At 67.5% G+C, this 55,697-nt stretch carries 55 protein-coding genes, 1 tRNA gene and 1 pseudogene (1 of these 57 running past the window's edge); 19 read left to right on the forward strand and 38 right to left on the reverse strand.

Annotated elements, in window-relative coordinates:
• Positions 1-25: 25 nt before the first annotated feature.
• A complete protein-coding gene (locus ABD255_RS32550) occupies positions 26-844 on the reverse strand; it encodes a helix-turn-helix domain-containing protein (protein WP_344220636.1) in 819 nt (272 codons plus the stop codon).
• A 99-nt stretch (positions 845-943) separates the two neighbouring features.
• Between ABD255_RS32550 and ABD255_RS32555 the strand changes: the two genes are divergently transcribed.
• The gene (locus ABD255_RS32555) at positions 944-1,105 is read left to right on the forward strand and encodes a hypothetical protein (RefSeq protein WP_344220637.1); all 162 of its coding nucleotides are present in this window, start codon (positions 944-946) and stop codon (positions 1,103-1,105) included.
• A complete protein-coding gene (locus ABD255_RS32560) occupies positions 1,102-1,284 on the forward strand; it encodes a hypothetical protein (RefSeq protein WP_344220638.1) in 183 nt (60 codons plus the stop codon). Before ABD255_RS32555 ends, ABD255_RS32560 begins: the two co-directional genes overlap by 4 nt.
• Positions 1,285-1,586: 302 nt before the next feature.
• Here ABD255_RS32560 and ABD255_RS32565 read toward each other — a convergent pair whose 3' ends face one another.
• The 5 genes from ABD255_RS32565 to ABD255_RS32585 form a co-directional block, all read right to left on the reverse strand.
• The gene (locus tag ABD255_RS32565; RefSeq protein ID WP_344220639.1) at positions 1,587-2,402 is read right to left on the reverse strand and encodes a hypothetical protein; all 816 of its coding nucleotides are present in this window, start codon (positions 2,400-2,402) and stop codon (positions 1,587-1,589) included.
• Positions 2,403-3,002: 600 nt separating this feature from the next.
• Positions 3,003-3,149: a hypothetical protein gene (locus ABD255_RS32570; protein ID WP_344220828.1), complete on the reverse strand. Its 147-nt coding sequence runs from the start codon at positions 3,147-3,149 to the stop codon at positions 3,003-3,005.
• A complete protein-coding gene (locus tag ABD255_RS32575) occupies positions 3,109-3,312 on the reverse strand; it encodes a tyrosine-type recombinase/integrase (RefSeq protein ID WP_344220640.1) in 204 nt (67 codons plus the stop codon). Before ABD255_RS32575 ends, ABD255_RS32570 begins: the two co-directional genes overlap by 41 nt.
• Before the next feature lie 535 nt (positions 3,313-3,847).
• Positions 3,848-3,976, reverse strand: coding sequence for a hypothetical protein (locus tag ABD255_RS32580; RefSeq protein WP_344220642.1), 129 nt, complete (start codon positions 3,974-3,976; stop codon positions 3,848-3,850).
• A gap of 186 nt (positions 3,977-4,162) precedes the next feature.
• Entirely contained in the window at positions 4,163-4,735 is a 573-nt protein-coding gene (locus ABD255_RS32585; RefSeq protein ID WP_344220643.1) for an NADPH-dependent F420 reductase, read from the reverse strand.
• A 93-nt stretch (positions 4,736-4,828) separates the two neighbouring features.
• On the opposite strand from ABD255_RS32585, the gene ABD255_RS32590 reads away from it, so the two are divergent.
• Positions 4,829-5,326, forward strand: a complete 498-nt coding sequence (locus ABD255_RS32590; RefSeq protein ID WP_344220644.1) for a MarR family winged helix-turn-helix transcriptional regulator — start codon at positions 4,829-4,831, stop codon at positions 5,324-5,326.
• A 412-nt stretch (positions 5,327-5,738) separates the two neighbouring features.
• On the opposite strand, the gene ABD255_RS32595 is transcribed toward ABD255_RS32590, so the two are convergent.
• The gene (locus ABD255_RS32595) at positions 5,739-7,340 is read right to left on the reverse strand and encodes a GMC family oxidoreductase (RefSeq protein WP_344220645.1); all 1,602 of its coding nucleotides are present in this window, start codon (positions 7,338-7,340) and stop codon (positions 5,739-5,741) included.
• 94 nt (positions 7,341-7,434) lie between these two features.
• Here ABD255_RS32595 and ABD255_RS32600 point away from each other — a divergent pair, with 94 nt between their 5' ends.
• The 3 genes from ABD255_RS32600 to ABD255_RS32610 all read left to right on the forward strand — a co-directional run bounded on the left by ABD255_RS32600 (position 7,435) and on the right by ABD255_RS32610 (position 9,399).
• Entirely contained in the window at positions 7,435-8,010 is a 576-nt protein-coding gene (locus ABD255_RS32600) for a TetR/AcrR family transcriptional regulator (protein WP_344220646.1), read from the forward strand.
• Positions 8,011-8,076: 66 nt separating this feature from the next.
• Positions 8,077-8,616 carry a GNAT family N-acetyltransferase gene (locus ABD255_RS32605; protein WP_344220647.1) on the forward strand — a complete coding sequence of 180 codons (540 nt, stop codon included), beginning with the start codon at positions 8,077-8,079 and terminating at the stop codon, positions 8,614-8,616.
• A 63-nt stretch (positions 8,617-8,679) separates the two neighbouring features.
• Complete coding sequence (locus ABD255_RS32610; protein ID WP_344220648.1) at positions 8,680-9,399, forward strand: alpha/beta hydrolase-fold protein; 720 nt, start codon at positions 8,680-8,682, stop codon at positions 9,397-9,399.
• 131 nt (positions 9,400-9,530) lie between these two features.
• Here ABD255_RS32610 and helR read toward each other — a convergent pair whose 3' ends face one another.
• From helR to ABD255_RS32690, 16 genes are all read right to left on the reverse strand, one after another.
• Positions 9,531-11,699, reverse strand: a complete 2,169-nt coding sequence (helR, locus tag ABD255_RS32615; RefSeq protein ID WP_344220649.1) for an RNA polymerase recycling motor ATPase HelR — start codon at positions 11,697-11,699, stop codon at positions 9,531-9,533.
• Positions 11,700-11,985: 286 nt separating this feature from the next.
• Complete coding sequence (locus ABD255_RS32620) at positions 11,986-14,241, reverse strand: N,N-dimethylformamidase beta subunit family domain-containing protein (protein ID WP_344220650.1); 2,256 nt, start codon at positions 14,239-14,241, stop codon at positions 11,986-11,988.
• Positions 14,242-14,390: 149 nt separating this feature from the next.
• Positions 14,391-16,655: a N,N-dimethylformamidase beta subunit family domain-containing protein gene (locus ABD255_RS32625; RefSeq protein WP_344220651.1), complete on the reverse strand. Its 2,265-nt coding sequence runs from the start codon at positions 16,653-16,655 to the stop codon at positions 14,391-14,393.
• 339 nt (positions 16,656-16,994) lie between these two features.
• On the reverse strand, positions 16,995-17,780 hold the full coding sequence (locus ABD255_RS32630) for an MBL fold metallo-hydrolase (protein WP_344220652.1): 786 nt from the start codon (positions 17,778-17,780) through the stop codon (positions 16,995-16,997).
• Between the two features lie 16 nt (positions 17,781-17,796).
• Entirely contained in the window at positions 17,797-19,263 is a 1,467-nt protein-coding gene (locus ABD255_RS32635; protein WP_344220653.1) for an ATP-binding protein, read from the reverse strand.
• Between the two features lie 79 nt (positions 19,264-19,342).
• Positions 19,343-20,161, reverse strand: a complete 819-nt coding sequence (locus ABD255_RS32640; RefSeq protein WP_344220827.1) for a nitroreductase/quinone reductase family protein — start codon at positions 20,159-20,161, stop codon at positions 19,343-19,345.
• A 321-nt stretch (positions 20,162-20,482) separates the two neighbouring features.
• Positions 20,483-23,299, reverse strand: a complete 2,817-nt coding sequence (locus tag ABD255_RS32645; RefSeq protein WP_344220654.1) for a helix-turn-helix transcriptional regulator — start codon at positions 23,297-23,299, stop codon at positions 20,483-20,485.
• Entirely contained in the window at positions 23,296-23,871 is a 576-nt protein-coding gene (locus ABD255_RS32650) for an MBL fold metallo-hydrolase (RefSeq protein ID WP_344220655.1), read from the reverse strand. Before ABD255_RS32650 ends, ABD255_RS32645 begins: the two co-directional genes overlap by 4 nt.
• Positions 23,872-24,249: 378 nt before the next feature.
• A complete protein-coding gene (locus ABD255_RS32655) occupies positions 24,250-24,465 on the reverse strand; it encodes a hypothetical protein (RefSeq protein ID WP_344220656.1) in 216 nt (71 codons plus the stop codon).
• Positions 24,466-24,570: 105 nt separating this feature from the next.
• Complete coding sequence (locus tag ABD255_RS32660) at positions 24,571-25,302, reverse strand: endonuclease/exonuclease/phosphatase family protein (protein WP_344220657.1); 732 nt, start codon at positions 25,300-25,302, stop codon at positions 24,571-24,573.
• A gap of 330 nt (positions 25,303-25,632) precedes the next feature.
• Complete coding sequence (locus ABD255_RS32665) at positions 25,633-26,538, reverse strand: carbohydrate ABC transporter permease (protein WP_344220658.1); 906 nt, start codon at positions 26,536-26,538, stop codon at positions 25,633-25,635.
• Positions 26,531-27,475: a carbohydrate ABC transporter permease gene (locus ABD255_RS32670; protein ID WP_344220659.1), complete on the reverse strand. Its 945-nt coding sequence runs from the start codon at positions 27,473-27,475 to the stop codon at positions 26,531-26,533. The genes ABD255_RS32665 and ABD255_RS32670 overlap by 8 nt, the downstream gene beginning before the upstream one ends.
• A complete protein-coding gene (locus ABD255_RS32675; RefSeq protein ID WP_344220660.1) occupies positions 27,472-28,749 on the reverse strand; it encodes an extracellular solute-binding protein in 1,278 nt (425 codons plus the stop codon). Before ABD255_RS32675 ends, ABD255_RS32670 begins: the two co-directional genes overlap by 4 nt.
• A gap of 163 nt (positions 28,750-28,912) precedes the next feature.
• Positions 28,913-30,067: a hypothetical protein gene (locus ABD255_RS32680; RefSeq protein ID WP_344220661.1), complete on the reverse strand. Its 1,155-nt coding sequence runs from the start codon at positions 30,065-30,067 to the stop codon at positions 28,913-28,915.
• Positions 30,064-30,471 (reverse strand): hypothetical protein, encoded by a 408-nt coding sequence (locus ABD255_RS32685; RefSeq protein ID WP_344220662.1) that lies wholly within the window; start codon positions 30,469-30,471, stop codon positions 30,064-30,066. Before ABD255_RS32685 ends, ABD255_RS32680 begins: the two co-directional genes overlap by 4 nt.
• A gap of 46 nt (positions 30,472-30,517) precedes the next feature.
• Complete coding sequence (locus ABD255_RS32690) at positions 30,518-31,621, reverse strand: LacI family DNA-binding transcriptional regulator (protein ID WP_344220663.1); 1,104 nt, start codon at positions 31,619-31,621, stop codon at positions 30,518-30,520.
• A 79-nt stretch (positions 31,622-31,700) separates the two neighbouring features.
• Between ABD255_RS32690 and ABD255_RS32695 the strand changes: the two genes are divergently transcribed.
• The 3 genes from ABD255_RS32695 to ABD255_RS32705 all read left to right on the forward strand — a co-directional run bounded on the left by ABD255_RS32695 (position 31,701) and on the right by ABD255_RS32705 (position 36,597).
• The gene (locus ABD255_RS32695) at positions 31,701-32,336 is read left to right on the forward strand and encodes a DUF624 domain-containing protein (protein ID WP_344220664.1); all 636 of its coding nucleotides are present in this window, start codon (positions 31,701-31,703) and stop codon (positions 32,334-32,336) included.
• Positions 32,337-32,393: 57 nt separating this feature from the next.
• Positions 32,394-33,890: a DHA2 family efflux MFS transporter permease subunit gene (locus ABD255_RS32700; RefSeq protein ID WP_344220665.1), complete on the forward strand. Its 1,497-nt coding sequence runs from the start codon at positions 32,394-32,396 to the stop codon at positions 33,888-33,890.
• Positions 33,891-34,101: 211 nt separating this feature from the next.
• Positions 34,102-36,597, forward strand: a complete 2,496-nt coding sequence (locus ABD255_RS32705) for a Tex family protein (RefSeq protein ID WP_344220666.1) — start codon at positions 34,102-34,104, stop codon at positions 36,595-36,597.
• A gap of 194 nt (positions 36,598-36,791) precedes the next feature.
• Here ABD255_RS32705 and ABD255_RS32710 read toward each other — a convergent pair whose 3' ends face one another.
• Together ABD255_RS32710 and ABD255_RS32715 are read right to left on the reverse strand one after the other, a co-directional pair.
• Positions 36,792-37,010, reverse strand: coding sequence for a heavy-metal-associated domain-containing protein (locus ABD255_RS32710; protein WP_344220667.1), 219 nt, complete (start codon positions 37,008-37,010; stop codon positions 36,792-36,794).
• On the reverse strand, positions 37,007-37,378 hold the full coding sequence (locus ABD255_RS32715) for a nuclear transport factor 2 family protein (protein ID WP_344220668.1): 372 nt from the start codon (positions 37,376-37,378) through the stop codon (positions 37,007-37,009). The genes ABD255_RS32710 and ABD255_RS32715 overlap by 4 nt, the downstream gene beginning before the upstream one ends.
• Positions 37,379-37,442: 64 nt before the next feature.
• Here ABD255_RS32715 and ABD255_RS32720 point away from each other — a divergent pair, with 64 nt between their 5' ends.
• Entirely contained in the window at positions 37,443-38,006 is a 564-nt protein-coding gene (locus tag ABD255_RS32720) for a TetR/AcrR family transcriptional regulator (protein WP_344220669.1), read from the forward strand.
• A 31-nt stretch (positions 38,007-38,037) separates the two neighbouring features.
• Here ABD255_RS32720 and ABD255_RS32725 read toward each other — a convergent pair whose 3' ends face one another.
• Both ABD255_RS32725 and ABD255_RS32730 read right to left on the reverse strand, forming a co-directional pair.
• Complete coding sequence (locus ABD255_RS32725; RefSeq protein WP_344220670.1) at positions 38,038-38,814, reverse strand: GNAT family N-acetyltransferase; 777 nt, start codon at positions 38,812-38,814, stop codon at positions 38,038-38,040.
• Between the two features lie 143 nt (positions 38,815-38,957).
• Positions 38,958-39,377 carry a winged helix-turn-helix transcriptional regulator gene (locus ABD255_RS32730; protein ID WP_344220671.1) on the reverse strand — a complete coding sequence of 140 codons (420 nt, stop codon included), beginning with the start codon at positions 39,375-39,377 and terminating at the stop codon, positions 38,958-38,960.
• Between the two features lie 77 nt (positions 39,378-39,454).
• On the opposite strand from ABD255_RS32730, the gene ABD255_RS32735 reads away from it, so the two are divergent.
• The 3 genes from ABD255_RS32735 (at position 39,455) to ABD255_RS32745 (ending at position 41,663) form a co-directional block, all read left to right on the forward strand.
• Positions 39,455-40,846 (forward strand): MFS transporter, encoded by a 1,392-nt coding sequence (locus ABD255_RS32735; protein ID WP_344220672.1) that lies wholly within the window; start codon positions 39,455-39,457, stop codon positions 40,844-40,846.
• 308 nt (positions 40,847-41,154) lie between these two features.
• Complete coding sequence (locus ABD255_RS32740) at positions 41,155-41,352, forward strand: hypothetical protein (RefSeq protein ID WP_344220673.1); 198 nt, start codon at positions 41,155-41,157, stop codon at positions 41,350-41,352.
• Entirely contained in the window at positions 41,349-41,663 is a 315-nt protein-coding gene (locus ABD255_RS32745; protein ID WP_344220674.1) for a hypothetical protein, read from the forward strand. Before ABD255_RS32740 ends, ABD255_RS32745 begins: the two co-directional genes overlap by 4 nt.
• Positions 41,664-41,834: 171 nt before the next feature.
• Here ABD255_RS32745 and ABD255_RS32750 read toward each other — a convergent pair whose 3' ends face one another.
• From ABD255_RS32750 to ABD255_RS32760, 3 genes are all read right to left on the reverse strand, one after another.
• Positions 41,835-42,593: a hypothetical protein gene (locus ABD255_RS32750; RefSeq protein WP_344220675.1), complete on the reverse strand. Its 759-nt coding sequence runs from the start codon at positions 42,591-42,593 to the stop codon at positions 41,835-41,837.
• Positions 42,586-42,711 (reverse strand): hypothetical protein, encoded by a 126-nt coding sequence (locus ABD255_RS32755; RefSeq protein WP_344220676.1) that lies wholly within the window; start codon positions 42,709-42,711, stop codon positions 42,586-42,588. The genes ABD255_RS32750 and ABD255_RS32755 overlap by 8 nt, the downstream gene beginning before the upstream one ends.
• A gap of 301 nt (positions 42,712-43,012) precedes the next feature.
• On the reverse strand, positions 43,013-43,795 hold the full coding sequence (locus ABD255_RS32760; protein ID WP_344220677.1) for a methyltransferase domain-containing protein: 783 nt from the start codon (positions 43,793-43,795) through the stop codon (positions 43,013-43,015).
• A gap of 243 nt (positions 43,796-44,038) precedes the next feature.
• Here ABD255_RS32760 and ABD255_RS32765 point away from each other — a divergent pair, with 243 nt between their 5' ends.
• Entirely contained in the window at positions 44,039-44,464 is a 426-nt protein-coding gene (locus ABD255_RS32765; RefSeq protein WP_344220678.1) for a hypothetical protein, read from the forward strand.
• A gap of 92 nt (positions 44,465-44,556) precedes the next feature.
• Here ABD255_RS32765 and ABD255_RS32770 read toward each other — a convergent pair whose 3' ends face one another.
• Positions 44,557-44,925, reverse strand: coding sequence for a nuclear transport factor 2 family protein (locus ABD255_RS32770; RefSeq protein ID WP_344220679.1), 369 nt, complete (start codon positions 44,923-44,925; stop codon positions 44,557-44,559).
• Positions 44,926-45,043: 118 nt separating this feature from the next.
• On the opposite strand from ABD255_RS32770, the gene ABD255_RS32775 reads away from it, so the two are divergent.
• Both ABD255_RS32775 and ABD255_RS43900 read left to right on the forward strand, forming a co-directional pair.
• Positions 45,044-45,835: an MmyB family transcriptional regulator gene (locus ABD255_RS32775; protein WP_344220680.1), complete on the forward strand. Its 792-nt coding sequence runs from the start codon at positions 45,044-45,046 to the stop codon at positions 45,833-45,835.
• The gene (locus ABD255_RS43900; RefSeq protein ID WP_425554594.1) at positions 45,819-45,959 is read left to right on the forward strand and encodes a mycothiol transferase; all 141 of its coding nucleotides are present in this window, start codon (positions 45,819-45,821) and stop codon (positions 45,957-45,959) included. Before ABD255_RS32775 ends, ABD255_RS43900 begins: the two co-directional genes overlap by 17 nt.
• A 37-nt stretch (positions 45,960-45,996) precedes the next feature.
• On the opposite strand, the gene ABD255_RS32785 is transcribed toward ABD255_RS43900, so the two are convergent.
• Both ABD255_RS32785 and ABD255_RS32790 read right to left on the reverse strand, forming a co-directional pair.
• Positions 45,997-47,025, reverse strand: coding sequence for an anti-sigma factor (locus tag ABD255_RS32785; protein WP_344220683.1), 1,029 nt, complete (start codon positions 47,023-47,025; stop codon positions 45,997-45,999).
• Positions 47,022-47,540, reverse strand: a complete 519-nt coding sequence (locus ABD255_RS32790; protein WP_344220684.1) for a SigE family RNA polymerase sigma factor — start codon at positions 47,538-47,540, stop codon at positions 47,022-47,024. The genes ABD255_RS32785 and ABD255_RS32790 overlap by 4 nt, the downstream gene beginning before the upstream one ends.
• 185 nt (positions 47,541-47,725) lie before the next feature.
• Here ABD255_RS32790 and ABD255_RS32795 point away from each other — a divergent pair, with 185 nt between their 5' ends.
• Complete coding sequence (locus tag ABD255_RS32795) at positions 47,726-48,955, forward strand: hypothetical protein (RefSeq protein ID WP_344220685.1); 1,230 nt, start codon at positions 47,726-47,728, stop codon at positions 48,953-48,955.
• Between the two features lie 240 nt (positions 48,956-49,195).
• Here ABD255_RS32795 and ABD255_RS32800 read toward each other — a convergent pair.
• The 3 genes and pseudogenes from ABD255_RS32800 to ABD255_RS32810 all read right to left on the reverse strand — a co-directional run.
• Positions 49,196-50,380 (reverse strand): annotated as a pseudogene (locus tag ABD255_RS32800) (GGDEF domain-containing protein); the annotation flags it as partial.
• A 180-nt stretch (positions 50,381-50,560) separates the two neighbouring features.
• Positions 50,561-52,102: a helicase HerA-like domain-containing protein gene (locus tag ABD255_RS32805; RefSeq protein ID WP_344220686.1), complete on the reverse strand. Its 1,542-nt coding sequence runs from the start codon at positions 52,100-52,102 to the stop codon at positions 50,561-50,563.
• A 108-nt stretch (positions 52,103-52,210) separates the two neighbouring features.
• Entirely contained in the window at positions 52,211-52,915 is a 705-nt protein-coding gene (locus ABD255_RS32810; protein WP_344220687.1) for a L,D-transpeptidase family protein, read from the reverse strand.
• A gap of 130 nt (positions 52,916-53,045) precedes the next feature.
• Between ABD255_RS32810 and ABD255_RS32815 the strand changes: the two genes are divergently transcribed.
• Positions 53,046-53,339, forward strand: coding sequence for a type II toxin-antitoxin system VapB family antitoxin (locus ABD255_RS32815; protein ID WP_132288237.1), 294 nt, complete (start codon positions 53,046-53,048; stop codon positions 53,337-53,339).
• A 24-nt stretch (positions 53,340-53,363) separates the two neighbouring features.
• Positions 53,364-53,927 (forward strand): LytR C-terminal domain-containing protein, encoded by a 564-nt coding sequence (locus ABD255_RS32820; RefSeq protein WP_344220688.1) that lies wholly within the window; start codon positions 53,364-53,366, stop codon positions 53,925-53,927.
• A gap of 42 nt (positions 53,928-53,969) precedes the next feature.
• Here the strand turns inward: ABD255_RS32820 and ABD255_RS32825 are convergent, their stop codons facing one another.
• Both ABD255_RS32825 and ABD255_RS32830 read right to left on the reverse strand, forming a co-directional pair.
• The gene (locus ABD255_RS32825; RefSeq protein WP_344220689.1) at positions 53,970-55,478 is read right to left on the reverse strand and encodes a potassium/proton antiporter; all 1,509 of its coding nucleotides are present in this window, start codon (positions 55,476-55,478) and stop codon (positions 53,970-53,972) included.
• Positions 55,479-55,642: 164 nt separating this feature from the next.
• Positions 55,643-55,697 (reverse strand) — tRNA-Ser (locus tag ABD255_RS32830) (it continues 36 nt past the right edge of the window).

Consider the following 55,697-nt stretch of genomic DNA (forward strand, 5'->3'; position numbering starts at 1 on the left):
GACAACCGACGCCCACTGGCGCTGCTCACGTCATGAAGCGCGACTTTGCCGAGGCCCTGGGGTACGGCAGGTGTTCGAGGATCTCTTTGCCGCTCTCAAGCAGCGTGTGCAGGCCAGCCTCTCCGAGGCGTGCTTTGGCCTTGGCCTCCTGGGCGATGAGCTGCACATGCACGCTGCTGCGTTGAGCCACGGCCTGCCCTCGTTGCGCAGCATCGATGGCTTGCCGGAAACGACCTTGCGTGAGGGCGAACCAGGCGGTCATCTCGTGTCCCCAACCGGCGATCTCTGGATGGCCGGCCTCTAGACCTAGTTGCATAGCTGCGGTCCTGGTGGACTCTGCTGCCGTTCGCATCCCCAGGTCATATTCGACGCACCCGGCAAGCAGGGCAAGCCATCCACCCGCGACCAGAAGGTCTGCATGGGCTTTCAGGCCGACTGGGCGGCGTAGGAGGCCTGCTACGTGCTGAAGCCAACTGTGCGCCTCCTGGCGCAGCTCTAGGGCGTCGCGGTGGTTGTACTGGCAGCACAGCTCTTCAACCGTTGAGTGGAGGCTTTCGAGTGTGCCTGCGGTGGTGTCGCTGGCTTGCATTCTCTGGATGAGCTCAGCCGTCTGCCATGGCGTCTGATCGAGCTTCAAGACGGTGTCACCTCTGGCGGCCGCGAGGAGTTCGCCTTTGGCGCGTAGTACCTCGTCGCATACGCGGGCTAGGTCCTCGTTCGGGAGCTTGCGGCCGTTCTCCAGATTCGAGAGGTATGACCGGTGGTAATGCGTGGCTTTGCTGAGGTCGGCCAGGGACCAACCTCGGTGTTGCCGGTACTCCCTCAGCCGGTCTCCGAAGGTCACCCTGTAAGTGTCTCCCATGGGTTTGTATCCCTGCATCCTGAGCACGAGGGATACGCGGGAACTGGTGATCTCACGCTCTGTGGTCGCCAAGCTGGGCCCATGAACGGCACACGGACGGGGCGCGACCTGGACGGAGTTGAGTGGGCAGGCATTGACGTCTGTGATGGCCTCCACCCGAACACCGGGATGCCGTGCATCCTCGGCGAGCACAAGGGTTATCACCGGACCACTGACGGAGCGGAATGGCTGGACGAGGAATGAGGCTCTTCGAGAGGCTGCCGTGGTGCGAGCGGATCTTTATTGACGGCTGGGACGAAGGTATCCGCAGCGCCGCCATGTCAGTCGAGAGGCTCCTAGACAGACATGCCGGCACTGCCATTCCCAGGGCAGAAGTAGAGCGACTTGCCTCCCGGCTCCGGGCGGAGCTGGAGGAGGCCTAGGACGACGAGGCGCGCGCGTGGAGCCCTGAGAACCGCGTGCGCCTCGTCCGCCACCTCGCGGTCAGATGCGGCTGCCTCCGCACGCGATGCGGTCCTACTCGTGTTCAGGCGAACGGCAAGCCGCTCGGGCACACACGATCGGCGATGCCCCACACGCCAGGTGAGGCAGATGCCCTCGCGTTGCCGGGAGCGGACATCGTGGTCAAGACGATGAACGAGATTGCCACCGCACTCCGATAAGCCGTCATGCGTCGGTTGAGCGGCACCACCGCTGATTCCATATCTATTCGACACCAACGACGCTAATGACCCGCAGCGGGTTCGCCCGAACCATCAGCCGAATCGTCAGTCGGCAACTCGGGAAACATCGGACGACCTAGGAATCGTTCAGGGTCCGGCCTGTGCTCCGTGAAGTATTTCGTGAGAAATACACCGTCGTCATTGACGAACCATGCCAACTGCCACGTGCTGCCGTCCCACAAATAGGTAATCTGATGCGTTCCTGGGGAGGCTCCCTCATTGAGCGCACCTGCAATCTCTGCAAGCATTCCGGCCGAGCCAAGCGCAGCCTGAACATAACTTATGTCATCATCAGCTGCAGCGAATGGGATGAATCCGCTTACCTGCCTATCGTCGTCTAGCTCGAAGGATATTGTCACGTAGCGGTCCCGGCCCGCATCTCGCGCCTTGCGCGACGTTCGTTTGAACCACGCGACAACCGCCTCCGCCGCCTCCTGGCCAAGGCGTTCCAGGAAGCTGCCCATGAACTTCGCGGCTCCCCAAGCCACCGGCACAACCAGGACCCACTCAAGAGGCGGGAGATCAGACCATTTGTGCGTCTCCTTCACAGGCAGCGGACTTTCGTCGACTGCGTCCCGCCACACTTCGGGGTCAAAGTTCCGGGCTTCCGCGCTGATCGACGCGGTCAATATCTCGGGCGCGCCCTGCTCGCTCAGCACCTCGGGTCGAAACGGGTCATCGAATTCGCTCTTCGCGACGTACTGCTGTAAGAACTCTCCATAGAGCAGGAGCTGCTGCTCACCGTCTTCCAAGGTTTTGACCTCGCCGTCCGACCATCTGCCGATCGGCGGAAGCATGTTGAGATGTTCGATATTCATCGCTATGAAGGATTCGCGAGCCTGCCGAACCATGCCCTCCAACGCTTCGGGAGCGAATGAGACACGCTCGCCTGTCGTGAGTTGCACAACGCGCGTAGACGGACCGTGCGCGACGATGTGACCCCGCTCGAAATCCTGAGTCACTGGGAGGCCCCCTCTATCTGGTTGCTCTCAAGGCAGTCTGCCAGTTCGCGCGCGCCCGGCCGTAGCCCTCCGCTCTGCGTCGCAGGGAGCAGGTCATCGGATGCCCAGCTCGCAGAGGCCGGAATCTGCGCGCAACTGGGTCTCAATGTGGGTCTCATCCGCCATCGTTCGGGACTGTTCGCTAGAGGTCGCAGCTCGCGGGATCCAGGCTCTCGAAGGGCTCCCGAACGCTGGTGAACGATGACTTGCGGTCTTGGAAAGCGTGTTGGGGGCAACCCCTCACGAGTTCGAATCTCGTATCCTCCGCCACTCCGCTGAGTGGCCACCCGATCGGTGTTTCCGCTGGTCAGCGCTCTACGTGGTCACTTCCAGGGGACGAACACAGCAACGGCCCGGTCGCATCAGCGACCGGGCCGTTTTGCTGCTTAGTCTCAACGGCAGCCTCAACAGGCCGTCTCAGACGGAGATTTGCAGGCCCGCAGCGCCCTCGTCCGGCTCCGATTTCCCGCCCTTGCCCTTCGCCTTGCGCTTGGACTTCTTGCGCTTCTTCTTGGTCTTCGGCTCATCCCAGATCAAGCCACCGAGCCGGGCAGCGATGCCCATCCCGGATCTGCGCGGTGATGTGCTGGTACCGCTTCACCATTGATGACGCTGGCCAACCCATGAGGTCCATCACCGCCCGTTCGGGTACTGCGAGCATCAGCAGAACCGTTGCTGCCGCGTGTCGGGCATCGTGCAGCCGACCGTTCCGGATCCCGGCAGCCACCAGGATCTCCCTCGGTAGTCCATGTTCGGACTGAGCGCCTCACCGGTTCGCTTGGCAAAGATCCACCCTTCGTCCTTCCAGAGCTGCCGAGCTATCGCCTTTCGGCGTCCTGCTCTCTCTTGTGCTCCTGCAGATCCTGGTCAGCGCGGGCGGCAGGCCAATCGTCCGACGCCCCGCGCGGGAATTCGTCGGCGCGGTGTCCGGCCGTGCCTTCTGACGACTTGGGCAGAACCCCGGCTTCCGGCCGCACGGCTTGTCGGCGCAGCCGTGTTTGTACTTCGGCCGGTTCAAGCTCCGCCGCACCTTCAGAACACCGGTCCTCAATCGATGTCTGACCACCTCAACCCCAGCGCCTCGCCCTGGCGCAGCCCTAGCGAAAGCGCTATCGCCCACCGCGCCGAGTTCCGGCGCTTATTCGCCGGCTGATATCTATCAAGCCGGACCTGACCGGACTGTGGCAGTCAGCGGCCGGAGCGAAAAGACCTGGAAAATCTATGCGCCTCAACCTGGGGTACACCGACAAGGTCGAGGACCATCAGCGAGGCGAGCTGCGCCGGCGCCGGGCGGCGACCATACGGTCGCTGCGGTCTTTCACCATCCGCTGCTGCAACGCGTCGAAGTCCATCCGGTCAATGGCCCACACCGCCAGCTCTCCATCCAGCACACAGCCCACCTCGAGCTAGGCAGCCATCGTGGCCTGGCCGTCGGGGAAGTCGCGGTTAGGTCCTTGCCATTGTGCTACCACAACTGCACCTCAACGGCCCGGCACACCCGTACGACGGCCGAGGCCGCTGGCCCGGTTTGCCATGACGCGAAGTGATCCGCTGACGAGTTCCGGATCAGCGGCATGTCAGACGAGAGCGAAACCGCCGGTCCAGGAGATCTTCTCGCCAACCGCGAGGGTGAGCTGAAGGAAGCCGAGTGCCTCCAGTTCGCGGGCGCGGCTGAGGGACCCCGCATCGACGACGCGTAGGCCACCCGCGGTGACGACACCGGCCAGCAACGCCTTGGCATCGGCGTCGTCACCGGCAAGCGACACGGTGGTCGGAGCATCGCCGACGGAACCGGACGCCAAGGTCGCGGCGAAGTTGGTGTTGAAGGACTTGAGAACCCGAGACTGCGGCAGCGCCGCAGCGATCTCGGCCGCCGCCGAACCGTCAGCGGGAACGACGAGCGAGTCGAAGGTCTCGAAGTTCAGCGGGTTCGTGATGTCGACGACGATCTTGCCGGCGAGCTGGTCACCGCGCTCGGCGATAACCTGCGCCACGGCCGGGTACGGGACGGCCAGGACGACGATCTCACCGGTGATCCGCTGATCCTTGTCGGTGGAGCCGAGCAGCTCGACGGTGTTGCCGCCCCTGGAGACGACGCTCGCGATCGCTTGTCCCATGTTTCCGGTGCCGATGATGCTGACGTGTGCCATGATCACTCCTTGAACGTTGAATAGTTGTTGCTACAACTACTACTGTACAACATGATAGTTGTAGTGACAAGTATTCGCTGGAAGAATGGTCCTGTGACGACTCGGTGGCTCGACGACAGACAACTCGCTGCGTGGGTGCGGCTGGCCGCGGTACTCGAACTCCTGCCTGGAGTACTCGATTCGCAACTGCGGCGGGACGCGGACCTAACGCACTTCGAGTACTACGCCCTTGCCATGCTGTCGGAGGCTCCGGACCGCACCTTGCGCATGACCTCCCTTGCGCTTCAGACGAACGCCACCCTGCCCCGGTTGTCCCACGTCGTCAGGAGACTCGAGGACCGGGGCCTGATCGAGCGCCTTCCGTGTCCGGAGGATGCCCGCGCGACCAACGCGCGGCTGACTCCGGACGGTTGGGAGAAGGTGCAGGAGACAGCACCAGGTCACGTCGCCACGGTCAGGCAGCACGTGATCGACGCGTTGACACCTGAGCAGGTCGCACAGTTGACCGTAATCGCCGACTCGATCCTGGGCACCCTCGATCCCGACGGAACCATAGCCGCGCTCTACCGACGCTACGACGCGAATCGCTGACGCCGTAGGCATGCGCGCGACCAGCGAGAACGTGGTCCCCAACAGCAGCGCCTTTTGCTGGTCCTCGCGCGGAACCCCGGAAGCTGGTGAAGATGACCAGGACCGTGAGACTCCACACCCATCCCGGCACGTCCATCACAGCGGTTCCCGACCGACCCACGCGTCAGGCCGATCGGCTGCAGGCTGCAAGACACACGTTCCTGTCCGATCCTGTACCCAAGGCAACGGCGGCCGTGGCGGGCCGCTGCTCAATGCCATGTTCCGTGGCGCGCCGGCCACCACCGGGCGCCTTCTTGACCGAGCCACGCTCCTGTGCGCGGTAGGCCAATCCGATGCCTCCGAAACAGACCGCGCAATGACGACGTGGGAGCCCGGGGCGCCGACCCGTTCAGGTGGCGCCGCCGGGCCATGATCACGCGTTGCGGATGAGGTCGGCCGCAAGCCAGCCGATCGCCATCGCAGGCGCCGCCGTATTGCCGGAGACCTGCGTCGGCAGGACCGAGATGTCCACCACTCGGAGGCCTTCGACGCCTCGCACCCGCAGGTCCGGGGTGACAACGTCGTCGTCGTTCGGCCCCATGGCGGCGGATCCGACAGCGTGGTAGATCGTGCTGCCCGGCGAGTGAGCGAACTTCAGCACCTGCTCGGATGTTCGCACCTCACGGCCGGGAAACTCCTCGAAGGCGATCTCACTCGCCAACGGCTCCTGCGAAGTGACGTCGCGCAACCGGTCGACGATGGCGCCGGTGACTCGACGATCCTCCTCGTCCTGGAAGTAGTTGGCCTGGATGACTGGACTGGATCCAGGACTCGCATCGCTGATATGGATCGAGCTGCGCGTGTTCGGCCGGATCTGGTAGCCCAGTAGATACATGCCCGGCTCCTCGGACGGGTTGAGTCCCGCGGAGAAGTCCAGGCCGAAGGGTGTAGCAACCACCTGGATATCGGGCCGTTGCACCTCGGGCGAGGACCTGACGTGCGCCATCAGGTCGTAGCCGGCGGTGCCGACCGGGCCTTCGCGAGTCAGCAGGTACCGCGCACCCTGGGCCAGTTGCTTGGTCTTCGAGCTCAGCGCCAGAGTGTGGCCGATCTCCCGCTTGAAGCGGACCTGTGTCGCGACGCCATGCTGCTCGATGACCCGTTCGCCTACGTTCGGAGCCTCGACGCGGAGCGCCACTCCGGCCTTGCTCAGTACTTCACCTCGTCCGATGCCGGAGCGCTCCAGGAGCATCGGCGTCTCGATCGTGCCGGCGGAGATGATGACCTCCTTGCGAGCGGTGTAGTCAACGAGCCGCTCACCTTGCCGAGCCTTCACGCCAACCACCCGCCGGCCGTCGAAGCGAAGCAGACCGACGCTGGTACCGGTGGCGATGGTGAGGTTCTTGCGCCTACGGGCCGGCCAGAGAAACGTGTTGGCAGTGCTCTGGCGGATGCCGTTCTTGATCGTGGACGGCGTGAAACCGATCTGCTGCTGATCCTGGGCGTTGAGATCCGCGACGTACTCCCAGCCCGCCTTCTCCGCGGACTCCAAAAACAGGCGTACCGTCTCGTCGTCACTGTCCTCCGGCACGCTGATCCCGACCGGTCCGCCGGCGCCTCGCATGGCGGAAGCGCCCAACGAGTGGTCCTCGATTGCGCGGAACGCGGGAAGCACCCGCTCCCAGCCCCACTGCGGGTTGCCGGCCGCTGCGAGAGCGTCGTAATCGGCCTGCTGACCGCGGACGTACATCATTCCGTTGACCGCCGTGGACCCACCCAGTCCACGCCCCCGCTGCCACGGTTCGGCGTACCCGCTCGGAAAGGGCTCCGCGGAGTACGTCGTGGTGAGCTTGTCGGACTTGAGGGTGAAGAAGAATCCCTTGGGGATGTAGAGCATCGGGTTGAAGCTCTTGCCGCCTCGCTCGATCAGCAGCACCGAAGTGCCCTCGTCCTCGGACAGGCGACTTGCGAGCACAGCGCCCGAGCCTCCCGCTCCCACAATGATGTAGTCGTAGGTCTTCTGGTTCTTCGCCATGGGACTCCTCCTCAGGTAAGTGATAACGGCTTTTCATCGCTACAGAGGGTGTAGCGTAAATCGACGCACATCTATTCCCGGGAAGACTGAACCCATGTCCCACAGCACAACCGGCCGCGGCCGCCCGCGGCTCGAGTCGACCGACCAGCGCATCATCCAGGCGGCACTCGAGCTGCTGCGCAGCAAAGGCCCAGCCGCAGTGAACATCGATTCGGTCGCGGCCCGATCCGGCGTTGCCCGCACGACGATCTACCGCCGCTATCGCAGCCGAGACGAGCTGATGCACGCGGTCCTGGAGCAACTCATCGACCCCGCTCCCCTGGCCCCCGACCTCCCGGTCAGGGAGAAGCTGCGATGGGTTCTCGACCGGATCAGCGACATCCTGCAGAACCGGCTCGGGCCCGGCGGCACCGCCGCCGTCATCGCCAACAGCGATCCCGTTTTCACCTCAGCGGTGCGCGCACGACTGGCTACCCGGTTGAGTACGCTCGCCGAGTTGATGAACGCCGACAGGGAGACGGGGCGACTCCACGCAAACATCGACCCCGACGTCGTGCTCGGCCTACTGGTCGGCGCCCATCTCGCAGAAGTCCTCAGATTCGGATCACCGCGCGACGGATGGACGGACCGCGCCCTCGAACTACTGACTCCCGCAGTGACACCGCACTGACGCGGTGTTGTGGCGGTATCGCTTCTCTATCGATGGCGACGACCGTCTCCGGGTTAGGTTGGTGGGGTGGGGACGTATGAGGATCTGCCGGCGGAGTTGACGACCGAACGGCTGCGGTTGCGGCGATGGTTGCCGTCGGATGCTGAGGAGTACCGCGGGTTGTGGCTTGAGCGGGATCCACGTGCGCTACGGCGGATCGACGCGGAGGGGCGCCCGACGGTCGAGGACATTCGTGGGTGGCTCGTCGGCAATCCGCTGGCGGCGGATCGCGGGTTGGGGTTGTTGCCGATCGAGCGGCGAGACACGGGGGAGTTCATCGGGTACTGCGGATTGACCGTCGGCCAGGGGTCCTTCGACGAACCCGAGATCGCGTACCACCTGGCGCGGCGAGCTCGCGGTCACGGCTTTGCCACGGAGGCCGCGCGTGCGGTTGTCGAAGCCGCGGCTCGGACGGGACGGCGGCGACTGTGGGCGACCGTGCGGGAGTGGAATGCGGCGTCGTTCCGCGTCCTGGAGAAGCTCGATTTCCACCGCAGCGATCGCGTTACCGAGGATGCCGAGCGCGGCGATTCAATCTGGATGACGCGCATACTCGATCAGACGTAGCAGCCTTACGGATGCGGCCCGCGTCGCTGGGGACATGACCCTGAAGAATCGAGGTACGACCCAATGGATGACCAAGCGGCCGGAGAACCCGGTGGTGCCGATTCGGCGCCGGAACCGGCTCGTGTTGATCGGATCGCGGGAGAGCTCGTCACCGAGACGTTCGAGTACGACGGGGGCCGGCAGGTCACGGTATATGTGCCGCCGGATCCCCCTGAGGCCATCGTGTTCGCCGGTGATGGTCAGCTGATCTCGCAGTGGGGCGGGCACCTCGAGGCGGCCGACGTACCACCCACGATGATCGTCGGGGCCCACCGCACGGACGATGAGGATGAGATGGCGCGCATCCGTGAGTACTCACCGTCGTTCGACGAGGAACGGTTCGCGGCCCACGAAAGCTTCTTCGTCGACGACGTCTGCAACTGGGTGCGGACGCGCTTCAGTGTCGCGTTGCCGGCCGAACGTACTGCGGTGTGCGGCGTGTCGGCGAGTGGAGAGCTCGCACTCGCCCTGGGGCTTCGGCATCCGGACGTCTACGGCGCGGTCTTCTGCGCCTCGCCCGGCGGTGGTTATCACCCGCCTGCCGTGCTGCCGAGCCCTCTTCCGCGCACCTATCTTGTCGCCGGAACGCTGGAGCCATGGTTTCTCGAGAACGCGACCCGGTGGGCGGACGCACTGCGAGATGCCGATGCGGACGTCCAGATGACCGAGCGGATCGGAAACCACGGCGACCCGTTCTGGCAAGCCGAGTTCCCGCTGATGGTGGCCTGGGCGTTCGGCCGCTGAAGTCGTCGTCGGCCGGGGAGATCTGATAGTGAGCTGCGTGACCGCTCACCGAGTATGTGGGGCATCTCTGGACGAATGAAGACGAATGGGGCCGGTCGCGGTGCGACCGGCCCCATTGTCGTTGGGGGGGATCAGGGGGTGGTGAGGACTACTAGTTGTTGGGTTGCTCGGGTCATGGCTACGTAGCGGTCTACTGCGCCCTCGATGTTGCTGCCGAACTGAGCTGGGTTGATGAGGATTACCAGGTCGAACTCGAGGCCCTTGGAGAGTTCTGGGGTTAGGGAGCGGACTCGGGGGGTTGTTGGGAAGGGGACGGCAGCGGGGTCTGTGGTGATGATGCAGGCGATGCCGTCGGTGCGGTCTGTGAGCCAGGTGTTGAGGATTGTGGGCAGATCATCCACCGAGCCGTGGACGACGGGGAGGCCGCTGGTGCGGATTGAGGTGGGGACGTTGGCGTCGGGCAGGACGGCTCGGATGACTGGCTCGGCCTCCGTCATTACCTCTTCGGGGGTGCGGTAGTTGATGGTCAGGCCGGCTAGGTCGATTCGGTCGAGGCCGGCTCGTTTCAGGCGGGCTTGCCAGGATTCGGTGAAGCCGTGGCGGGCTTGGGCTCGGTCGCCGACGATGGTGAAGCTGCGGGAGGGGTTGCGGAGAAGGAGCATCTGCCACTCCGCGTCGGTGAGCTCCTGAGCCTCGTCTACGACTATGTGGGCGAACGGGCCGGCGAGCAGGTCCGGGTCTGCGGTGGGCAGGGCAGTTTCGTCGACCAGGGCGCTCTGGATGTCCTGGCCGCGCAGCATCGGCACCCAGCCCTCGTTGTCGTCGTCAGCCTGGATGATGTTGTCGATGACGTCGGCCATGCGTTCGCGTTCGGCGGCAGCGGCTGCCTTTTGGCGGCGTTTGCGTCGGGACGTCTCCGGGTCGCCGAGGCGCTGCCGGGCCGCGTCCAGGAGCGGCAGGTCGGAGATCGTCCAGGCGTACGCGTCCTCGCGCTGCAGTTGGCGGACCTCCTCGGGGCTGAGCCAGGGCGCACACCGGCGGAGGTACGCGGGGACCGACCAAAGATCCGCGACGAGGTCGGTCGGTTCGATCAATGGCCAGGCTCGGTTGAAGGTGTCGAGCAGTCCCTCATTCAGCAGGAGCGATCTGCGCAACTGGTCGACCGACACCTCCTCGTCATCTTCGTCGAACTTGTCGATCAGGATCGTGAGCAGCTCTTCCCAGACCAGGTCGCGCGCCTCGTTGTGCGGCGTACCGGCGTCGGGTGCTTCGAACGCCTCGGCCCAGTCGGCCTTGCTCAGATAAAGGTCGGACCAGTCGGTCTCGACCGTCATCGGTTTGGTGGGCGGCTCCTCGTACAGCCGAACGGCCGGCTCGATCGCCTTCACCATGTCCGCGGTCGCCTTCCACCGGGCCACGTCCGGGTCGGTCTCGATCGCAGCCGTGGCTCCCTCGGGGAGGAGGTCCCGTAGGGTGCAGGTCTGCACGCCCTCCTCGCCGAGGCTGGGGAGCACGTCGGAAACGTAGGCCAGGTACGGCTGGTGCGGGCCGACGAACAGTACGCCGCCGCGGCGGTGACCGAGGCGAGGGTCGGAGTACAGGAGGTAGGCGGAGCGGTGGAGAGCGACGACGGTCTTGCCCGTACCCGGACCGCCGTCGACGACCAGGGTGCCGCGGGAGCTCGCGCGGATGATGGCGTCCTGGTCGGCCTGGATGGTGCCGAGTACGTCGCGCATCCGCGGCGAACGGTTGCTGCCCAGGCTGGCGATGAAGGCGGACTGGTCGTCAAGCGCGGCGTGCCCGGCGAACCCGTCGGCCGTGAACACCTCGTCCCAGTAGTCGCTGATCCGGCCGCGGGTCCAGCGGTACCTGCGGCGGCTCGCCAGGCCCATCGGGTTGGCGTGGGTCGCGCCGAAGAACGGCTCAGCCGCCGGGGAACGCCAGTCGATCAGCAGCCGACGACCCGTACTGTCGGTGAGTCCGAGCCGTCCGACGTACACGGGCTCCGGGTTGTCTTCGCTGACCATGTGCCCAAGGCACAGGTCCAGGCCGAAGCGACGCAGGGTACGCAGGCGGGCGGTCAGCCGGTGCACCTCCATGTCGCGGTCCATCGCCTCCTGGCCGGTACCGCCAGGCGCCTTACGGGCGGCCTCGAGACGGTCGGACAGGTCGGCGATCGACTGCTCGAGGCTCTCCGCGATGGCCGCGAAGTGCTGCTCGTCAGCCGTGATCAGCTCGGGGTCGGCCTTGGGGGCGAGGTGGTCGGGTAGGTCGAATGCGCTGGTAGTCAGGGGGTTCACCTCAGCAGCTCCGATCGAACAGCGGCTTCGCGGCCGCCGTCGTTTCGTCGGGATGGATCGTGCCGGCCACAGTGGTGGCTGGTGGCAGTTCGACGTCCGCACGCGACGGCGTCCGTCGACAACAACACCCGCATTTGGTGACTTCCGTTTCCGTCGACAGTGGCTACGGCCGACGATTCTGCGGCACGAACGGGGGCTTGCGGCAAGCCCCCCGGTGCGCTATAAGTTGAACATGGCAAGGAGATTGTTCTCCTTGCCTTTCGTTTTGCGCGCTGAGTCCGGACGGCTACGGCTGGGTGTTGGTTTCCAGGGTGAGTTTGGGAACGGTGGCGCGGACTGCGGTGGCGGTGGTGTCGCTGGGGACCTGGATTTGGCCGCGGCTCACCCATTCGGTGATGTTGGCGACCATCGTGCCGACTGCTCGTTGGGACTGGGCTGAGGGAGTCGGCACCGTCCAGTTGGACGGGCAGCGGGCTACCAGGAAGCAGGCGAAGGCGAACGTGGAGCCGTTGAGGACTCTGGCGCCTGAGGGAAGGGTAAAAGTCGTGGTGTGCATCGGGGCGGATTGGCCGCTGGTGCGGCAGATGCCGGAGCCGGCGGCGACGACGGCGAGGCCTGGATGGCGGTAGAGGTCGGCGCGGGCCCAATCGATCTCGCCTGCGACGAAGCCAGGCAGAGCGGTCCCGGGAGTGATGCCTGCGAAGAGCCAACTGCTGCCTGTGGTGAAAGGGCTGCCAGGAAGGGCGCAGGTGTATTCGGCGCCTAGCAGTGGTTGGGAGGCGTAGGCGTCACCCAGATAGCGCCAGGTCGTCGAGGTGTAGCCATCGGTGTAGCGGTCGATGTCCCAAGCCCGGCGGGTGCTGTCGGTGAAGGTGATCAGCCGGTACGCCGTATTGGCGCCGAGGTTCGCCACATTGACGCCACGGTTCATCGCCTGAGAGAGAGCGGCCCGCATACCCCAGGAGTAGTACTCGTCGTGTGCCGGCAGGAAGACCGTGCCGGCCCGCGAAGGTAGTTGCCCGCCGAACGCGTCCAGGTCGTGGTTGGTCCAGTAGGTGACGTCCAAACCCTTGGACTCGGCCCAGAAGACCAGGCCCTGCTCAAGAGTCAGGTACTGGCCGGAGCCCTGGCCCTCGGCGTACGGGCGGTTGGAGGTGATCCGGCCGGAACCAGTGGTCAGGCCGCTGTAGAAGCTCACGCCGCCGTAGTTGTTGTAGGCCTCCCAGGTCGTGGTCGCCTGCTGGATCAGCAGGGCATGCTTCGTCCCGGTGTCGTCCCGAACCGTCAGCGGCGCGTACGACGCGAACGTGCCGTCGCTGATCTTGATGAGATAGGTGCCGGGTGCCCAGGCCGAGCCGATCGGGATGCTCAGAGTTTTGGTCCAGTGCGCCGCCGACGTCATGCGCAGGGGCTTGCCGTTGGCAGTGCCGCCAGTCACCGGAGCAGGCTGTACTACGGTCGCCACGTTCTCCTGGCGCCACACCTCCCGCGCCCCAAGGCCCTGGTAGTAGCCCATCCGATAGGCGATGACGCTCACCGGCTTACCGGAGGTCACCTTGAGGTCGAGAGTGTCCCCGCAGGTGGCGGACACCTTGCTGAGGAAGGCGGCCAGCTTGCCGTTCATCGAGGCCGGGATCACCCACGCCGCCGTACCGGGTCGAGCGTTCTCCACAGTCGTCGAGGGCCAGGACGTGGGGCAGCCCGCCGGGACGGGCGCGAAACCAGCGACCGGTACCGCGGGCATAGGAGCGGGTGGTGCGATCAAGGCCAGGGAGTCGGAGCCGGACGTCAAGACGATGCCAGTCGACGTCAGGGCAGACATCGTCAGCGTCATGATGCCGCCGTACTTGGACAGCCCGACGCCATAGATCGGAATACCCAGCCGCGCACCCGCCGCCACGCTGATCGGCGAGCGGGGCTTCCACGTCGCGTAGCCGCTCGAGGTCGTCAGCGTCCCGTTGACCGAGGTGACAGCGCCGAACGCACCCTTGGGCAGTTGCATGCGGACAGAAGCCAGAACGCCGGCTCGCGTGACCGTAGCGGCGTAGTTCAGGCTCGTCTTCTGACCCGGAATCGGGTTGCTGGCAGTGATGGCGATGTTGGGGGCGTAGGTCCGCAGCGCCGCCAGCGTGCCGGTGCCGGAGGACAAGATGAGCCCGGTCGTCCCGGTCGCCGTGAACCTGAGATTCCAAGGGCCGCCGCTGGGCACCCGGAGACCGTACAGAGGAATGGCGAACCGGGCCCCGACGCCGACGGGAACAACCTTGCTCGGCCGCCACCTCAGGACTCCGGGCGACACCGTACTCACGGTCCCGTTGACCGAGGTGATCCGGCCGGTCGAACCAGCGGGTATCGACATGACGATGTCGCGCACCGTGCCGGCCCGAGTCACCGTGGCCCGGTAGGTGAGCGTCGTCGTACCGCTCGAGCCCGCGGTGGCCGTGATGGTGACGTTGGCGCCGGCCGCCCAGGCCTGCCCCGAAATCAACGATGCCGACAGCAGAAGAAGCGCGCTCGCCGTCGCGAAAACCCTACGGAGCATGGTCCCCCCAGGCATCCGAACCGCTCACACCACGCGTGAGCTGACTTCCCCCCACAGGAAGGTGGCCACCCTGGCCACCTACCGAGGGTTACACGAGGTTACATCGCCAGGGAAGGGCTGGCGCGGTCACAGTCCGGCGAACGCGATCGTCACGGCTGGTTGAACGTTTCGAGCTTCTGCTTGGGGACACTGACTCGCATCCGGGCCGCGGTGGTGTCGCTGGGCACCTGGATCTGGCCCCGGCTGACCCATTCGGTGATGTTGGCGACGATCGTGCCCGCTGCCTGCTGTGACGAGGCGGGCGGCGCCGGCACGGTCCAGTTGGACGGGCAGCGACCGACGAGGAAGCAGCCGTAGGCGAAGGTGGAGCCGTTGAGTATGCGAGCGCCCGACGGCATCGTGAAGGTCGTCGTCTGCATGGGAGCGGCCTTGCCGTTCGAGCGACAGGCGCTGGTGGCGGACGCGATGACGCTCATGCCCGGGTGCTTGTACAGCGACGGCCAGACGAAGTCGATCTCGCCCGCGACGAAGCCGGGCAACGTCGTACCGGGGGTGATGCCGTCGAACATCCAGCTCGTCCCCGTGGTCAGGGTGCTGGCGGTGACGGGACAGATGTACTCGCCGCCGAGGAGCGGCTGCGAGGCGTACGCGTCGCCCAGGTAGCGCCAGGTCGTCGAGGTGTAGCCGTCGGTGTACCGGTCGATGTCCCAGGCCCGCCGAGTCTCGTCGGTGAACTTGATCAGGCGGTACGCCGTGTTGGCACCCAGGTTCGCCACGTTCACGCCACGGTTCATCGCCTGGCTCAGAGAGGCCCGCATACCCATCGAGAAGTACTCGTCGTGCGCGGGCAGGAAGATCGTCCCGGCACGGGCGGGCAACTGGCCCCCGAGCATGTCCAGGTCATGGTTGGTCCAGTAGGTGACGTCCAGCCCCTTGGACTCGGCCCAAAACACCAGGCCCTGCTCGAGCGTCAGGAACTGCCCCGACCCCTGGCCCTCGTTGTACGGGCGCTCGGACGTGACCCGGCCGGAGCCGGTGGTCAGGCCGCTGTAGAAGCCGACGCCGCCGTAGCTGTTGTAGGCCTCCCAGGTCGCGGTGGCCTGCTGGATCATCAGGTCGTGCTTGGTCCCGGTGTCGTCGCGGACCGTCAGCGGCGCGTACGAGGCGAACGTGCCGTCGCTGATCTTGAGGAGGTAGGTGCCGGGGATCCAGTCGGCGTCGATGTCGATGCTCAGCGTCTTGGTCCAGTGCGCGGCCGTCGTCATCCGCAGGTCCTTGCCATTGGCAGTACCACCGGTGGTCGGGGCCGGCTGTACGACGGTCGGGACGTCCTCGGCCCGCCAGACCTCGCGGCCTCCGAGGCCTTGGTAGTAGCCCATCCGGTAGGCGACGACGCTGACCGGATTGCCGGACGTCACCTTGAGGTCGAGGGTGTCGCCACAAGTCGCGGAGACCTTGCTGAGGTAGCCGGCCAGCTTGCCATTCATCGAGGCCGGAATCACCCACGCGCCCGAACCCGTCTTGGCATTCTCAGTGGTGGTGGACGGCCAGACGGTGGGGCAGCCCGGCGGGACGGCGGCGAAGCCCGCGACCGCGACCGCCGGCATGGCAGCCGGGGGTGCGATCAGCGACAGGTTGCCCGCGCCGGTGGTCAGGACGATGCCGGTCGAGGTGCGGGCGGATACGCCCAAGGCGAAGACGCCGCCGTACTTCGACAGCACGACTCCGTAGATCGGGATGCCCAGCCGAGCACCGGCAGCGACGCTGATCGGAGCGCGCGGAGTCCAGGTCGCGAAACCGGCGGAGGTCGTCAGCGTCCCGTTCACCGAGGTGACAGCACCGCGGACACCCGGCGGCAACTGCATCTTGACGTTGGCCAGCACGCCCGCCTTCGTGATGGTGGCGGCGTAGGTCAGCGTCGTCGTCTCGCCGGGAATCGGCTTGGAGGCGGTGATCGCCACGTTGGGGGTGTAGGTCTTCAGCGGCGTGAGGACGCCGGTGCCGGCGGACAGCACCAGGCCGGTCGTGCCGGTCGCCTTGAAGCTGAGGGTCCACGGTCCACCGCTGGGCAGCCGCAGGCCGTACAGCGGGATGGCGAAGCGCGCGCCGATGCCCACGGTCACGACCTTGGTCGGGCGCCACTTCAGGACGCCGGGTGAGACGGTGCTCATCGTCCCGTTGACCGAGGTGATCCGGCCGGTCGAACCGGCGGGGATCGAGAAGATGATGTCGCGCAGCGTCCCGCCACGGGTCACCGTGGCGCGGTACGTGAGCGTCGTCGTCCCGTTCGCCGCGACGGTCGGGGTGATGGTCACGTTGGCACCGGCCGCCGCGGCCGATCCCCCGAAGAGCATTGCTGCCACTGCCGTCAGAACCAGCGCGACGATAGCCGAGGCCTTGAGCCTCCGGAACATGTGGTTCTCCCCAGCCGTCCGTACCTCGGTGAACTTCCCCCGAGGAGGTGGCCGGAATGACCACCGAGAGATGTTGACACACCGTGAACGATTTGGGTAGAGGGCTGGGTCACGGCTCGGCATCGAAGCCGGCGTGCTCACGGCGTCCTGGACCGGTCACAGGTGAAGGAAGGCCAAGGTTTGCTTCGTTGGAATGGGCTGAGGTGCAGGGATTGCGCGGCAGGACGACAAGACGCGGCGGGGGTGCCGAGCCACCGATGCCGCAGCAGGCGCATTCGTCCGGTCTAGTGCACAATTCTGCTCAAATCCTCACTTTCAGTGACGGCTCACAGGTAGCCTTCAGGCAGTCCACTGACCCGGAGGGGTGACCTGGCCGGTGGCCAGAGCGGGGAAGTGGGCGCCGACGCCAGGCGTGGTTTCCAGTTGGGCCCAGAGGCGTTGGCGCGACTGGTTGGCCGTCGCGGCGTCCACGTCGCCGAAGGAGTGCCAGGTGGGCTCGGCGAGTTGGATGGGGCAGGTGATGGCGTCGCCTAGAAGCAAGAGGCGGGCAGGCCCGGACTCCAAGGACAGGCAGAGGTGGCCCGGGGTGTGCCCAGGAGTCAGTACTGCGTTGACGCCAGGCGCGACGGTGGTGTCCTTGGTCAGGGGGTGCTGGCGCGACGCGTGTTCGAGGAAGCCGCCACGGATGTGCGGGCGGATGTCACCGGGCCCGTTGACGAAGTAGTCCCAGTCGGCGGCGCCGTACCAGATCATCGCGTTCGGGAAGACCGGTTGCGCGGCCAGGTCGAAAAGCCAGCCGACGTGGTCGGTGTGGAAGTGGGTGATGACGACGTCGGTGATGTCCGCGGCCTCGACCCCGAGCGCCCCGAGACCGACGAAGAGCTGGCCGCCGACGAGTTGCATGCCGTGCGGCAGATCGTCCTGGTCCGGCCCCAACCCGGCGTCGACCAGGATCACCCGGTCCTCGGACCGGATCAGGAAGCACCCGATCGGCAGCCAGGCGAGGTTCTCCCGCGCGAAGAACTCCGGCCGGGCCTCCACCGGCACGTCGTTGCCGAAGTACTTCGGATGCACGCTGAACGTCCCATCGCTGATCGCGTGCACGCTCATCTCACCGAGCTGCATCAGGAACTCCTTCGGATTAGGCGTACATGTCGGCAAGGGTCACCAGAAGGACATCGTCGCGCTCGGCTTCGACAGCGCGGAGTGCGTCGGTGAATCCCGTCCCACTGAAGCACGCCAGCAGACAACGACCGGTGTCCAAGCCGCGTCCGCCCAGGAGATCACGAGCTCGGACCAAGCGGTCCAGATGATCGACACCCATGGTCCTCCCCCACTTCGCCTCACCCAGCAAAGCGACTCCTGCGCCGGCGTTGCCGAAATGAGTGATCGCGACATCGATCTCGATCTGCCGGCGGCCGGCTGTGTCCGACACGACGCCGCGGCCTACCCGGCCCAGTGGTGCGTCGACCAGGGCCACCCCTGGACCCAGCATGAACTCTCGGCAGATCGCCTCGAAATGCGGTCCTGCGACCTGGGACGAGAATCGCTCGCTCGACTGTGCCCACACCTCGCGCCCTTGCCCTGACTCCAAGCGCGCCCACGCCGGACGCATCACCGCCTCGTAGAAGTTGATCAGCGGTTCAGTGATTCGGTACTGCGCTCTGCCTGTCCTGAACAGGTCCTCCTCATGCTCCAGCAGGTGGCTGTCTTCGAGCACGTTGAGCGGATGCGAGATGTCGACGGCCTTACGTCCGATGTAGTTGGCGATTCCACCCCGGGTGGAGTTGCCGCCGGCAACTGCCGCGAGGACCGAGTGGTACAGCGCTGTGTCGCGGATGTCGGTTTCCTCCGCAAGCAGGTACCGTGCTTCGCGGAAGAGCGGACTCAACGGCGACAGCACAGTTCGGGAGATCCACTCGTCGAACTCGGCCACGCTTCCCGGAGCGTCATCGGCCAGAAACTGACGCCGGTACGCCGGGGTGCCGCCGAGCACAGCGTGCAATCTGGCGGCGAGCGCGGGATCGTCCTGGACGTTCCAGAACTGTGCCGAGGCACGGTAGTCGAAAGGCCGGACGATCAACTCCAGTTGCGCCCGTCCACGCAGTGGCGCGGTACTGGCCAGCAGCCCACCCATCACAGACATCGCGGAGCCGCACAGCAGCAACCGCATCGAGCTTTCCTCGAGCTGGAACCGGTCGATCTCGCGCTGGATGAGTGACGGCAGTTCGGGCGCGGTCTTCGCCAGATAGGGGAACTCGTCGATCACGACCAGCAAAGGTCCGCCGTGGGTGGCCAAGCCGAACAGATAGGTGACCGCATCGTCCCAGGTCGCGAAGGAGAACGGCGACGGTGAGCCCGCATGCGCTGCCAAGGCCGCGCCGAACTGGCGAAGGGATTCGCCCGCGGTCGCCGCGGTGGCCGCGAAGTAGAACCCTTGCTGCTGTTCCACAAGGGCACGAAGCAGATAGGTCTTGCCCATCCGCCGCCGGCCGCTGACCACGCCGAGCATGGCGTGCGGCAGCGGCCGGGTGACGAACGAGACGAGCCCCGCCCACTCGGCGTCTCTGCCGAAGACATGAGCCGGTTTCTCGACCGAGCTTGCCACGCGGACCCTCAATTCTTAGGACTGTACTTTTAAGAAGTGTACTCCTAACAATTGTTGCTTGGGGACGGGCGTTGAAGGGCTAGCTGTCGAGGAGGGGGATCAGCTGGGCCTCCTCGTAGTCGAGGTGCCGGTTGAGCGCGTCGATGAGTTGGTCGATCTCGGGGAGCAGGGTGGCGGCGGCCGGCTCGTTGAGCAGCTTTTGGAGGTCGTCCAGGATCGTGGAGATCTTGCTGTGTTCGGCTTCCAGGTGAGTGATGGTGGGTTCGAGCTCGGGGTAGCGCTCGAGCAGGCCGGGGAAGAGTCCGGTGGATTCGACGTTGTGGTGGAAGTGCAGGCCCTGGCAGAGGGTGAGGCAGTTGATCCGGAGCTGGGCGCCCAGGCCTGGGCCCGAGGTGGCCACCTCGCGGCGAATCAGGCCCAGTTCCCGGCGGAAGGCGTCGTGGATCATCCGCAGGGCCTCGCCGAAGGAGCTTGCGTTCGGCGGGCCGCCGGTGACCGCGCGGAGGGCTACGACGGGGATCGTGCGGGCGGTCTTGGACTGGTACTCGCCCCAGGCGGGATCCGCCTCCACCAGCCGGGCGAAGGTCTCGTCGCGCTCGGCGTCACGCAGTACGACGGCTTCGGCTTCGTAGGTGAAGATGCCGGTCTCGACGGTGGCACGGGGGTTGGCGAGCAGGTTGTGGTACCAGTCCGGATGCTTCGGGCCGCCGTTCGCGGAACCGACGACGAGGACCCGGTCGGGGGTGTCGGGGTAGTAGCCGAGGACGGTCGTGTGCTGAGCGCCGGAGCGCGCGCCGGTGGTGGTCAGCAGGAGCAGCCGAGCCCCGTCGAAGGGGCCGCCGACCTTGCCGGCGTTGGCGCGGAACTCGTCGATGATCTGTTGCGTGAATTCGTTCAGGGTTCTCTACTCTCTGGAGGAAAGGGGCATGCCGAAGTGCCCGCCCGGTTGGGCAGGATGAAGGGAAAGCTCAAGAAAACAAAGGAAAAGGATCCAGAGGGCGGGCCTCTAGCGGCCCTGCCGGCGCTCAGAACGCAGCCGGGAACCCAACTCGTACTTGGCTCGAGGCCGACCCGGCAGTCACCTGACGAGAATAACCGCTGCGGGGGGTCAGAGGCACCACCCCCGGTTGAGGGGATCGACCCTCATGCCCCCAGACGTGAAGCGTTACAGCCTCTCCCGTCTCGCCAACGCAGCTCGGACGCGGGGTACGTCGGAGGGCTACGTCAAGGCCCGGGCCAGCTCCCGTCGACCGGTGATACCCAGCTTTACGTAGATCCGTCCCAGGTGGTTCTCGACCGTCTTCGGGGAGACGAACAGTTCGTGGGCGATGTCCCGGTTGGTCCTCCCACTCACGGCGAGCCCGGCGACCCGGCGCTCGCTGGCAGTCAGAGAATCCTGCCCGGACGAGGACAGGCTCCGAGGCCTATCCCCCAACGCCTGCAGCGCTTCCGCAGCCCGTTGCCGTACTACGGCCGAACCGCACACCGCTGCAAGCTCCCCAGCCCGAGCAAGCATCTCCCGAGCATCCGTACGCCGGCCAACCACGCGGTAGGCCTCTCCAAGATCCACCAACGCCTTGGCGAGCTCCAGCCGAGCAGGAGACCTCTCCAGTACTGCGACCGCCTCCTCCAAGGTGGTAGCCCGACGAGCCCCTTGGCCGACGTCGACCTTCGCAGTAAGCCGCAGGGCAACCCCCAGGTCAGAAGCAGCACCCCAGCGTCTAGCGAGGTCCAACTGGTCACTAGCAAGCTGGCGAGCTTCGGCTACGGAGTCCTCAGAGCCAAGACGCAGCAGGGCCCACGCAGCCGGAGTACGCCAAGGCACTGCTGGTGGATCCAGGTGGGCAGCAGCCATCTCGTCCCGCAACCGGTAAGCATGATCCAGGGCACCCAGCGGATCGTCCTGCTCCAGCGCGACCCGCGCGCGGACCTCGTGCAGCCACATCCCGGCGATCACCCGCGGCGCGTCCGCCGTCTGTTCGTCGAAGTCCGCCAGCAGCGCCGCCGCCGCAGCGGGATCTCCTCGCTCCAACGCGGCGTACGCGCCGAAGTTCACCGCGGTCGCCCGCAACGCGACCACCTGCGGCGACAGTTCCTCGGGAGCGACCGCGGCCAGTACTCCGTCCGCGTCCGCCTCGACCGCGGGCAGATCCCCGCACCGCCAGGCCAGGAAGTCCGCGACGTTCGCGACCATGGAGAACTCGATCGGCGACCCGTTCCGGCGGACCCAGTCCTGCGCCCGGGCGATCTCCTCGCGCGCCAGGTCGACCCCGTCCGCCCCGATCAGCGACATCATCGCGAGCAACCAGCCGACCAACGTGTCCGCCTGACCGGCCGAATCCGTGAACAACGCGCCACGACGCAACGCACGCTCGGCGGTCCGCAGTACTTCGGACGACGGGCTGACCTCGTACCGCCCGCACTGCGCCAGCAAGGCCAGCAAGGTCCGCTCGTCCGACGTGTCCCCCGGCAGGTCCGCGAACCGGTGCAGGTGCTCCGACGCCTTCTTCCGCTCGCCCGGCAGGAACGACCGGATGATCCCGAGCCGAGCCTCCAGCGTGAGCCGGGCCGGACCGTCGGGCCAACCTTCCAACGTCTTCGTCAGCTCGCCGACCGCCGCCAACGGACCGTCGAGCGCCGCCGTCGCGGTCGCCGCCGCACCCAGCAGCTCCGCCCGAGCCTGTACTTCGGACGCTGCCGCCGCAGCCCGAAGGTGTCTCCGCGCGGCCCGAGCGTCGCCGGCCCGCAACAACGCCAGCCCGAGCTGGGCCTGGATCCCTTGGTCTGTGGGGCTTCCGTCGAGGGCACGCGCCAGGTAGCCGGCCGCGATCTGAGTGTCGCCTGCTGCCAGCGAGGTGGCGGCGGCTTCGCGCAGGATGTCCGTTGCGTCGGGCAATGTTCCGCTCGCCGCGTTCACCAGATGGGCGGCGATCCGGCCGGCCGGGGCGCGTTCGGCGTACAGGACCTCGGCCGCGCGGGCGTGCAGCGCGGCCTTCTCGACCGGGCCGAGGGTCGCACGCATCGACTCGCGGATCACCGGGTGGACGAAGCTGAGCTGGTCGGCGGCCGCCGCCACCAGGTTCGCGGCGACCAGCTCCTTGATGGCTGCCGACAAAGTTGCTTCAGGCAACTGTGCGACGGATCCGGCCAGCCAGAGGTCGGCTCTGGCTCCGAGCACCGCCAGCGCCCCACCGAGCTTCAGCGCGTCGGGACTCAACCGGCCGAGCAACGTCCGCGAGACTGTGCTCGAACCGAGGCTCTGCACCGCCGCCGCCGTCGCCGGATCTGTCAGCGGGCGGTCCAGCGCGTTCAGTTCGTCGAGCAAGGACTCGGCCAGGAAGGGGTTTCCACCACTGGCCGCGAGCACCGCGTCGACGACGGGCTCAGCGGGATCGGCCCCTCGATCCTTGGTCAGCGCGACGATGCCGTCGCGGCTGAGGGGTCGCGGCAACAACCGCTCGACGTGCCGGGAGACCGTCAGCTCGGCCAGCGGGCCCAGGCGATCCGGCGGCGGGCGGGTGGCGACGACGAGCGCGATCGGCAGATCGGCCACCCGCTTGGACAGGTAGGACAGGAAGCGCAGCGACGGCAGGTCCGACCACTGCGCGTCGTCGACCGTGATCAGCAGCGGTCGAGGCGAGGCGAGGTCGACGGCGACCCACCACAGCGCGTGCATCGTCCGGGCCACCTCGGCATCGCCCGCGTCCGGGTTCGCCTTGTCCAGCGCCTCCAGCGCGCGGCCGGTCGGCCCGGCGATGATCGCCTCCCGGGTCGCCCCGCTGTACCGGGAGATCGACCGCTCGACCATCTGCCGCACGACGCCCCAGGCCATCGCGCTTTCCAGTTCGTCGCCGGTCGCCTGCATCCGGACGAAACCGCGCTCCTTGGCCAGCGCCCGCGTCTCGCCGACCAGCCGGGTCTTGCCGATCCCGGCCTCGCCCTCGATCACCAGGACCTTGCCGTCGCCGTTCCGGGACGCGTCCAGCGCGGCAGCGATCCGGCTCAGCTCGCCGGGACGCTCGAGCGTCGCGTTCACCGCGCCACGCGGGAGAGCAGATCGGGGTCGCGCAGCGGCGGTCCATGGCCGAACAGCACCAGGGCCGGCCGCAGGGCCGCGAGCTTCCGCATCGACTCGCGGTTCCGCTCGACGTCGACGGTGAGGAACTTCCACGGCGCCGAAAGCCTCGGCAGCCGGAAGAAGACGTCACCACAGAGCAGGGTCCGATCGGCCTCCCGCCACAGCGCGATGTGCCCGGGCGAGTGACCCGGCACGTCCAGCACGGTGAAGCTGCCGACCTCGTCACCCTCCTGCAACTTTCGCTCGACGGGATGTGCGGGCGGCATCTTCATCCGCGCCATCAACGCGGGGATCCGTCCCTGCGCGGTGACCGGGGTAGCGGTCTCGATCGCCTCGACATCGTCCACTCCGGCCCACAGCGGCAGATCCAGCGCCTCGCAGACGGCGTGGCTGGATCCGAAGTGATCGGGATGCGCGTGCGTCACCACGTGGGCGGAGACCTGCCGACCGCGCAACTGCCGCAGGATCCTCCCCGCGGCCGCCGGCGTGCCGGCGTCGACCAGGACGTCGTCGACGAGGTACGCGTTCATGAAATGCGGTGGCCGACCCAGCAGCTGATAGACCCCATCGGTTAGCCCCCGCACGAGCGGAATCATATACACGGAGTGGGCCTTTGATCGCCCCCCGGAATTGAACGTTCAAGACGCCCTGCGCTGCGCGTACCCGTCGACGTATCGCTGCGCTGAATGGCGTTGCAGTGTGCGCATCAGCCGATCGGTGGCTTCTCTCACCAGCGGCTGGTTGATCGGCTTGTTCCGACAGGCGCTGAGGTCGAGCGGTTCGCAGACCTTCAGGTGGACCGCGCCGAAGCGCAGGAGGCGGGAGCCAATCGGGTTGACCGTCTCAGTACACGCCGCATCGGGGTCTCCCATGGCGCGCCCCGGCGCTACTTCCCTCGCCACGCCTCGCTACTGGCCGCGATCGCGGCAACCGGCCTGGCCGACCTCGTCACGCGACTGACCGCGCCCGCCACCGACAGCGCAGTACGGGCTGAGGATCGTTTGCTGGAACTCGGCCGCCGCTATCTGGAGTTCGCCGCCGAGCGGCCGGCCATGTTCGAGCTGATCTTCCGCCACGACCTCCTCGAAGGAGCAGGCGGCAATCTGCGACCGAACCATCGCCATCTGGACCGCCCTCCACGGCCTCGCCACCCTCCGAGCCACCCGCACCCTCGACCTCCTCCTCAACGACGAACCCCTCACCCCACTTGTCGACCGCGCCGTCCGAGCTCACTTGAGGTCAGCGAGTACTCCGTAGTGGTCGCTCAGCCAGACCTCGTCGATGGGGTGGTTGCCGACGAGGGTGGTTGAGGTGATGGGGAGGTTGGTGAAGATGTAGTCGATGCGGCGGCGGTGGGTGAGGTCGCCGAGGAGGCGGGCGATTTCCAGGGCGGCGACGGGGTTGTCGACGGTCCAGGTGTGGCCGGGGTCGTCGTCGCCTGCGGCGGACCACGCGTCGGCGTAGTACTGGGTGAGGTGGCGGATGGACGGTGAGGTCGGGGATGCGTTGAAGTCGCCGGCTATGACCGTGGGCATCGCCTGCTTGGACGCCAGATCCACCAAGTCCCGCATCTGGGTTTCGCGCGCCCCTTCATGCTCCAGGCGCCACGGAGTTGTCGGTACGACGAACAACCGCTCGCCGCGGTCCGGGATTTCGACAGCGACTGCCAAAGTCCACCAGTGCGGGTCGCCACGGTGTTCCCGTACTTCGATGACGCGGTGCGGCCAGCGGGTGGCGATCACGCTGCCGTGACCGAATTCGTTCGGGCCCAGGATTTCGGCCTGCTGGGTGGTGTGCGCGAGACCGGCGCCGTCGATCAGTTCGCCGAGGTGGTCGCGGGGGTGGCAGACCTCCTGCAGGGTGACCAGGTCCGGCGCCCGCCGGCGGAGTTCGGTGTTGATCAGGCCGGTCCGGCGCGGGTCGCCCGTGTCGTTCTGGACATTCATGGTGAGTACTCGCATCACCACCTCGAGTGCCCCAGGCCACCTCAGGCAATCCCGATATCACTGACAGTAAACAGCCGGATTCGAAAAGTAGTAGAAATCCGTGGAATTGCCACTTGCTGCAGAAATCGTGCGGGCAATCGCCGAAAAAACCGCAGGAATGCTGTAACACACCGCAGGTTGTGACGATAAACGGTTGAGCGGCCTGGTCTTGAGGGGGGCAAGTGGACGCTCCGGTGACTCTTCGGAGACGCCGGTGAATGTGGAGGGGGCCCCAGCAGGTGCTCGCCCGGGGCGGGGTGAGCACCTGCGGAGGGGGCCGATCCTCCGGCCGTGAGTCTCCGGCCGTCAGCCCTTGATTCCCACGTTCGCCATTCCTTCGACGAAGCGCTTCTGGGCGAAGACGAACAGCACGATCATCGGCAGCGTCGCCAGCGCCGTACCGGCCATCAGGTAGGGCCACTGGATCTCGGCCGGGTTCTGGGAGAAGATCGCCAGCCCCAGTTGCAGCGGCCGCATCGAGTCCGACGTGGTGATCATCAACGGCCAGAGGAACCCGTTCCAGGCCGCCTCGATCTGGAACACGCAGATTGTGATCAGAGCCGGCTTGATCAGCGGCGTCATGATCCGCCAGAAGATGCCGAACTCGCCGAGCCCGTCGACCCGGGCCGCCTGGGCCAGTTCGTTCGGGAGCGACACGTAGAACTGCCGGGCCAGGAAGGTGAACAACGGCGCGGCACCGAGCGGGATGATCAGCCCCCACCAGGAGTTGAGCCAGCCGATGCCGCCCTGGCCGAGGATGTTGTTGCCGCCGAACAGCGGGATCGACTTCACGATCAGGAACAGCGGCACCAAGATGATCTGGAACGGCACCAGGAGCAGCAGGATGAAGTAGTTCAGCAGCGCCTTGGAGCCCCGGATCGGCAACTTGGCCAGCGCGTAGCCGGCCGTGGTACAGACGGCCAGGGTGAACGCGGTCTCGCCGACGGCGATGATCAGGCTGTTGCGGAAGTACCGCAGGAACGGCCCGGTCTGCATCGCCTCGACGAAGTTGCGCCAGCGAAGCTCGCCCGGCAGCCAGGTGAACTTGGCGATCTCCAGGTCGTTCTTGAAGGCGGTCAGCACCATCCACACGAACGGCGTGATCATCACCAGCGCGCCGAGGCTCAGCGCGACGTACAGCAGAACCCGGCCGATCCGCAGACCCGACGGCTTCGAGCCGACGATGGGACCGGTCACCGTTGCGCTAGTCATTGACATCCGCCTTCTGGAGCAGGCGTCCGAGGCCGATGAAGATCGCGATCAGGAGCATCATGATCACGGTCTCGGCGGACGCGAAGCCGAGCCGCAGGTCCTGGAACGCGTTCTGATAGATGTCGAGCACCAGCACTGTGGTCTCGGTGCCGGGACCGCCGTCGGTCATCACGTAGACGAGGTCGAAGACCTGGAACGTGCCGACGATGGAGGTGACCAGGACGAAGAACTGCACCGGGCCCAGGGCCGGCCAGGTGACGTTGACGAACTTCTGCCAGCGGCTGGCGCCGTCCAGCGCCGCCGACTCCAGCAGGTCCCGGGAGACCCCCTGCAATGCGGCGAGGTAGATGACGATCTTCGTCCCGAGTCCCTGCCAGATGCCGACCGCCATCAGCGACGGCAGCGCCGTGTCAGGGCTGGACAGCCACTGGTTCGGGGCGAAGCCGAACAGGCTGAGGAAGCCGTTGGCCAGGCCCGAGCCCGGGTTGTAGATCCACAGCCAGATGGTGGCGATGGCGACCGTGGCCGTCACCGTCGGAATATAGAAGGCGGTCCGGAAGAAGCCGAGTCCGCGGATCTTCTGGTTCAGGCCGAGGGCGATCAACAGGGAGAGCGCCATCGACACCGGTATCACCACGACGGCGTACAGGACCGTGTTGCCGAAGGCGGCCCGGAAGTTCGCGTCCCGGAAGAGTTCGGTGTAGTTCTCGAACCCGACCCAGGCCCAGGAGTCACCGAAGCTGTAGTCGGTGAAGCTGAGCGCGATCGCGAAGGCGACCGGGATGACCAGGAAGATGCCGGAGTGCAGCAGAGCCGGTGCCAGCAGCACCCAGCCGGCCCGGACCTGGCTGCGGATCAGCTTGCGGCTGTCCTTGGCCGGAGCGGGGCGACGGGTGGTCGTGGCGGCGGGTGCGGGTCGTTCCAGTGTGGCGCTCATCGGGACTGCCCTGCCAGGTTGGCCAGCGTCTTGGCGGGATCCTTCTGACCGAGGACCGCCTGGGTGAGCTGGGTGTCGAAGTTGCCGCGCATCTCGAGCCAGTTCGCCGATCCGCCTTCGTAGATGGCGAGCTCGAGACCGCCGGCGACGAACTTGCTGAGCGGGTTCGACTTGGCCTGCGGGGAGTTGACCGCGTCCTTGTAGGCCGGGATCTTCTTGTTCAGCTTGGCGATCGCGTCGACCGACTCCGGCTTGATCAGGGACTGGATGAAGGCCCAGGCCGCGTCCTTGTGCCGGGCCCGGGAACCGATCGAGACCAGGTCGCCACCGACGAACTCGACCTCCTTGCCGCTGTCGAACCGGAAGAACTTCAGGTCGTCGCAGTTGGCCTTGCCGATGCCCTTGTCGGAGCAGTCGATCGCACCGCCGGTGATGCCCATCGCGGCCTCACCGGTGTACACCAGCGGCTGCTGGGCGGCGTTGCGCTGGCCGTAGACCTGGACGTTGTTGATCATCGACTTGATCCACTCCAGCGTCTCCACGCCGTCGGCGTTGTTGTAGTTGGGCTGCCCGTCGACGTACAGCTGAGTGCCGGTGGAGGCGAGCAGCGTCGTGTAGGTCTGCCGGAAACTGGTCGGCGCGGCCAGGTCGAAGCCGGCGCGGGTGATGGTGCCCTTGGCGTCGCGCTTGGTCAGCTTCTCGGCCGCCACCTTCAGCTCCGCCATCGACTTCGGCGGCTTGTCCGGGTCGAGGCCGGCCTCCTTGAAGGCGCTGATCCGGAGCGCGGCCGCGCGGGCGTCGGCGAGCAGCGGGTAGGCGTACAGCTTGTCCTCGTACATCGCGGCCGGGACCAGCGCGCCGATGCTCTTCTCCCGGATCACGTCGGGAGTGACGCCGTACGGCGCGAGGTCGGCGAAGATCCGCTTCGACGCGAACGGCTGGATCCAGCCGACGCCGGTGACCATCACGTCGTACGGGATGCCGGCGGCGATCGAGGTGGACATCTTCTCGTTCAGGTTCGCGTAGGTCGCGAAGTCCGGCTCGACCTTCATCTTCGGATAGGTCCGCTGGAAGTCCTTGACGACCTTGTCGAACTCCTCCCGCCCTTTCGTACTGGGCGGGAACGACGGGATCAGCACCCGCAACGTCCCGGTCGCCTCGGCCGGCGGCACGCCGTCCGTGGACTTGTCGATCACCCCGTTGCCACAACTACTGGCGGCCAGGCCGAGTACCGCGGCCAGCACCACCAATCCACTCCGGGCGCCACGTCTCACAGGGGAACTCCTTCGCTGCCGAGCGGTCCGGCGCCCTGATCGTGACGACCGGACCACCGAGTGCAGCGAAAGTATGGGAAAGGGCTTTCCCCGTCAATACCCCAGCGCTCGAATGATCAAAATCGATCAATAACGGAACAGCCACGATCACAGTTCCATGCGCTCAGCCTTCGCGCTCAGGCCCCTGGTGTTGCTGTCCTGTCTGGACTCCACCCCGACGCGAGCCCTGCTCGCCGGCAGCCAATGGCCTGGCCGAAGACATCTGAGCCGTGCCAGAGAGGCCCGCCCGCATCGCATGCTGCAGGTCGCCTGACTGCGGCGACTGCACACCGTTCGCAGCGGCCTGCGCACCAACTCCCGCCGGCTGCCGACCACGCTGCGGCTCCTGCGCTTGCTGTGCGTTCTGCGGACCTTGCGGCGTGGTCTGCTGCGTTTGCCGTGTGGACTGCTGGGGCGCGCGAGTCGCATCCAGCTCGACGCGCTGCCCCTGCTGGGGCGCCGACCACTGACCGCGCAGTGCACGCACCTCTGCGAGTCCCGCGTCCACCGCGCGTCCGCCCGCCTTGGCCGACTCGCGACGCAGCGACTGGTCGTCCGACTTGTCCAGGTCCGGCAGCGCCTCGAACGGTGGCTTCATGGACGTCTCGATGCGTTGCAGCGCTGCCTCTCGCTCCTGTTGCGGGATCAGCCCGGGCAGGTCGCTGTTGTCGTACAGGGTCTCCGCTGCCACCCGGAACTTCTGTTCCGCGTTCACGACCGCCAGGCGACGTACGACCTCGTCCCTCTCGACACCACTCGCCCGCGCGATTCCGCCGGTGAAGCTTTCCGCCGCCGGTACGTACTGCTTGTACGACCGGTTGGCGTCCGCGGAACTGATACCGGGTGCGATCTCCTCCAGCCCGAGATCGTCGATGTAGCGGTCCAGGTTGTTGTAGCTGTAGAGCTCGGTGACGCCTTCCTCGAGCCCCTTCACGCTGGGTGTCTGGAAGGCGTCCTTGGCATCGCTGTGCTGGGTTCCCTCGGCCGCGAGCACGTGGGTGTTCTCGTGTAGGACCGTCTTCACGGCCTCGCGATAGGACTGCAGCGTCTTCGGATCCTGGTTGTACACCCGGGCGTTGTCGAACATGTCCTGCAACGGCTCGGTGACCCTGGCCGCGTTGTATTCGATCGTGTTGTCCCAGGTCACGGCACCGCGAACCTTGCGGTCCGGAGCGGCGACGCCGAGCTTCCCGTTCCACGACGAGTGGTGCGCCTCGGAGATGCGGACGGCGGCCTTCGCCTGCTCGGCCATCATCTCCTTGAGGCTGGTGACCTTCACTGCGGATCAGGTTTCAACGCCATGATCAGCATGTAGAGGGACTCGTTCATTTCCAGGATGGAGGCTTCTTCGGCTGGGTCCGCGGTCTCGGCGATTCTGCCGATCTCGGCCATGCCGGCCTCGGCGCGGGCGATTCGTTCCTCGTTCGTGCCGCCGGCGGCGCCGGCTCTGGAGTGGGCGCGGATGGCGGCCGCCATCGCCGGCGAGAGTGGCTCGTCGTCGTAGGCGAGGATGTCCTCGAGGGTGGCGATCTGGCCCTCGGCGGTGCGCCTGTCGATGGCGGACTCGATCGCGGCGGCCTTGGCCTTCAGCCGGGTCACGGCGGGGGCGAAGTGAGCTGCCGGCTGGTTCTCGATCGAGTCGAAAACCTGCTGATAGTCGGCCTTGAACTCGTCGTAGTCCATGGGTGCGCTCTCCCCTGTGCTGATCGCCTGTGCTGATCGCGGGACCTCAATCTATCCGGGGCACGGCCGACCGGGGGTTGGCGTCGATGGGAGCTGCGCCACACGATGCGCGCACTCGGAGTTCCGGCAGGAGGCTCAGGTGTTGGGTGGCCGGAGCGTGCGTCGGGGTGGACTTGAGTTTGCGGAGGAGGAGTTCGCAGGCGGTCTCACCGAGGGTCAGCTTTGGCGGGCAGACGGCGGTCAGAGGTACTACGGCCATGGCGGCGGTTTCGTCGTTGTAGGCGATGACGGCCAGGTCTTCGGGGATGCGTAGGCCGTGTTCCATCGCTCGCTCGATCAAGCGGGCGGCGTGTTCGTCGGAGTGGACCAGTACGGCGCGGGCGCCGTGGGACTGGCATTCGCCGAGGAACGCGTCGAGTTGGGCGAGCGTGGTCGGGTCCTCGCCGCGGGCGGGGAGGGCGACCGGTGACACGAACAACTCCACGCCGAGGGTATCGGCCGCCTCGGCGATGCCCTTCCGGAGCCAGTACGCCGTGACGCTGGCGTTCAGGTTGATGCCGATCCGGCGATGTCCGAGTGAGGCCAGGTGCCGCAGCGCCAGCATCGCGCCGTACGCGTGGTCCGTCCGGACGTGGTCGTACTCGCGCTGCACGTGCGGGAATCCGAACGCGCGCTCCATCAGCACCACCGGTACGTCGATCGCGTCCAGGGTCCGGCCGAGTTCCGCCGCGTGGTCGTCGCCCAGCGCGGTACTGAGGAGCAGGCCGGCCACGCCGATGCCGAGCACCTTCTCCAAGCGCTCCTGCTCCACCGCCACGTCGTACCCGGAGACGCCCAGCACCAGGCGGGCGCCGTACCGGTCGGCCATTGCCTCGGCGCCGCGGATCACGTCGGTGTAGTAGAAGGTCGAGCTCGGTACGACGATGCCGACGGTGAGCTGGCTGCCCTGGCGGGGACTGGCCGCGGCGGGACTGGTGCCGACGGCGCCGCCGTGCACCCGGCGCAGCAGTCCGGCAGAATCGAGCTCCGCCAGGTCCCGGCGTACTGTGATCGCGGACACGCCGAGCTCGGCCGCCAGTTCGGCCACCCGCAGCCGGCCGTGCCGGCGCAGCGAACGCAGGATCAGCTCGTGGCGTTCCGGTGCGAGCATGCGGGTCCTCCGGGGACGGTGATCCGGATGTGATTGTTTGTGATCATACGATCATGACTGCCGACCTGAGGGAGATCGCGTGAGCGAGACCAGTGGAGCGGGCCGGACGGGGGCCGTGCTGTCGAAGCTCTCGTTGATCGGCGACCTGCTCATGCTGCAACTGGCGTTCCTGGTGCTCAGCTTCGGCATCGTCACGCTCTACCCGGCCGCGTTCGCGCTGCAGCGGGTGCTGCCGGAGGCGATCGGCCAGGAGCATCCCGCGCTGATGCGCCGGTTCTGGCGCCAGTTCAAGTGGGCCTTCAAACGCTTCTGGGTGGCCGGCCTGGCCCTGTACTTCGGCAGCATCGCCCTCGCGTTCGGGTTGTTCTTCTGGGCGTCTGCCAACGGCCCGATCCGAATCGCCGCGCTGGCGATCCTGGTCCCGTTGACCGGCATGATCGTCGGGCTCTACCTGAGCGCGCTCGCCGTGCTCCCCGACGCCCCCGAGGACTCCACCTCCCGCACGGTGTTCCGCGAGGCCAACCTCTTCCTGCTGCGACGCTCGCTCGCGATCGCGGGCGGCGTGATCGCCCTGGCCACCTGGTTCCTGCTGTTGACCCGGCTGCCGACCCTGTTCGTCGTCGGTTCCGGCCTGGTCCCGGCGCTGCTGGCCTACTGGATCGCGCGCACCACGACGACCCGGCCGAAAAAAGATTCCGGGGACGTGTCAATTTGAGCCCTGCTGGTCCGACGTAGGGGTGTAAGGCCCCACCGGACCAGAAGGAGAACGAAGATGTACGCGACGACCGAATCCCAGGCGACGACCCCGGCCGCGCCGGGCGGACGCTCGCGCTGGCTGGCGCTCTACGTGCTCTGCGCGGGCATGTTGATGATCGTGCTCGACGTGACCGTCGTGAACGTGGCGCTGCCGGCCATCCAGGACGACCTCGGCTTCACCAGTTCCAGCCTCGCGTGGGTGGTGAACGCGTACCTGATCGCCTTCGGCGGCCTGCTCCTGCTGGCCGGCCGGCTCGGCGACCTGCTCGGGCGGCGGACCATCTTCGTCGCCGGGCTGACCCTGTTCACCATCGCCTCCGTCTGGTGCGGGCTGGCCGAGTCCCAGGAGATGCTGGTCGCCGCCCGGTTCGTCCAGGGCGTCGGCGGTGCGCTCACCTCCGCGGTGATCCTGGGCATGATCGTCACCCTCTTCCCCGAGCCGCGGGAGCAGGCGAAGGCGATCGGCGTCTACGCCTTCGTCGCCTCGGCCGGCGGTTCGATCGGTCTGCTGGCGGGCGGCGTCTTGACCCAGGCGATCAACTGGCACTGGATCTTCTTCGTGAACCTGCCGATCGGCCTCGTCACCGGCGTCCTGGCCGTCAAGCTGATCGAGAAGGACAAGGGCCTCGGGATCGGCCGCGGCACCGACGTACCGGGGGCCGTCCTGATCACCTCCGCGCTGATGGTCGGCGTGTTCACCATCGTCAAGCCGGCCGCCGAACTGGGCTGGACCGCCAACCGGACGATCGCGCTCAGCCTGCTGACGCTGACCCTGCTGGCCTGCTTCATCGCCCGCGAGGCGACCGCCGCCAACCCGCTGGTGCCGCTGCGGATCTTCAAGTCGCGCAACCTGACCGGCGCCAACCTGATCCAGGCACTGTCCGCCTCGGGCATGTTCGGCATCTTCTTCCTCGGTTCGCTCTACCTGCAGCGGGTGCTCGGCTACGACGCGCTGGAGATCGGGCTGGCGTTCCTGCCGACCACGCTGGTGATGGGCCTGCTGTCGGTGCGCTACTCGGAGAAGCTGGTGATGCGCTTCGGTGCCCGTCGTCCGCTGATCGTCGGCCTGGTGCTGATCGTGGTCGGGCTGGCTCTGTTCACCCAGGCTCCGGTCGGCGGCAACTACGTCGTGCACGTCCTGCCGGTGCTGCTTCTGCTGGGCCTGGGCGGCGGCATCTGCTTCCCGGCGCTGATGGGCCTGTCGATGGCCGACGTGAAGCCCGAGGACGCAGGCCTCGCCTCCGGCCTGATCGGTACGACGGCCGAGGTCGGCGCCGCGCTCGGACTGGCTGTACTGGCCACCCTGTCGGCGACTCGCACAGAGACCCTGGCTGCCGCGGGCAAGCCGGCCCTGGACGCGCTGACCGGTGGTTACCACCTGTCCTTCGCGATCGCCGCACTGATCGTCGCCGCCGCCGTGGTGATCGCCTGCACGGTGATGCGGCCGGCCAAGGAGACCGCTCCCGCCGAGGTCGCCGCGGACGACGACGACCTGGTTCTCGACGCCGCCTGACCCGTACTGCGAACTCCCCGCGCCCCGCCGGTACTGCGAACCGGCGGGGCGCGGGTGTTCGTCGTACTGGATCCGGGGTGGTTGTCCACAGGATGGGGGCGGTGGTCGTGAACGGCCGGGTCGATAGGGAAGGATGAGGGCAGTGACGGTGGCTGCCGTGAAAGCGGCAGAATGCTCGTCTGCCAGTTGGACGTCGAGGGGATACGGGACAGTGGTCTTGCAGTCGGTCGAGCAGAGGATCGCCGAAGAGCTGGAAGTCGGTGTGGGACAGGTCCGGGCAGCCGTCGGGCTGCTGGACGAGGGCTCGACGGTTCCGTTCATCGCGCGGTACCGCAAGGAGGTCACCGGCGAGCTCGACGATGCGCAACTGCGCACGCTCGAGGAGCGGCTCAGGTACCTGCGGGAGCTGGAGGAACGCCGGCAGACCGTGCTCGAGTCGATCGAGAGCCAGGGCAAGCTGGACGACGCGCTCAAAACGTCGATCCTGGCGGCGGAGACCAAGTCGCGGCTGGAGGACATCTACCTGCCGTTCAAGCCGAAGCGCCGGACCAAGGCGATGATCGCCCGCGAGGCCGGGCTGGAGCCGCTGGCGGACGGGCTGATGTCCGACCCGACGGTGCCGCCGCTGGCCGCCGCGACGGTGTTCGTGAACGCCGAGGCCGGCGTCGCCGACCCGCAGGCCGCACTGGACGGCGCCCGCGCCATCCTGGTCGAGCGGTTCGCCGAGGACGCCGACCTGATCGGCGAACTGCGGGAGCGGATGTGGAGCCGGGGCCGGCTGGCCTCGAAGGTGCGCGAGGGCAAGGAGACCGACGGCGCGAAGTTCTCGGACTACTTCGACTTCGACGAGCCGTTCACGAAGATGCCGTCGCACCGGATCCTGGCGATGTTCCGCGGTGAGAAGGAGGACGTGCTCTCGCTGACCGTCGAGCCCGAGCCCGCCGGCGTCGAGGTGGAGGGACCCTCGGAGTACGAGGGGACCATCGCGCGCAAGGTCGGCGTGGAGAACAAGGGCCGCGCGGCCGACCAGTGGCTGGTGGAGACGGTCCGCTGGGCCTGGCGGACGAAGATCCTGGTGCACCTGGGCATCGACCTGCGGACCCGGCTGCGGCAGGCCGCCGAGGACGAGGCCGTCCGGGTGTTCGCGGCGAACCTGCGCGACCTGCTGCTCGCGGCGCCGGCCGGCACCCGCGCGACGATGGGGCTCGACCCGGGCTTCCGGACCGGCGTGAAGGTGGCCGTCGTCGACGCGACCGGCAAGGTGGTCTCGACCGGAGTGATCTACCCACACGTCCCGCAGAACCAGTGGGACCGGTCGATCGCGACGCTGGCCGCGCTCGCTGCCGCGCACAAGGTCGACTTGATTGCTATTGGCAACGGGACCGCGTCGCGGGAGACGGACAAGCTGGCCGCCGAGCTGATCGCGAAGCACCCGGAGCTCAAGCTGACCAAGGCGGTCGTGTCGGAGGCCGGCGCGTCCGTCTACTCGGCGTCGGCGTTCGCCTCGCAGGAGCTGCCCGGCATGGACGTCTCGCTGCGCGGTGCGGTGTCGATCGCGCGGCGGCTGCAGGATCCGCTGGCCGAGCTGGTGAAGATCGACCCGAAGTCGATCGGCGTCGGGCAGTACCAGCACGATCTGCCGGAGAACTCGCTGTCCCGGTCGCTCGACGCCGTCGTCGAGGACTGTGTGAACGCGGTCGGCGTCGACCTGAACACCGCGTCCGCGCCGCTGCTCACCCGGGTCTCCGGGATCACTCCGGGCCTGGCCGAGAACATCGTCATCCACCGCGACCAGAACGGGCCGTTCACCTCGCGTACGGCGCTGAAGGGGGTGCCGCGGCTCGGCCCGAAGGCGTTCGAGCAGGCGGCCGGCTTCCTCCGGATCCCCGACGGTGCCGACCCGCTGGACTCCTCCAGCGTGCACCCGGAGGCGTACCCGGTGGTCCGCCGGATCCTCGACTCGACCGGCACCGAACTGAAGTCGCTGATCGGCTCGCCGCTGCTGAAGAAGCTGAAGGCGGCCGACTTCGTCGACGACATGTTCGGTCTGCCGACGGTGACGGACATCCTGGCCGAGCTGGAGAAGCCCGGGCGAGACCCGCGGCCGGCGTTCAAGACCGCGACCTTCGCCGAGGGCGTCGACAAGATCGCCGACCTCAAGCCCGGGATGCGGCTGGAGGGCCAGGTCACCAACGTGGCGGCGTTCGGCGCGTTCATCGACATCGGCGTCCACCAGGACGGTCTCGCGCACGTGTCCGCGCTGTCGAAGAACTACGTCAAGGACCCGCGCGAGGTAGTCAAGCCCGGCGACATCGTCAAGGTGAAGGTCCTCGAGGTCGACATTCCGCGCCAGCGCATCTCCCTGACTCTCCGCCTCGACGACGAGCCCGGCGCAGCCACCTCTGGCTCCCGCCCAGGCGAAGGCCGCTCAGCCCGCTCCGGCGAGAACCGCGGCAGCGGCCAGGGTCGCGGCCCTGGTGGCGGTGGCGGTCAGGGTCGCGGACCAGGCAGCGGTGGCGGTCGCGGACCAGGCGGTGGGGGTGGCGGTCAGGGTCGCGGCCCCGGCGGATCCAGCGGCGGCGGCCGAGGCTCCGGCGCCCCGAGCCGCGGCGGCCGGTCTGGCCAGGCACAGCCCGCCAAGGAAACCCCCATGGACGAAACCTCCCTGGCCGACGCCTTCCGCAAGGCCGGCTTCACCGTCCGCTAACCGCAGCACGCCTCGGCGCCTTGGCATGCTGCCGGGCGCCGGGGGCGGACGGATCGGTCCGGGTCGGCGGCCGAAGTACAGGCGAAGCCGCTTGCGGGCTTGCGGGCTGGAGCAGCGTCTAGCGAGCGTCATCGCCTAGCAAACGCCACCCCGGGCCGTTGCGTCTTCTCGGAGGCGTCCGCCTACGTCTTCCGTCAGTCGCGGGGTGGAGAGGTCAGCTCGTAGCCGGCTTCTTCTATTGCGGTGTGGAGTTGGTCGGGGAGTAGGGGTTGGGTGGTGGTGATGGTGACTGCGCCGGTGGGTAGGTCTACGGCGATGGCTGTGACTCCGGGGAGTTGCTCCAGCTCGGTGGTGACGAAGCGGACGCAGTGGGCGCAGGTCATCCCCGCCACCTGAATGGTTTGCGCGGTCATGGCTGGGTCCGGGTCAGTTGGGTGCTGCGGCGTAGGCGGCCGTCGGGGGTGAAGGTGCCGAAGAGATAGACCTCGGTGCTGATCGGCGGGCCCTTGCGCATCTCGGCATGAACCGTGAAGCGAGCGGCGAGCCTGTCGCCGGCCCGGAGCGCCTCGTGGATCTCGTAGCGCCAGCTGACCAAATTCTTCCGGATCGGTCGCAGATGGGCGATCAGCTTCGCGCGATCGAGCTCGATGCCGTCCGCGACCTGTACGACCTCGGGAGCGTAGTACCGGTCGACGACCTCGGCCGGCTCGGCGGCCGTCAGCACATCGCGGGTGAAGGACGTGTAGAACTCCTCGACGAATTCCTCGGCTGTCCGATGCACCGCGCGCCTCCTAGTTATCTCTTACAGTCTGTCAAAGATAACCATAGGCACTAACCTTGACAAGGTGTCTGAGATCAGCGAGACCAGAACCCGCCGCCGACGCGCGGACGCCGAGCGCAGCCGAAGCGCGATCCTGGCGGCGGCCGTCGAGGTCCTGAGCGAGGAGCCGGACGCCGGCCTGGAGAGAGTCGCGACGGCAGCGGGCATCACCCGGCAGACCGTGTATGCGCACTTCCCGTCCCGAGACGCCCTCCTGGTGGCGATCGCTGACCGACTGACAGCCGAGGTGCTGGCCGCGTACGGCGAACCCGACCTCGAGAGCGGTTCCGCGATAGACGCCCTGGTGCGCCTGATCGACACCGGCCGGAGGTTCGCCGAGCACTATCCAGTACGGCTCTACCCCGCCGCCGCGACGGGCGACGAGGAGCGACACGAACCCGTGGCGGACCTACTGACCCGCATCGTCCGACACGGTCAGACCACCGGCGAGTTCACCCAAGAACTTCCCGTCGGCTGGCTCGTCACCTGCGTCGTCACGTTGGGCCACGCAGCAGCAGACCTCCCAGCACGCAAGGCGAAAGCAACCCTGCACACGACCCTTCGTCGACTACTGACTGGTCAGCAGTAGAGCGGGTGAGTCAAAGCCGGCGACGAGGGTTCTACCGCAGATCGGCGAGATGGCCGCCCGGGTCACCCAGGTGGACGGCGGTCGCCTTGGCTGAGAAGCCGAGGCGGCGGTAGATGCGGTCGGCGCCGTCGTCGCCCGGGGTCAGCCAGGCAAGGTTCGCGCCGGCGAGGTCGAAGGCCTGTTGAGTCGCGTACGCGGTGGCCAGGGCGCCGAAACCCTGGCGGCGGTGCGCGGGGAGGGTGCCGACGCCGGCGATCTCGGTGACGCCGTCTGCGATCGCCGTCCAGAGCGCGGTCGCCACCGGTACGCCGTCCAGTCGGATCAGCACGGTGGCTCCGTTCACGGGGTCGGGCTTGAACGGGTGCGCGACCTCCCCCATTTCGTAGGCGTCGACTGCGACCGCGTCTGCCTCGACCTGTTCGTCCGCCGACGTGACCACCGAGGCGGTGACACCTTCAGGGAGGTCGGGGACCTTCAGGTCTGCTGGTTCGACGACCAGCAAGGGTGGGCGGGAGACGATCGTCATGCTGTTCTCCACGAGCGCGTCGGCCAGGCCCGGGTTGGCTTCCTCGATCAGCTCAGCACTCAGCCAGCGGCCCTCGGCGGCGAACGCCTTGCGGATCGTCTCGACCGCCCAGGAGACCTCTTCCGGATCGAACGGCGTACCGGGCTCGGCGGCCACCGCGCCGGACAGGAACCAGACGTCCTCGTCGTGCAGCAACCCAACCAACGGACCGGCCACGATCTGCCGTCGCGACCGAGTCAGCCCTTGCAACTGTGCGGACGCGATCCGCGCTGCGATACCCATCCCCCGACCCTAGTCGCCCGACAACAGCAGGAGGTCGAGCAGGCGGTTGAGGTCGGCGATCGTGGGTGGTGCGGCGAGGACGGGGTCAGCGCGTCGGGCTGCTCCCGTGACGCTGGTCGCGGTACCGGGGCATCCGGCGCGGCTCAACTGGGTGAAGACGTGGCGGCGTCGTAGTGGGCGCGGGCGCTGGCGATCTCGTTCTGGTGGGTCTCGGTCCAGGTGACGAGGGACTGGATGGTGGCGTGCAGGGTGACGCCGAGCGGGGTCAGCTCGTAGTCGACGCGGGGCGGGACGACCGGGTGGACAGTGCGCCGGACCAGGCCATCGCGTTCCAACTGGCGCAAGGTGACGGTCAGCATCCGCTGGCTGATCCCGTCGATCGTCTTCTTCAGCTCGGTGAACCGCATGGTCTGGTTGTCGAGCAGCGCGATCACCAGCAGGGACCACTTGTCACCGATCCGGTCGAGGATCTGCCGGACGTCGCAGTCCTCCCGGGTGTCCCACTGGAACGCGTCCTCGGTGCAGCAGGAGTTACTCGGTTCCTTTGAAGTGCCTTCTTCCACAATTCCTGATGGTTCCTCAAGATGAGATCAGTTACAAGAGGTAACCGACCTCATTCTCAGGAACCAAGGAGTTTCTCGTGTCAGCAACCGTCACCCAGGACCGCCTGACCGGCCGGGCCTGGGCCGTCCTGTTCGTTCTCTGCGGCGCGATCTTCCTCGAAGGCATCGACATCTCGATGATGGGCGTCGCGCTGCCGTCCATCCGGGCCGAACTCGGCCTGTCCACCAGCGAACTGCAGTGGATCGTCACCGCCTACGTGCTCAGCTACGGCGGCTTCGTACTGCTCGGCGGCCGGGCCGCGGACCTGCTCGGCCGGCGGCGGATGTTCATCGGCTGGCTGGTCGTCTTCCTGGTCTTTTCCGGACTGGGCGGGTTCGCGACCGAGGGCTGGGTCCTGATCCTGGCTCGCTTCGTCACCGGAATCGCCGCCGCCTTCATGACCCCGGCCGGCCTGTCCATCATCACCACCACCTACCCGGAAGGCCCACAACGCAACAAAGCCCTCCTCGTGTACGCCGGTACTGCGGCCGGCGGCTTCTCCCTCGGGATGGTGACGGGTGGTCTCCTCACGGCGATCGACTGGCGGTGGGTCTTCTTCGCGCCGGTCGTACTCGCGGCGGCGATCCTGGCCGCCGCATTGGCGCTGCTTCCGCGAGAAGTTGCCCGAGGCAAGCGTGAGTCCGGCTTCGACCTCGGCGGAGCCCTCACCCTGACCACCGCGATGTTGCTGCTGGTCGCCACGGTCGTACGGGCGCCCGACGTACCAAGAGGTCAGACGCTGATCACCCTGGCGGCCGGACTGGCCTTGCTCGGCGTATTCGTCGCGATCGAGCGGCGGGTGGCCGCACCATTGATCAGGTTCGGCATTCTGCGCAGCGGGGCCTTGCTGCGGGCGAACCTCGCAGCGGTCCTCCTGGTCGGGTCGTTCATGGGCTTTCAGTTCATCGCCGTGCTCTACCTGCAGGAATTGCGCAAGTGGTCGGAACTCGAGACCGGACTCGCCTTGATGGTGATCGGGATCGACGCCGTTCTCGCCCCGACTTTGACCCCCTGGCTGGTGAATCGCTTCGGCAACGGCCGCGTGGTGCTGGGCGGGTTCGCCTTCGCGGCGGCGGCGTACGCACTCTTCCTGCCGCTGACGAACGACTGGAGCTACGCGGCAATGCTGCCGACATTCCTGTTGCTGGGACTGGCGTTCGCGTTGGCCTACGGTCCCTTGACGATCGCTGCCACGGATGGGGTTTCCGAGGAGGAGCAGGGGCTGGCGAGCGGAGTACTGACGACGTCGTTCCAGTTCGGCTCGGCGCTCGGGCTGGCGGTGGTGACCGCGGTCCTGGCTGCCGCCGACGAACTGACCGTGGATGGCTTCAAGTCCGCGTTGCTGGTGCCGCTGATCGCCGCCGGTCTCGGGCTTGTGGTCTCACTGCCGAGCTTGGCGCGTCGGCCGGCCGTGGCTCCGGCGCAATAAGTCGCTCCGTATCCGAGCGCGCGCCAAGAGTTACCAGGAAGCCCTACTTTTTGACCGTCATCGAATAATGGGCCGTTGCTCGAATCGTTATTGGCAAATCCCTGCAAACATTCTTGACAGGGCCGAATACCGGCCCTGTCCGGAACCGGTCCCAAGCGCTCTGACCAGCGGTTTCACCGTGGTCGGCCACGCAGCGTAAGGCCTCTGTTAAGGTCCCTGCCGGTCTATTCCGGGGGGCGGGTTTTTGCGGTGTTCTTTCCTTATGTCCGGCCCAGGACATACCGTCCCGACAGCATGAAGGACCACTGATGACCGAGTCGTTCGAGATTCCCGCCTCGCACCGCCGCGTGCGGGTCTGGTTCGGCGCCACCACGATCGCGGATCACACCGCCACCGCGGACCAGGCAGCGCAGTACGAAGAAGCCATGCGCCGCCGGTTCGCCTCGCTCCGGGTGACCAGCGAGCCGGTGCTCGTCGCGGCAGGAATGCCGGAGCGATCCCGGTGACCACTCGTCCGACGCTGCTCGGCTACGTCCGGGCCGACGCGCTCAGCTGCGCCGAGGAACTGGCCGCGGCCACGAACTCGCTCGTGGCGTTCGCCAGTGCCGAGGGATTCACCCTCGGCACGGTGTACACCGAGCGCGATGCCGCCGAGTCCGCCGCGTTCCACGCGCTGCTGGACGAGGTGAAGCGGTCGGACGTGCGAGCGGTCGTGGTACCGACGCTCCAGCACCTCGGAGCGGTCCGTACGCCGGTCGGTCTGCAGCAGCACCTCGAGTTCCACCAGGCCAACGCGTTGGCGGTCGACACGAGATAACCCCTCAGGCAAGCGGAGCTGGCGTCTTGACCCCTGCATCGGCGCCGGTTCCGCTCTCCACCTCCACAGCTGCACCGGACGTCTCGGGCGGTAGTGGACCACACAAAGCCCCACCGGCTGCTACCGGTGGGGCTTTGTCGTTCCTCTAACGGCTCAAGCGGCGCAGGCGGCTCAGGCGGTGATCTTGTAGCCGTAGCGCTTCATCAGCGCGGCCACCGCCTCGTTGAAGATCCCCGTGACCGGCAGCTTGAATTTCAGCTGCACCTTCCGGATCACCCGCTGGAAGTGCAGATGCCACGGCACTCCGGCCGGCGGCACCGTCTCCGCCTTGGTGATCGCGCCGACCCTCGGGTGCGCCGCCCAGGCGACCACCCGGGCCCGGTCGGCACCCCAGGCCCCGGTCATCGCGTCGTGGGTCCGCGCGTACGCCATCGCGCCGAGCGAGATCGACGAGTCCGGCACCGCCTGCGGCACCGCGGCCGGGTGGGCCTTGAGATAGAGCTCCCAGGTCATCCTGTAAAACCCGGGCGGGCCGTCGTCCTTGCCCCGGTTCGCGAGGCCGTTCCGCTTCCGCCGGTACTCCGCGACCTGGATCGCCGCACCACGGGACAGGTCCTTGTCGCCGACCGCGATCGCGTGCACGTGGTACGGCCAGCGGCCCTGGGCCGGCGTCCGCAACCAGGCGGCGAACCCGACCTGCCGCAACGCCAGTACTACGGCCCGCCGCTGGGCCGGGCTCTTCTTCACCACGTCGATGTCGAGCGCGCCGCCACCGTCATGGGTGCCGGCCGACGACGGGACACCACCCTTGTTGTACGAGCCCTGGATGATCCTGAACTGCGACCGGTAGATCTTCTCGGCGGCCAGGACCATCGCCACGGTCCGCCGGTTCAGCGCCTTGCCGCGCCAGACAATCCTTGCCTCAGGCATCTATTTGGCCGAGGATCAGCTCGGTGTCCTCGGCCGCTCCGAGCGCCTCGAGCTCGTCCAGATCGTCGTCGGTCAGTTCGTCGTCGAGAATCTCGTCGAAGACGTCCGCCATCGTCATTCCCCTTCCCCCTGGGACGCCCGCGGCCACCCCCGGCCCCGGAATCGCCATCAGAGTAGGGGCGCGCGGTGTCATCCGTCACGTTCGACCGGGTGGCTCGCAAAAGGAATGTGAAGTTTTCGCCGGCCGCGGGTGTGAGCGCCCCGAGGTGGGGTACGAGTTAAGAGTCCCGCGGTTCGGTCGGTCCCATTCGGGCATGGGTGGTGCTCACCGAGCCGCGAGTTCTCCCACTGAGGGGCGGGAGAGCGACCGACGGCGGCGGGCGTATCCCACGGTACGCCCGCCTCCTGGCCGTCTACGGTCAGAGAGCCGAGGCGACGAAGAGGTAGCGGTTGAGGCTGAAGAAGTAGCTGTCGCCGAGATTGCGCAGATCGTCCGCCCAGGCCCGGGCCTCTTCCTTGGTGACACCGCCGCGGTCGGTGACGAACGCCTCCACGATGTCGACCAGGCCGGCACTGTACGTGCGCGCGTCGTAACTCGTGTTGAGCATCGGGACGACCTGCAGGTGGGTGACGGTGAAGCCGGCCTTGGCGAGGGAGTCCCCGAGGGTGCGCGGCAGGTGCGGGTTCTCGAGGTGCTCCTCGAACGCCGTGAGCACCTTGGCCATCCGTTGATCGTTGCTCGAGCGCCAGACGATCGAGCCCCAGTCGGTGTCCAGCAGCACCACCCGGCCGGCGGGGCGCAGTACGCGGCGGATTTCGTTGAGGGCGACCGCGACGTCGTCGAGGTACTCGAAGACCTGGGTGGAGACGACCACGTCGAAGCTCTCCGCGCCGTGCGGGATCCGTCCGGCGGCGGCCAGTTCGAGTTCGATCTCCGGCCCGCCGGGCACCTTCGACCGGGTGCTCGCGATCGAGAGCATGCTGTCGCTGATGTCGATCCCGCAGATCCGGCCGTCCGGCCCGACCTCGGCGGCCATCTCGGCGGCCAGCAGGCCCGGTCCGACGCCCACGTCGAGAACCCGGTCACCCGGGCGGAGCGCCAGCGCGGTCCGCACCACCCGGCGCTGCTCGATCACGTCAGGTGTCGTGTAGACCGATTCGATCTGCCGTGACACCTCCGGATCGAACTGCAGGTTATTCATCCCCGGTCCTTCCCAATCCGCCCATGCCCCACATCATCGTCCGACCGGACCCGATCGGGGAGGGCAGACACACATACCGATGAACTGCCCCGCGATGCCCCGGCTGAGCAGGCCGAAATTTCGGCCAGGAGGGGCATGGTCGCCGGGTGGCTGCGGGGATCTGGCGGTTCGGGGCCCGCGGGTGCACAATTCGTCACAGTCCGTAGGTGTGGGGAGAGCGGACGAGCCAGGGGAGGTTGACGGATGGAATCCGTACTGAAGGTCTCCGTTCAGGAAATCGGCGCGACGGCCGAAGAACTCGAGGTGATCGGGGAACTGCTGCGGGACGAGTTGCTCGGACTGGATGTCGAGTCGGTTCGGCGGCTGAGCGAGGAGGAGGCTCCGGCCGGGGCCAGGGGGATGGATGTGCCGGCTCTTGGCGGCTTGCTGGTCAGTCTGCCGACGACCCCGACGATGCAGGCCGCGCTGATCGAGGCGCTGCGCGGGTGGCTCAGGCGACCTCGCCAGGACTTCGCCATCCGATCGGTGCATCTCGAGATCGACGGTGACGTGCTGGCGTTGAGCCAGGTGTCCGGCGAGCAGCAGGAGCGGCTGATCGAGGACTGGTTGCAGCGTCGCGGCAACGATCTCGCGAAGACCGAGGCGAGCAACGGTGAGGCGAACACGTAGAGCTCTCGTCGTGGCGAACGACGAATACCTCGACCCCGGACTCCAGCGGTTGCGGAGTCCGGGGCAGGACGCGGCCTTGTGGAGCAGGCCTTTCAGTGGGCCGGCGCGAAGTCCAGGAACCCGACAACCTCGCGAATCTTGCCGTCGGCATCCACCGTGACGACGTCGGTGCCGCCCGCCACCGGCTCCTGACCGGCCGCGGCCAGGTGCCAGGTCCAGCGGAGCCGGTCGTGGTGCTCCTGGACCTCGCCGATGAGCGCGAAGGCATAGCCGGGGAACATCTGGTGAGCGGTCTCGACCATCTTGGTCAGGCCCTCGTGGCCGCTCACCTCGAACGTCGGGTCGACGAAGACGCCGTCGGTGGTCCAGGTCTTCTCGATGATCTCGGCGCGACGGTCGGCGTCGGCTTCGTTCCACATCGCGAAGTACTGGCCGGCGAGTTCGGCGGGGGTGGTGGTCATGATGTGCTCCTCAGTCGGTCGTTGTCTCGATGGCCTGAACCTTGCCGTCGGTGCCGGGGTTCGGTCGATGACGTCGGAGGTAATGGCGGTGACCACCTCAGCGGTTACGGTCTGAGGCATGACCGCGACAGTCGAGGAGACGTTCCAGCGCCCGGTGGGTGAGCTGCTGCGTGGCTGGCGGGAGCGCCGTCGGCTGAGCCAGCTGGACCTGGCCAACCAGGTCGAGGTGTCCACCCGGCACGTGAGCTTCGTCGAGACCGGGCGGTCCAAGCCGAGCCGGGAGATGGTGCTGCGGCTGGCCGAGCACCTCGACGTACCGCTGCGGGATCGCAACCAGTTGCTGCTGGCCGCCGGGTACGCCCCGGTCTACAGCGAGGCGTCGCTGCATTCGCCGGCCATGCTCGCGATCCGCGAGGCGCTGCGCCGGTTGCTCAAGGCCCACGACCCGTACCCGGCACTGGTGGTCGACCGCTGGTGGAACATCGTCGAGGCGAACGCGGGCATCCGGCTGTTCACCGACGACGTCTCGCCCGAGTTGCTGGCGGCACCTATCAACGCGCTCCGGCTGAGCCTGCATCCCGACGGCCTGGCCAGCCGGATCAGCAACCTTCCTGAGATCCGCACCAGCGTCCTGACCAGCCTGCAACGCCAGGTCACCAGTACTGCGGACCCAGACCTGCAGGACCTGTACGACGAACTGCGCGGGTACCAAGGCGGCGAGAGGGCGGAACCACCCGGCCAGGCCGAGGTCGTCGTACCGATGAGGCTGCGGCACGGGGATCGCGAACTGTCCTTGCTGACCACCATCGCCACCTTCGGCACACCGCTCGACGTGACGGTGTCGGAGCTGATGATCGAGTCGTTCTTCCCGGCCGACGAGGAGACAGCCGAGTATCTCCGGGAGCTGTGACGCTGCCGGACGACCGGCGGCCGATGTGAACTGGGTGTTGTTCCACGTGCTGCAGGAGTCCGCACGCCACATCGGCCAGCTCGATGTCGCCCGCGAGCTGGCCGATGGGGTCACCGGCGAGTAGAGGTCGAATCCGCTCCACCCGCCGGTGACGGAATTGCCTACCGGTGAGAGGAGGGGAGGCCGGTGGGCAATGAGGGCGTGGGTTCGCCCGGCCAGCTCGGCGTGGCCGTCGGCCAGGTCGGCTTGCCCGGAAGGGACGGCTTGGTCGTCGGGACCGGCGGAAGCGAGGGCTTGCCCGGCAGCGACGGCTTGGTCGTCGGAACCGGGAGCGAAGGCTTGCCCGGCAGCGACGGCTTCGTGGTCGGAACTGACGGCAGGGTCGGCTTGCCCGGCAAGGACGGCTCGGCGACCGGCGGAACCTCGACGTGCGCGCAGGGCGGCAGAGTCGGGTGGCTCGGCAGGGACGGCTCGTTCGACGGAACCGGCAGCGACGGCTTGCCCGGCAGCGACGGCTTCGTGGTCGGAACCGGCGGAAGGGACGGCTTGCCCGGCAGCGACGGCTTGGTCGTCGGAACCGGCGGGAGCGTCGGCTTACCCGGCAATGACGGCTTCGTGGTCGGAACCGGAGGCAACGTCGGCTTACCCGGCAGCGAGGGCTTCGTGGTCGGCAGCGACGGCTTGCCCGGCAACGACGGCTTCGTCGTCGGAACCGGCGGAAGCGCCGGCTCACCCGGCAGCGACGGCGTCGAGACCGACGGCAGACTTGGCTTGTCCGGCATGGACGGCTCCGTCGCCGGCAGGCTCGGCTTGGTGTTGGTCACCTTCACCTTCGCGCTGACCTCGACCTTGCCCTTGCCCTCAACCTGGCCCTCGACCTTCACCTTGACCTTGGCCTTGCCGGGAACGCTCGGCAGGCAGGTCGGGTCCACTGACGGCGTGGCGGTGGGAACCGTCACCGGTACGGAAGGCTTGCCGTCACCGGCCAGCAGGTTCCGTACGTCGGCCGGTCCGCCGACCGCGGCGGACACTGTCGCGACCGTGCCGGCGAGAGCGGTCACGCCCGCCGCGGCCAGTCCACGGCGGAGCCAGGCGAGGCGGCGGCCGCGACGCATCAGGTCGGCCGGGTCGGGCTGCCAGGGGTCCAGGTCGTACTCGAGCGCGCTGCGCACCCGCTGCTCGTCGCTCATACGTGTCCTCCAACGGTGGTGTCGATCAGGTCGGGTGCCAGACGCAGTTTGGCCAGAGCCCGGGACGCCGTGCTCTTCACGGTGCCGACGGCCATACCGAGCAACTCGGCCGTCTCGGTCTCGGAGAGATCCTGCGAGTACCGCAACGCGACCACGGCCCGCTCCCGGACGGTCAGACCTCCGAGGGCGCCGAGCACGGCTTCCCTGGTCTGCACCTCGCCCGCGAAGTCCGCGACCTCGCGCTGGTCCCAGTCGTTCGCCACCGGATCACTCGGTACCTCGGTGGACCAGCGCCGGCGGGACGCGGACAGGAACCGGTTCACCAGCACCCGGCGTACGTACCGAAGCGGGTCACCGTCGAGCCGGTGCCACTTCGGATAGGACCGCATCAGCGCTTGTTGCACGAGATCCTCGGCGGTGTGCCGATCCCCGCACAACATCTCCGCGAAGCGGAGCAACGGGGTCGACTGGGCCTGCACGAATCGCTCGAAGTCGGCGTCCGCGGTCCGGGTCATCGAATCTCCTCTGCCTCTGTCACACCGGTCCAAACCCGCTGGGTCACCGTTCAGGTTCTGTTCTGTCACCAAATGATCGGAAGAAATTTATTCACGAGCTGTACAGAGGAGGCGTTTGTTTGTCACATTAGGTGAACCGGGCAGCGCGCCCGGTGACCTTCACCGCCCCCGGAGGTATCCGCCCCATGCCTATCACTGTCAGATTTCGTGCCGTCACCGTGCGGTCCAGAGCCGCGGTCTGCCTCGCGGTTCTCGCCGTCGCCGCGCCGCTAGCGCTCGCGGTATCACCCAGTTCCGCCGCCACCTCAGATCCGGTCAGCGTGGCCGCCCAGCCGGCCGACGGCTCCACCAACGTCAAGGTCGACGGCAACCGGATCATCCTCGGCGACGCTCCCGCGTCGATGGGGTCAGCAGAGGTGAAGCAACGCTCCGGCATCGCCAACCTCGCCCCGGTCCGCTTCGACGCAGCCACCTCAGCCGTCGTCGTCGACTACACCGCCGGTACTCCGGACCGCTCGGTGGCTGAGGTCGACGTACGGGCGCTGGTGAAAGATCAGTGGACCGAGTGGACCCCGGCACCGGCCGGTCAGCCCACGGCTCTGCCGAAGGCCGGCGACCAGGTTCAGCTCAGGATCATCGTGATCGCCCCGCCGCAGGGCGGTAGCCCGTGGGTCGGTGATGTCAGCGTGCGGCCCACCGACAAGGCGGATCCGAGCAGGATGGAGATCCAGGCCGCCCCGCTGAAGTCCCGGGTCTTCGCGACCCGCGAGGGCCTGGTCGGCGGCACCACCGCCAACGGGCACGTGATCGTCAGCCGCGACCACTTCGTCGCGCTGCCGTCTCGCCGCGGTCTGTCGAGCGCCGGGTCCGGCAACTACTCGGTCAAGGTGTGCACGGCCACCAGGTGCGCGTTCGAGCCGGTGTGGGACGTCGGCCCGTGGAACACCAAGGACGACTACTGGAACCCGAGTTCCATCCGGGAGATGTGGAAGGACCTTCCGCAGGGGAGGCCGGAGGCGCAGGCGGCGTACCAGAACGGCTACAACGGCGGGAAGGACCAGTTCGGCCGGACGGTCGCCAACCCGGCCGGGATCGATCTCGCCGACGGGGTGTTCTGGGACGCGCTGAAGCTGACGGACAACGCGTGGGTCGACGCGACCTATCTGTGGACCGGTGACGGCGGTCGCGGCACGGTGTCGATCTCGTCGGGCTACCTGAACGTCCGCAACGCCGCGAGTTCCAGCGGTGCGGTCGTCGGCATGGCGGGCAAGTCGGCCCAGGTGACGGTCGAGTGCCAGACCACCGGGCAGAGTGTGTCCGGTTCGCAGGGCACGACGAATGTGTGGCTCCGGGTCCACGCCGGCATGTATGTCTCCAAGGCCTGGATCAGCGCCGGGACCTTCGGCGCCTGCTGATCGGTCACAGGCAAGAGGGCCGTCCGTATGGACGGCCCTCTCCTTGCTTCGGATCAGTCGGGGACGTCGACCCCCGGAGTCGCCGCGCGGACCGCTCCAGCTAACGGGCTTGGAGGTTTGCGGGGCTGGAGTGGAGGGCGGGGCCGCCTGGGGGTGTAGGTCCGTTGAGGAGACGTCGGCGGCCAGGCGGACGCGGTCGCGGCCGGCGGCCTTGGCGGCGTACATGGCTTGGTCGGCGCGTTGGAGGAGGTGGTCGACGGTGCTGCCGTCGGCTGGGTAGACGGCGAGGCCGATCGAGACCGTCAGCCGGAAGGTGTCCGGATCCAGATCCGGCTCGTCCAGTACTCCGGCGCACATGGCGGCCAGGGGGCTCGACGCGACGGCGGAGCGGAGGCGATCCGCTGTCACGGTCGCGTCGTTCAGGTCGGTTTCGGGGAGCGCGATGACGAACTCCTCGCCGCCGAACCGGCCGATGACGTCCTTCGTCCGGATCGCCGAGCGCAGAATCGTGGCGACCGCCCGCAGCGCCTCGTCGCCGACCAGATGCCCGTGCCGGTCGTTGACCAGTTTGAAGTGGTCGATGTCGATCAGCAGCACGGCCAGCGGCTCGCGCTGGGTCCGGGCGGCGCGGAGCAACTCCTCGGTCCGGCGCCGCCACCAGTCCACCCGGCTGAGGCCGGTCTTCGGATCCGTCTGGGCTTCCGACTCCAACTGACCGAGGAGCAGAGCCCGCTGAGCGGTCAGCGTGATCGGGATCGCCACGAATGCGAACCAAGGCGTGACCAGCGTGGCAGCGGCGAGCAGACAGCCCAGCGTGCCGGCAGTCGCATCGACACACAGGTCGTCCTTGTCGCCAACGGTGTCCCGCCTGCTGCTGCCCGGCACGACCAGCGAGATCGCCAGCCCGCACAGGAGTGTGTCGGCCGCGATGTAGGCGAAGGCAGCGGCCGCCATCGACACGACCAGGCCGAAGTCGCCACCGGTCAACTGTCGCGCGGACTCGTAGACGGCGTGAGCCGCGCCAATGGCCAGCACGTGCACGGCCGTGGAGAACGCCCAGCGGTACGGGATGCACTTGCCGGCCCGGATCCGCCACCAGATCCGCAGCAGCACCGCGACCAGGATCGCCAGCGCCGGATGCAGGATGATCGCGGCGGCGATCATCCAGGCCGGGGCCAGGTCCTTGTGCAGCGCACCGCCCCGACGACGCCGGCGCTCCACCCGCCGGGCGCCCTCGACCGCGATCAGCGCCGAGGCGGTCAGCGCGAGGACGACGTCGAGACCACGCCACGACGGCAACCCGGAGAAGGCCCGGATGCCGTACGTGATCGCTGCGAGGTCGACGAGCAGGACGAGACCGAGCGCTGGGACCGACAACGTCCACAGCGCCCAGGAACGCACCGCTCGCCTACTCTGCGCAACCATTACCTCACACGGTACGACGAGTGAGGGTTCGGTCCCAATCCGCGACGGCCCGCTGTGGATGACGACTTGGAAACGAAAGCCACTGCTTGAGTATTCAGTCGTTTGTTCAAGGATCAAAGATCGCCGTACCCAGCGTGACTGTTCACCAGGGTCGAACAGCGCACTCCGTGGAGCAGGAGATCAGCGCTTACGACGGGCGGCTCCGAAGAGGCCGCGGATGATCTCGCGGCCCGCCGACCGGGCGAACTGCTTGAACGCCGAGGAGCCGACGACCTGCTCGACCATCGACTTGTCCTGCTTCCGCGCCCGCGGCGCCGGCTCGGCCTTCGGCTCCGGCGCGGCCTGGGCCTCCGCTTCGGCCTGCTCGGCTCCGGCCTGCACCTTCGCCGCGAGCTTCTCGTACGCCGACTCGCGGTCGAGGACCTCGGTGTACTTCGCGTTGCCCGGCGACGCCTGGACCGTCGCCGCCAACTGCTCCGCCGAGGCCGGAGCCATCAGCGACTGCGGCGCCCGCAACCGGGTCCACGCGACCGGGGTCGGCGCACCCTTCTCGTTCATCACCGTCACGATCGCCTCGCCGATGCCGAGTTGCGTCAGCACCTCACCGAGGTCGTACGACGAGTTCGGGAAGGTGGAGACGGTCGCCTTCAGCGCCTTCGCGTCGTTCGGGGTGTGCGCGCGCAACTGGTGCTGGACGCGCGAACCGAGTTGCGCCAGTACGTCGTCCGGCACGTCCTTCGGGGTCTGGGTGACGAAGAAGACGCCGACGCCCTTCGACCGGATCAGCCGGACGGTCTGCGCGATCGAGTCCAGGAACGCCTTCGACGCGTCGTCGAACAGCAGGTGGGCCTCGTCGAAGAAGAAGACCAGCTTCGGCTTGTCCACGTCGCCGACCTCGGGCAGGTCGTGGAACAGGTCGGCCAGCAGCCACATCAGGAAGGTGGAGAACAGGGCCGGCCGGTCCTGCAGGTTCGGCAGTTCCAGCAGCGAGATGACGCCCTTGCCGTCGCGCTCCTGCATCAGGTCCGCGGTGTCGAACTCCGGCTCGCCGAAGAACGCCTCGGCGCCCTGGTCCGCGAACCCGATCAGCGCCCGCAGGATCACCCCGGCGGTCGCGGCGGACAGCCCGCCGAGCTCCTTCAGGTCGCCCTTGCCCTCGTCGCTGGTCAGGTGCGTGATGACCGCGCGCAGGTCCTTCAGGTCCAGCAGAGTCAAGCCCTGCTTGTCGGCGTAGTGGAAGATCAGGCCGAGCGAGGACTCCTGGACGTCGTTCAGGCCGAGCACCTTGGACAGCAGCACCGGGCCGAACGAGGTGATCGTGGCCCGGATCGGGATGCCGGCACCCTGGCCGCCGAGTGCGTAGAACTCGGTCGGGAAGCCCGTCGCCGTCCACTCCTGGCCGATCGTCCGGGTCCGGGCCAGCAGCTTCTCGCTCTCCTCGCCGGGCTGCGAGACACCCGAAAGGTCGCCCTTGATGTCGGCCGCGAAAACCGCAACCCCGGCCGCCGAGAGCTGCTCGGCCATCAACTGCAGGGTCTTCGTCTTACCGGTACCGGTGGCGCCCGCGACCAGGCCGTGCCGGTTCACCATCGACAGCGGGATCCGCACCGCGGCCTCGGTGTTCGGCGTCCCGTCCACCAGGAGCGCGCCCAGCTCGACGGCCGGCCCTTCGAACGCATATCCCTGCTTGACGGTCTCTACGACATCCTGCGTCTCGGCCATGTCAGCGATACCTCTCGAACGAACGAAGGAAGATTCCCCTGCGCTCGGCATGCTAGTGCCCCGGTCCGCCAGTTGGGTGAACTTCGGGACCGGGGCGCTGGGGTTGGGTCAGCGGATCACCACGACGCGGGTGGCGCCGGCGGCGAAGGACCAGATGGAGGCCGACATCGAGGCCGAGACCCGGATGCAGCCGTGCGAGGCCTTCGAGTTGGTGCCGAGCAACCAGTCGGCGTGGATCTGCCGCCCGTTGCTCTTGTACGTCGGGATCTGGTGGAAGCCGATCCCGCACGGCGCGAACCGGACGAAGTTGTTCAGGTAGAGCCGGCCGCCGTCGGTGTTCTTCCGGATCCGGGCGGCCCGGCCGCACTTGGCGCCGCTGGTGTAGGTCCCGGCCTTCAGGTACCGCGGGTTGTCGATGATGCCGCCCTGCCGCACCACCTTGCCCCGGGCATCGATCAGCCAGACCCAGTTCTGCCCCTGACTGATCACGATCCGGCGGCCGCTGCCGGTTCGCGCCGGGACCGGCCGGACGTCGCAGCGCTTGGCCGTCGAGGCCAGCAACCTCGCGTACGTCGTACTGTTCAGCGAGCCGGACTGGCTCAGCCTGTTGGCGGACTGGAATCGGACCGTGGCCGCCTGGGTCATCGCGCCGACCTTGCCGTCGACCGGTCCGGCGGTACAGCCGAGCTTGTTCAGACGGGCCTGGGCCGCCTTGTTCTGACTGATGGTCAGCGCGTCGGCCGGGATCGCCGTACCGGCGACGGCCACGACCAGCGCGGCGGCACCCACTCCCAGACGGGCAAAAAGTCTCATCGTTCTCCCCCTGCTTGTCCTGTCCTGGTGGGACGTCTGAGCGAGCCGAAAGGTTGAGTAGCGGTGGGAACTTTCCCGGTGACATTCATGACTGTCTCGTGAGACCTGATCCCCCGCTAGACTTCGGGGGGTGATCTTCAAGCGCGTCGGGGAGGAGCGGCCCTACCCGGACCACGGGTACAAGCCGAAGGACTGGTCTGTGCTGCCACCGAGGCAGGTGCGGCTGGACCAACTCGTGACGACCAAGGGCACTCTCGACCTGAACGCGCTGCTCGACGAGGACTCGACCTTCTACGGCGACCTGTTCGCCCACGTGGTGGAGTTCAAGGGCGAGATGTACCTCGAGGACGGCCTGCACCGCGCCTTGCGCGCGGCTCTGCAGCAGCGTCTGGTCCTGCACGCCAGGGTTCTGGTCGTGGAGTAGTTCGATGAGTCGGGGGACTACCAGATGAGCGCTCTCCAGCCGCAGCCGAGGCCACACTCGCGGATCCACTGGCGGACGCCCATCACGATGGTGGTGCTGTTGTCGCTGCTGATCGGTGGCGCCTGGTGGGGCTGGAACTCACTGACCCAGAGCAGCGCCGAGCCGAACTGCGTCGAGCAGAAGCTGGCGAACAACCGGCTGGTGCCCAAGCAGGTCGTGGTGAACGTCTACAACGGCGGCGCCAAGGCCGGTACTGCGGCGTCGGTGGCCGAGTTGCTGAAGAAGCGCGGGTTCAACATCGGCAAGATCGCGAACGAGCCGAAGGGCGACAAGTACGAGGGTGTCGCGATCCGAGGCGCCGCTGCTGACGGGCCTGAGCTGGCGCTGGTGGCCGGTCAGGTGGTCCAGAAGCCGCAACTGACGGCTGACGCGCGGCCCGACCACACCGTCGATCTGGTGGTCGGCCACGGCTTCACCGCGCTGCGCGACAAGGGCGTGCCGTCGATCGCGGTCAAGCCGGACAGCGTGCACTGCCTGCCGATCGTGCACGCACCCCAGCCGATCCCCTCCGGCCAGAACCCCAACTGACCCACCTGACGCCGGCGTCAGCGGCCGTGCTGCCGGCGCGACTCAGGTCTGCTCGCGGCCTCGTTCCCCGAACCAGCCGGCCAGGCGGCCCGCTCGGCTGACGGCTCGCAGGCGGCGGATCGTCTGCTCGCGCAGTTGGCTCGGCGCGACCACCAGCACGGCGTCGCCGGCGCGGAGTACGGTCCGGCGCTCGGGGACGAAGGCCCGCTTCTTCCGGATCACCAGGGACACCGAGACGCCCTCGGGCAGGCGCAGCTCGCCGATCTCGACGCCGGCGAGCTTCGACTCGCTCGGGATCTGGACCTGCAACATGTCCGCGCCCAGCGTCTCCAGCGGCGCCACGTCGATGTCGACCTCGTTGGCGGCGTTGTCGTCGAGCACTCCCAGCCGCCGGGCCAGCCACGGCAAGGACGGCCCCTGGAGCAGCGTGAAGATCACCACCAGCACGAAGACGACGTCGAACAGCCGGTCCGCCTGCGGCACCTGCGCCGCCAGCGGGATGGTCGCGAGAACAATCGGTACCGCGCCGCGCAGGCCCGCCCAGGCGATGAAGGTCTGCTCCCGCCACGGTATCCGGAACGGCGTCGCCGCCACCGAGACGGCCAGGAACCGCCCGACCACCGTCACCGCGATCCCGATCACCAGCGCGAGCAGGACGTCGGCCAGCCGGATCCGGCCCGGCGACGCGAGCAGGCCGAGCATCACGAACAGGCCGATCTGCGCCAGCCAGGCGATCCCGTCGACGAAGGACCTGGTCGCCAGCCGGTGCGGCAACTCCGCCCGCCCGAGGACCAGGCTGGTCACGTAGACCGCGGCGAACCCAGAGACGTGCAGGAGCACCGCGCCCCCGGCGTACGAGACGAAGGCCAGGGAGACGATGGCGAGCGGGTAGAGACCGGCCGAGCCCAGGGCGACCCGGCGGAGCAGGCCGGCCGCCGCCACGCCGATGAACAGGCCGAACAGGGCGCCGACCACCAGTTCGTAGAGGACCAGGCCGGCGAAGTACGGCAGGCCGTGTTCGCCGGTGGCGCCCGTGCTCACCAGCGTCACCAGGAGGACGGTCGGGGCGTCGTTGAGGCCGGACTCGGCTTCCAGGGCCCCGCGGAGTCGCGGCCGGATCGGGACGCGGCGCAGTACGGAGAAGACGGCGGCGCTGTCCGTCGGGGAGGTGACGGCGCCGAGGAGGACCGAGATCTGCCAGTCCAGCCCGAGCACGAAGTGCGCCACGCAGGCCACCACCCCGACGCTGATGGCCACGCCGACGGTCGCCAGTACGACGCCCAGCGGCATCACCGGGCGGACCTCGTTCCACCGGGTGGTCAGGCCGCCCTCGGTCAGGATGATCACCAGCGCGGCGAATCCCAGCGCGTGCGCCAGTTCGGCGTCCTCGAACTGGATCCCGAACCCGGACTCCCCCAGCAGCAACCCCATGCCCAGGTAGATCAGCAGCGACGGGAGCCCCAACCGGCCGGACAACCGCACGGCGACAATCGCCACCAGCAGTACCGCAGCGCCGGCAAGCAGGATCCGGTCGAGATCATGGACATCCATCGCGCGGCCCTCAAGGTCGGGGACTGCAGCTTAGTGGAGCCATGCCTCCGGCAACGAATCATCGGCCGCTGCGGGAGCCATGTCACAAACCGGGGGCAAAGGCGAGGACCCTGACGCATCACACAGCATCAGGGTCCCCGGCGTAACTACCACCCGAAGATGGTTGGCGGTGGCGGAGGGATTTGAACCCTCGGAAGGGGGGTACCCTTCACGCGCTTT

The sequence above is a fragment of the Kribbella sancticallisti genome (assembly GCF_039530625.1).
Classification (GTDB): Bacteria; Actinomycetota; Actinomycetes; order Propionibacteriales; family Kribbellaceae; genus Kribbella; species Kribbella sancticallisti.

Bases quoted from the DNA above. Each gene is read 5' to 3' on its own strand.
- ABD255_RS32610 (WP_344220648.1), top strand. From the start codon at position 8,680: ATGGATGACCAAGCGGCCGGAGAACCCGGTGGTGCCGATTCGGCGCCG.
- ABD255_RS32770 (WP_344220679.1), bottom strand. From the start codon at position 44,925: ATGACCACCACCCCCGCCGAACTCGCCGGCCAGTACTTCGCGATGTGG.
- ABD255_RS32655 (WP_344220656.1), bottom strand. From the start codon at position 24,465: ATGGCGATGGTTCGGTCGCAGATTGCCGCCTGCTCCTTCGAGGAGGTC.
- ABD255_RS32825 (WP_344220689.1), bottom strand. From the start codon at position 55,478: ATGGATGTCCATGATCTCGACCGGATCCTGCTTGCCGGCGCTGCGGTA.
- ABD255_RS32665 (WP_344220658.1), bottom strand. From the start codon at position 26,538: ATGACTAGCGCAACGGTGACCGGTCCCATCGTCGGCTCGAAGCCGTCG.
- ABD255_RS32750 (WP_344220675.1), bottom strand. From the start codon at position 42,593: ATGCCTGAGGCAAGGATTGTCTGGCGCGGCAAGGCGCTGAACCGGCGG.
- ABD255_RS32670 (WP_344220659.1), bottom strand. From the start codon at position 27,475: ATGAGCGCCACACTGGAACGACCCGCACCCGCCGCCACGACCACCCGT.
- ABD255_RS32760 (WP_344220677.1), bottom strand. From the start codon at position 43,795: ATGAATAACCTGCAGTTCGATCCGGAGGTGTCACGGCAGATCGAATCG.
- ABD255_RS32685 (WP_344220662.1), bottom strand. From the start codon at position 30,471: ATGGACTACGACGAGTTCAAGGCCGACTATCAGCAGGTTTTCGACTCG.
- ABD255_RS32810 (WP_344220687.1), bottom strand. From the start codon at position 52,915: ATGAGACTTTTTGCCCGTCTGGGAGTGGGTGCCGCCGCGCTGGTCGTG.
- ABD255_RS32795 (WP_344220685.1), top strand. From the start codon at position 47,726: ATGCCTATCACTGTCAGATTTCGTGCCGTCACCGTGCGGTCCAGAGCC.
- ABD255_RS32585 (WP_344220643.1), bottom strand. From the start codon at position 4,735: ATGGCACACGTCAGCATCATCGGCACCGGAAACATGGGACAAGCGATC.
- ABD255_RS32620 (WP_344220650.1), bottom strand. From the start codon at position 14,241: ATGCTCCGTAGGGTTTTCGCGACGGCGAGCGCGCTTCTTCTGCTGTCG.
- ABD255_RS32790 (WP_344220684.1), bottom strand. From the start codon at position 47,540: ATGACCCGGACCGCGGACGCCGACTTCGAGCGATTCGTGCAGGCCCAG.
- ABD255_RS32725 (WP_344220670.1), bottom strand. From the start codon at position 38,814: ATGGGTATCGCAGCGCGGATCGCGTCCGCACAGTTGCAAGGGCTGACT.
- ABD255_RS32660 (WP_344220657.1), bottom strand. From the start codon at position 25,302: ATGCGAGTACTCACCATGAATGTCCAGAACGACACGGGCGACCCGCGC.
- ABD255_RS32805 (WP_344220686.1), bottom strand. From the start codon at position 52,102: ATGGCCGAGACGCAGGATGTCGTAGAGACCGTCAAGCAGGGATATGCG.
- ABD255_RS32565 (WP_344220639.1), bottom strand. From the start codon at position 2,402: ATGAATATCGAACATCTCAACATGCTTCCGCCGATCGGCAGATGGTCG.
- ABD255_RS32710 (WP_344220667.1), bottom strand. From the start codon at position 37,010: ATGACCGCGCAAACCATTCAGGTGGCGGGGATGACCTGCGCCCACTGC.
- ABD255_RS32785 (WP_344220683.1), bottom strand. From the start codon at position 47,025: ATGAGCGACGAGCAGCGGGTGCGCAGCGCGCTCGAGTACGACCTGGAC.
- ABD255_RS32555 (WP_344220637.1), top strand. From the start codon at position 944: ATGAACGGCACACGGACGGGGCGCGACCTGGACGGAGTTGAGTGGGCA.
- ABD255_RS32625 (WP_344220651.1), bottom strand. From the start codon at position 16,655: ATGTTCCGGAGGCTCAAGGCCTCGGCTATCGTCGCGCTGGTTCTGACG.
- ABD255_RS32765 (WP_344220678.1), top strand. From the start codon at position 44,039: ATGGAATCCGTACTGAAGGTCTCCGTTCAGGAAATCGGCGCGACGGCC.
- ABD255_RS32690 (WP_344220663.1), bottom strand. From the start codon at position 31,621: ATGCTCGCACCGGAACGCCACGAGCTGATCCTGCGTTCGCTGCGCCGG.
- ABD255_RS32755 (WP_344220676.1), bottom strand. From the start codon at position 42,711: ATGACGATGGCGGACGTCTTCGACGAGATTCTCGACGACGAACTGACC.
- ABD255_RS32600 (WP_344220646.1), top strand. From the start codon at position 7,435: ATGTCCCACAGCACAACCGGCCGCGGCCGCCCGCGGCTCGAGTCGACC.
- ABD255_RS32740 (WP_344220673.1), top strand. From the start codon at position 41,155: ATGACCGAGTCGTTCGAGATTCCCGCCTCGCACCGCCGCGTGCGGGTC.
- ABD255_RS32775 (WP_344220680.1), top strand. From the start codon at position 45,044: ATGACCGCGACAGTCGAGGAGACGTTCCAGCGCCCGGTGGGTGAGCTG.
- ABD255_RS32595 (WP_344220645.1), bottom strand. From the start codon at position 7,340: ATGGCGAAGAACCAGAAGACCTACGACTACATCATTGTGGGAGCGGGA.
- ABD255_RS32820 (WP_344220688.1), top strand. From the start codon at position 53,364: ATGAGCGCTCTCCAGCCGCAGCCGAGGCCACACTCGCGGATCCACTGG.
- ABD255_RS32560 (WP_344220638.1), top strand. From the start codon at position 1,102: ATGAGGCTCTTCGAGAGGCTGCCGTGGTGCGAGCGGATCTTTATTGAC.
- ABD255_RS32650 (WP_344220655.1), bottom strand. From the start codon at position 23,871: ATGAACGCGTACCTCGTCGACGACGTCCTGGTCGACGCCGGCACGCCG.
- ABD255_RS32630 (WP_344220652.1), bottom strand. From the start codon at position 17,780: ATGCAGCTCGGTGAGATGAGCGTGCACGCGATCAGCGATGGGACGTTC.
- ABD255_RS32570 (WP_344220828.1), bottom strand. From the start codon at position 3,149: ATGGGCATCGCTGCCCGGCTCGGTGGCTTGATCTGGGATGAGCCGAAG.
- ABD255_RS32700 (WP_344220665.1), top strand. From the start codon at position 32,394: ATGTACGCGACGACCGAATCCCAGGCGACGACCCCGGCCGCGCCGGGC.